General features: G+C 73.4%; 52 protein-coding genes and 1 pseudogene (2 of these 53 running past the window's edge). 18 read left to right on the forward strand and 35 right to left on the reverse strand.

Going from position 1 to position 56,238, the window contains the following annotated elements; genetic code table 11:
• From ACQPZO_RS27620 to ACQPZO_RS27650, 7 genes are all read right to left on the reverse strand, one after another.
• On the reverse strand, positions 1 to 368 hold the beginning of the coding sequence (locus ACQPZO_RS27620) for a protein kinase domain-containing protein (protein WP_433344804.1). The gene continues 1,324 nt to the left of window position 1, outside the view; the window shows 368 of its 1,692 coding nt (coding positions 1-368); its start codon is at positions 366 to 368; the stop codon falls past the left edge of the window.
• 70 nt (positions 369 to 438) lie between these two features.
• A complete protein-coding gene (locus tag ACQPZO_RS27625) occupies positions 439 to 1,992 on the reverse strand; it encodes a fused MFS/spermidine synthase (RefSeq protein ID WP_433344805.1) in 1,554 nt (517 codons plus the stop codon).
• 36 nt (positions 1,993 to 2,028) lie between these two features.
• A complete protein-coding gene (locus ACQPZO_RS27630) occupies positions 2,029 to 2,991 on the reverse strand; it encodes a coiled-coil domain-containing protein (protein WP_433351295.1) in 963 nt (320 codons plus the stop codon).
• A gap of 294 nt (positions 2,992 to 3,285) precedes the next feature.
• Positions 3,286 to 4,095 (reverse strand): inositol monophosphatase family protein, encoded by an 810-nt coding sequence (locus tag ACQPZO_RS27635; protein WP_433344806.1) that lies wholly within the window; start codon positions 4,093 to 4,095, stop codon positions 3,286 to 3,288.
• Complete coding sequence (locus ACQPZO_RS27640; protein ID WP_350887786.1) at positions 4,088 to 4,540, reverse strand: response regulator; 453 nt, start codon at positions 4,538 to 4,540, stop codon at positions 4,088 to 4,090. The genes ACQPZO_RS27635 and ACQPZO_RS27640 overlap by 8 nt, the downstream gene beginning before the upstream one ends.
• Positions 4,537 to 6,294: a sensor histidine kinase gene (locus tag ACQPZO_RS27645; RefSeq protein WP_433344807.1), complete on the reverse strand. Its 1,758-nt coding sequence runs from the start codon at positions 6,292 to 6,294 to the stop codon at positions 4,537 to 4,539. The genes ACQPZO_RS27640 and ACQPZO_RS27645 overlap by 4 nt, the downstream gene beginning before the upstream one ends.
• A complete protein-coding gene (locus ACQPZO_RS27650) occupies positions 6,291 to 7,490 on the reverse strand; it encodes a PP2C family protein-serine/threonine phosphatase (protein WP_433344808.1) in 1,200 nt (399 codons plus the stop codon). The genes ACQPZO_RS27645 and ACQPZO_RS27650 overlap by 4 nt, the downstream gene beginning before the upstream one ends.
• Positions 7,491 to 7,763: 273 nt before the next feature.
• On the opposite strand from ACQPZO_RS27650, the gene ACQPZO_RS27655 reads away from it, so the two are divergent.
• On the forward strand, positions 7,764 to 10,160 hold the full coding sequence (locus ACQPZO_RS27655; protein ID WP_433344809.1) for a M28 family peptidase: 2,397 nt from the start codon (positions 7,764 to 7,766) through the stop codon (positions 10,158 to 10,160).
• 129 nt (positions 10,161 to 10,289) lie between these two features.
• Here the strand turns inward: ACQPZO_RS27655 and ACQPZO_RS27660 are convergent, their stop codons facing one another.
• The 4 genes from ACQPZO_RS27660 to ACQPZO_RS27675 form a co-directional block, all read right to left on the reverse strand.
• A complete protein-coding gene (locus ACQPZO_RS27660; protein ID WP_433344810.1) occupies positions 10,290 to 11,378 on the reverse strand; it encodes a trypsin-like serine peptidase in 1,089 nt (362 codons plus the stop codon).
• Between the two features lie 355 nt (positions 11,379 to 11,733).
• On the reverse strand, positions 11,734 to 11,988 hold the full coding sequence (locus ACQPZO_RS27665; protein ID WP_117664998.1) for a Smr/MutS family protein: 255 nt from the start codon (positions 11,986 to 11,988) through the stop codon (positions 11,734 to 11,736).
• Between the two features lie 131 nt (positions 11,989 to 12,119).
• A complete protein-coding gene (locus tag ACQPZO_RS27670) occupies positions 12,120 to 12,488 on the reverse strand; it encodes a tetratricopeptide repeat protein (protein WP_433344811.1) in 369 nt (122 codons plus the stop codon).
• A 110-nt stretch (positions 12,489 to 12,598) separates the two neighbouring features.
• Complete coding sequence (locus ACQPZO_RS27675) at positions 12,599 to 13,363, reverse strand: ROK family protein (RefSeq protein WP_161686089.1); 765 nt, start codon at positions 13,361 to 13,363, stop codon at positions 12,599 to 12,601.
• 108 nt (positions 13,364 to 13,471) lie between these two features.
• Here ACQPZO_RS27675 and ACQPZO_RS27680 point away from each other — a divergent pair, with 108 nt between their 5' ends.
• The 3 genes from ACQPZO_RS27680 to ACQPZO_RS27690 all read left to right on the forward strand — a co-directional run bounded on the left by ACQPZO_RS27680 (position 13,472) and on the right by ACQPZO_RS27690 (position 16,325).
• The gene (locus ACQPZO_RS27680; RefSeq protein ID WP_433344812.1) at positions 13,472 to 15,109 is read left to right on the forward strand and encodes an ABC-F family ATP-binding cassette domain-containing protein; all 1,638 of its coding nucleotides are present in this window, start codon (positions 13,472 to 13,474) and stop codon (positions 15,107 to 15,109) included.
• 39 nt (positions 15,110 to 15,148) lie between these two features.
• Positions 15,149 to 15,466, forward strand: coding sequence for a hypothetical protein (locus ACQPZO_RS27685; protein WP_433344814.1), 318 nt, complete (start codon positions 15,149 to 15,151; stop codon positions 15,464 to 15,466).
• A 133-nt stretch (positions 15,467 to 15,599) separates the two neighbouring features.
• Positions 15,600 to 16,325 carry a methyltransferase domain-containing protein gene (locus ACQPZO_RS27690; protein WP_433344815.1) on the forward strand — a complete coding sequence of 242 codons (726 nt, stop codon included), beginning with the start codon at positions 15,600 to 15,602 and terminating at the stop codon, positions 16,323 to 16,325.
• Positions 16,326 to 16,345: 20 nt separating this feature from the next.
• Here ACQPZO_RS27690 and ACQPZO_RS27695 read toward each other — a convergent pair whose 3' ends face one another.
• Entirely contained in the window at positions 16,346 to 16,738 is a 393-nt protein-coding gene (locus ACQPZO_RS27695) for an amino acid permease (protein WP_433344816.1), read from the reverse strand.
• A 285-nt stretch (positions 16,739 to 17,023) separates the two neighbouring features.
• On the opposite strand from ACQPZO_RS27695, the gene ACQPZO_RS27700 reads away from it, so the two are divergent.
• Positions 17,024 to 18,691 (forward strand): glycoside hydrolase family 10 protein, encoded by a 1,668-nt coding sequence (locus ACQPZO_RS27700; protein ID WP_433344817.1) that lies wholly within the window; start codon positions 17,024 to 17,026, stop codon positions 18,689 to 18,691.
• Between the two features lie 54 nt (positions 18,692 to 18,745).
• Here the strand turns inward: ACQPZO_RS27700 and ACQPZO_RS27705 are convergent, their stop codons facing one another.
• Positions 18,746 to 21,628: an ATP-binding protein gene (locus tag ACQPZO_RS27705; RefSeq protein WP_433344818.1), complete on the reverse strand. Its 2,883-nt coding sequence runs from the start codon at positions 21,626 to 21,628 to the stop codon at positions 18,746 to 18,748.
• 214 nt (positions 21,629 to 21,842) lie between these two features.
• Complete coding sequence (locus tag ACQPZO_RS27710; protein WP_387014776.1) at positions 21,843 to 22,058, reverse strand: FmdB family zinc ribbon protein; 216 nt, start codon at positions 22,056 to 22,058, stop codon at positions 21,843 to 21,845.
• Positions 22,059 to 22,095: 37 nt separating this feature from the next.
• Between ACQPZO_RS27710 and ACQPZO_RS27715 the strand changes: the two genes are divergently transcribed.
• From ACQPZO_RS27715 to ACQPZO_RS27725, 3 genes are all read left to right on the forward strand, one after another.
• Positions 22,096 to 23,616, forward strand: coding sequence for a lytic transglycosylase domain-containing protein (locus ACQPZO_RS27715; RefSeq protein ID WP_433344819.1), 1,521 nt, complete (start codon positions 22,096 to 22,098; stop codon positions 23,614 to 23,616).
• A gap of 72 nt (positions 23,617 to 23,688) precedes the next feature.
• Entirely contained in the window at positions 23,689 to 24,705 is a 1,017-nt protein-coding gene (locus tag ACQPZO_RS27720; RefSeq protein ID WP_433351297.1) for a GNAT family N-acetyltransferase, read from the forward strand.
• Positions 24,706 to 24,828: 123 nt separating this feature from the next.
• Positions 24,829 to 28,104: a lamin tail domain-containing protein gene (locus tag ACQPZO_RS27725; RefSeq protein WP_433344820.1), complete on the forward strand. Its 3,276-nt coding sequence runs from the start codon at positions 24,829 to 24,831 to the stop codon at positions 28,102 to 28,104.
• Positions 28,105 to 28,160: 56 nt separating this feature from the next.
• Here ACQPZO_RS27725 and ACQPZO_RS27730 read toward each other — a convergent pair whose 3' ends face one another.
• The 6 genes from ACQPZO_RS27730 to ACQPZO_RS27755 form a co-directional block, all read right to left on the reverse strand.
• The gene (locus ACQPZO_RS27730) at positions 28,161 to 28,661 is read right to left on the reverse strand and encodes a helix-turn-helix domain-containing protein (RefSeq protein WP_433344821.1); all 501 of its coding nucleotides are present in this window, start codon (positions 28,659 to 28,661) and stop codon (positions 28,161 to 28,163) included.
• Between the two features lie 624 nt (positions 28,662 to 29,285).
• Positions 29,286 to 30,269, reverse strand: a complete 984-nt coding sequence (gene hemB / locus ACQPZO_RS27735) for a porphobilinogen synthase (RefSeq protein WP_433344822.1) — start codon at positions 30,267 to 30,269, stop codon at positions 29,286 to 29,288.
• Between the two features lie 18 nt (positions 30,270 to 30,287).
• On the reverse strand, positions 30,288 to 31,868 hold the full coding sequence (locus ACQPZO_RS27740; RefSeq protein WP_433344823.1) for a uroporphyrinogen-III synthase: 1,581 nt from the start codon (positions 31,866 to 31,868) through the stop codon (positions 30,288 to 30,290).
• Positions 31,865 to 32,833, reverse strand: a complete 969-nt coding sequence (gene hemC, locus ACQPZO_RS27745) for a hydroxymethylbilane synthase (RefSeq protein ID WP_433344824.1) — start codon at positions 32,831 to 32,833, stop codon at positions 31,865 to 31,867. Before hemC ends, ACQPZO_RS27740 begins: the two co-directional genes overlap by 4 nt.
• A complete protein-coding gene (locus tag ACQPZO_RS27750) occupies positions 32,830 to 34,173 on the reverse strand; it encodes a glutamyl-tRNA reductase (RefSeq protein ID WP_433344825.1) in 1,344 nt (447 codons plus the stop codon). Before ACQPZO_RS27750 ends, hemC begins: the two co-directional genes overlap by 4 nt.
• The gene (locus ACQPZO_RS27755; protein WP_350887746.1) at positions 34,170 to 34,943 is read right to left on the reverse strand and encodes a redox-sensing transcriptional repressor Rex; all 774 of its coding nucleotides are present in this window, start codon (positions 34,941 to 34,943) and stop codon (positions 34,170 to 34,172) included. The genes ACQPZO_RS27750 and ACQPZO_RS27755 overlap by 4 nt, the downstream gene beginning before the upstream one ends.
• 352 nt (positions 34,944 to 35,295) lie before the next feature.
• Here ACQPZO_RS27755 and ACQPZO_RS27760 point away from each other — a divergent pair, with 352 nt between their 5' ends.
• Together ACQPZO_RS27760 and ACQPZO_RS27765 are read left to right on the forward strand one after the other, a co-directional pair.
• Positions 35,296 to 36,591, forward strand: coding sequence for a sensor histidine kinase (locus ACQPZO_RS27760; RefSeq protein ID WP_433344827.1), 1,296 nt, complete (start codon positions 35,296 to 35,298; stop codon positions 36,589 to 36,591).
• A 47-nt stretch (positions 36,592 to 36,638) separates the two neighbouring features.
• Positions 36,639 to 37,295, forward strand: coding sequence for a response regulator (locus ACQPZO_RS27765; protein ID WP_387016010.1), 657 nt, complete (start codon positions 36,639 to 36,641; stop codon positions 37,293 to 37,295).
• A gap of 10 nt (positions 37,296 to 37,305) precedes the next feature.
• On the opposite strand, the gene ACQPZO_RS27770 is transcribed toward ACQPZO_RS27765, so the two are convergent.
• The 3 genes and pseudogenes from ACQPZO_RS27770 to ACQPZO_RS27780 form a co-directional block, all read right to left on the reverse strand.
• Positions 37,306 to 37,956 (reverse strand): HAD family hydrolase, encoded by a 651-nt coding sequence (locus ACQPZO_RS27770; protein WP_433344828.1) that lies wholly within the window; start codon positions 37,954 to 37,956, stop codon positions 37,306 to 37,308.
• 80 nt (positions 37,957 to 38,036) lie between these two features.
• Positions 38,037 to 38,291, reverse strand: coding sequence for a glutaredoxin family protein (locus ACQPZO_RS27775; RefSeq protein ID WP_350887738.1), 255 nt, complete (start codon positions 38,289 to 38,291; stop codon positions 38,037 to 38,039).
• 132 nt (positions 38,292 to 38,423) lie between these two features.
• Positions 38,424 to 38,612: pseudogene (locus ACQPZO_RS27780) on the reverse strand (AMP-binding enzyme); the annotation flags it as partial.
• A gap of 730 nt (positions 38,613 to 39,342) precedes the next feature.
• Between ACQPZO_RS27780 and ACQPZO_RS27785 the strand changes: the two are divergent.
• The 3 genes from ACQPZO_RS27785 to ACQPZO_RS27795 all read left to right on the forward strand — a co-directional run bounded on the left by ACQPZO_RS27785 (position 39,343) and on the right by ACQPZO_RS27795 (position 42,655).
• Positions 39,343 to 40,305 carry an ECF subfamily RNA polymerase sigma factor, BldN family gene (locus ACQPZO_RS27785; protein ID WP_433344829.1) on the forward strand — a complete coding sequence of 321 codons (963 nt, stop codon included), beginning with the start codon at positions 39,343 to 39,345 and terminating at the stop codon, positions 40,303 to 40,305.
• 373 nt (positions 40,306 to 40,678) lie between these two features.
• Entirely contained in the window at positions 40,679 to 41,572 is an 894-nt protein-coding gene (locus ACQPZO_RS27790; protein ID WP_433344830.1) for a DUF5667 domain-containing protein, read from the forward strand.
• 207 nt (positions 41,573 to 41,779) lie between these two features.
• Positions 41,780 to 42,655, forward strand: a complete 876-nt coding sequence (locus tag ACQPZO_RS27795; protein ID WP_405116067.1) for an HAD family hydrolase — start codon at positions 41,780 to 41,782, stop codon at positions 42,653 to 42,655.
• A 15-nt stretch (positions 42,656 to 42,670) separates the two neighbouring features.
• Here ACQPZO_RS27795 and ACQPZO_RS27800 read toward each other — a convergent pair whose 3' ends face one another.
• The 6 genes from ACQPZO_RS27800 to ACQPZO_RS27825 all read right to left on the reverse strand — a co-directional run bounded on the left by ACQPZO_RS27800 (position 42,671) and on the right by ACQPZO_RS27825 (position 47,029).
• Positions 42,671 to 43,555, reverse strand: a complete 885-nt coding sequence (locus ACQPZO_RS27800) for a lysophospholipid acyltransferase family protein (RefSeq protein WP_433351300.1) — start codon at positions 43,553 to 43,555, stop codon at positions 42,671 to 42,673.
• 215 nt (positions 43,556 to 43,770) lie between these two features.
• Positions 43,771 to 44,844 (reverse strand): NAD-dependent epimerase/dehydratase family protein, encoded by a 1,074-nt coding sequence (locus tag ACQPZO_RS27805; protein WP_433344831.1) that lies wholly within the window; start codon positions 44,842 to 44,844, stop codon positions 43,771 to 43,773.
• Between the two features lie 118 nt (positions 44,845 to 44,962).
• Positions 44,963 to 45,064 carry a 30S ribosomal protein bS22 gene (locus tag ACQPZO_RS27810; RefSeq protein WP_007465623.1) on the reverse strand — a complete coding sequence of 34 codons (102 nt, stop codon included), beginning with the start codon at positions 45,062 to 45,064 and terminating at the stop codon, positions 44,963 to 44,965.
• 236 nt (positions 45,065 to 45,300) lie between these two features.
• Positions 45,301 to 45,510: a helix-turn-helix domain-containing protein gene (locus ACQPZO_RS27815; protein ID WP_007465625.1), complete on the reverse strand. Its 210-nt coding sequence runs from the start codon at positions 45,508 to 45,510 to the stop codon at positions 45,301 to 45,303.
• A 473-nt stretch (positions 45,511 to 45,983) separates the two neighbouring features.
• Entirely contained in the window at positions 45,984 to 46,445 is a 462-nt protein-coding gene (locus ACQPZO_RS27820) for a VOC family protein (protein WP_433344832.1), read from the reverse strand.
• Complete coding sequence (locus tag ACQPZO_RS27825) at positions 46,442 to 47,029, reverse strand: DinB family protein (RefSeq protein WP_433344833.1); 588 nt, start codon at positions 47,027 to 47,029, stop codon at positions 46,442 to 46,444. The genes ACQPZO_RS27820 and ACQPZO_RS27825 overlap by 4 nt, the downstream gene beginning before the upstream one ends.
• 62 nt (positions 47,030 to 47,091) lie before the next feature.
• Between ACQPZO_RS27825 and ACQPZO_RS27830 the strand changes: the two genes are divergently transcribed.
• Positions 47,092 to 48,078, forward strand: a complete 987-nt coding sequence (locus ACQPZO_RS27830; protein ID WP_433344834.1) for a helix-turn-helix transcriptional regulator — start codon at positions 47,092 to 47,094, stop codon at positions 48,076 to 48,078.
• Here the strand turns inward: ACQPZO_RS27830 and ACQPZO_RS27835 are convergent.
• Both ACQPZO_RS27835 and ACQPZO_RS27840 read right to left on the reverse strand, forming a co-directional pair.
• Positions 48,054 to 49,358 (reverse strand): hypothetical protein, encoded by a 1,305-nt coding sequence (locus ACQPZO_RS27835; RefSeq protein ID WP_433344835.1) that lies wholly within the window; start codon positions 49,356 to 49,358, stop codon positions 48,054 to 48,056. The genes ACQPZO_RS27830 and ACQPZO_RS27835 overlap by 25 nt on opposite strands.
• A 62-nt stretch (positions 49,359 to 49,420) precedes the next feature.
• Complete coding sequence (locus tag ACQPZO_RS27840) at positions 49,421 to 50,341, reverse strand: proline dehydrogenase family protein (protein ID WP_433344837.1); 921 nt, start codon at positions 50,339 to 50,341, stop codon at positions 49,421 to 49,423.
• A gap of 109 nt (positions 50,342 to 50,450) precedes the next feature.
• Between ACQPZO_RS27840 and ACQPZO_RS27845 the strand changes: the two genes are divergently transcribed.
• Genes ACQPZO_RS27845 through ACQPZO_RS27855 form a run of 3 tightly spaced genes read left to right on the forward strand, consistent with a single transcriptional unit; the run spans position 50,451 to position 52,495 of the window.
• A complete protein-coding gene (locus ACQPZO_RS27845; protein WP_433344838.1) occupies positions 50,451 to 50,735 on the forward strand; it encodes a hypothetical protein in 285 nt (94 codons plus the stop codon).
• A 1-nt stretch (position 50,736) separates the two neighbouring features.
• A complete protein-coding gene (locus tag ACQPZO_RS27850) occupies positions 50,737 to 51,903 on the forward strand; it encodes a glutathionylspermidine synthase family protein (protein WP_433344840.1) in 1,167 nt (388 codons plus the stop codon).
• Positions 51,904 to 51,922: 19 nt separating this feature from the next.
• Positions 51,923 to 52,495, forward strand: a complete 573-nt coding sequence (locus tag ACQPZO_RS27855; protein ID WP_433344842.1) for a CGNR zinc finger domain-containing protein — start codon at positions 51,923 to 51,925, stop codon at positions 52,493 to 52,495.
• Between the two features lie 55 nt (positions 52,496 to 52,550).
• On the opposite strand, the gene ACQPZO_RS27860 is transcribed toward ACQPZO_RS27855, so the two are convergent.
• Positions 52,551 to 53,357 (reverse strand): sugar phosphate isomerase/epimerase family protein, encoded by an 807-nt coding sequence (locus ACQPZO_RS27860; RefSeq protein ID WP_433344843.1) that lies wholly within the window; start codon positions 53,355 to 53,357, stop codon positions 52,551 to 52,553.
• 75 nt (positions 53,358 to 53,432) lie between these two features.
• On the reverse strand, positions 53,433 to 54,377 hold the full coding sequence (locus ACQPZO_RS27865; protein ID WP_433344844.1) for a Ppx/GppA phosphatase family protein: 945 nt from the start codon (positions 54,375 to 54,377) through the stop codon (positions 53,433 to 53,435).
• A 74-nt stretch (positions 54,378 to 54,451) separates the two neighbouring features.
• Between ACQPZO_RS27865 and ACQPZO_RS27870 the strand changes: the two genes are divergently transcribed.
• Positions 54,452 to 55,258, forward strand: coding sequence for a hypothetical protein (locus ACQPZO_RS27870; RefSeq protein ID WP_433344845.1), 807 nt, complete (start codon positions 54,452 to 54,454; stop codon positions 55,256 to 55,258).
• A gap of 54 nt (positions 55,259 to 55,312) precedes the next feature.
• On the opposite strand, the gene ACQPZO_RS27875 is transcribed toward ACQPZO_RS27870, so the two are convergent.
• Together ACQPZO_RS27875 and ACQPZO_RS27880 are read right to left on the reverse strand one after the other, a co-directional pair.
• Positions 55,313 to 55,996 carry a response regulator gene (locus tag ACQPZO_RS27875; protein ID WP_396670433.1) on the reverse strand — a complete coding sequence of 228 codons (684 nt, stop codon included), beginning with the start codon at positions 55,994 to 55,996 and terminating at the stop codon, positions 55,313 to 55,315.
• A gap of 24 nt (positions 55,997 to 56,020) precedes the next feature.
• Positions 56,021 to 56,238: the final stretch of a sensor histidine kinase gene (locus tag ACQPZO_RS27880; protein ID WP_433344846.1), read on the reverse strand. The gene runs 1,084 nt beyond the window's last position; 218 of the gene's 1,302 nt are visible here — the last part of the coding sequence; its start codon lies off the right edge, out of view; it ends in the stop codon at positions 56,021 to 56,023.

Genomic DNA, 56,238 nt, shown 5'->3' on the forward strand with positions numbered 1-56,238 from the left:
ATCGTCACCGCCTCCCGCCAGGGCAGCGTCCCGCCCCGGCCGAGCCGGGCGCTCAGCGAGCCGCCGTCGATCAGCTCCATGACGACGTACGGCACGGTCAGCCCGACCTGCTCGGACTCGCCGTAGTCGTAGACTCCCGTGATGTTGGGATGGCAGAGCCGCGCGGCGGCCTGCGCCTCGATCCGGATCCGGTGCCGGAACGCCCGGTCGCTGGCCAGCCGGGAGGCGAGCACCTTCACCGCCACCTGCCGGCCCAACACCTCGTCGTACCCCCGCCACACGACGGACATGCCGCCCGCGCCGAGCTGCTCGATCAGCCGGTATCGCTCACCGAGCAGCTGTGCGCCGTTACGGACCGCTCCACCCATGGTCGGAGTTTTTGCCCGACCTGGGCATTCCTAACCCTCGGCGGTCAGAATCGGTCGACCAATCACCCGATCAGGCGGTCGCGAGCAGTTGGTCCACCGGGGCGTAGTCGTCTGTGAGTACCAGTGCGTCGCCGACGAACGCGTCCAGCACCTCGCCGGAGAGCACGCCCGCCGGCTCGGGCAGCCCCGACACCCGCTGTTGCAGCGGGGCCAGCGGCAGCGGCGCGTCGGAGGCGACGATGAGGAAGTTGGACCCCACCAGCCCGGCGACCGCGTCGGGCGGGGCGACCAGGGCGACGTGCCGGAATGCGGCGGCGACGGTGGCCAGCTCGCTGCGGACGAACCGGCCGGGCGGGTAGTCGATGACGTTCTGCACGTAGATCCCACCCGGGCGCAGCACCCGGGCGACCTCGTCGGCCATCTCCCGGGTGGCCAGGTGCCAGGGCACCACGAGGTGCCCGAAGGCGTCGCCGACGACCAGGTCACGGCTGTCGGCGGCCTCCCGGCCGACCAGCACCCGGGCGTCGCCGACCTCGGTGCGCAGGTCCGGGCCGGAGCGTACGCCGAGCTTCTCGCGGTCCAGCTCGACCAGGCCGCCGTCGATCTCGAAGACCAGGTTGCCGGTGCCGGGCCGGGTGGCGCTCAGGTAGCGCGGCACGGTGAACCCGCCGCCGCCCAGGTGCAGGGCGTCCAGCCGCTGCCCGGCCGGCGCGGCCACGTCGGCCGCCGCGCCGATCCACTGCGTGTACGCGTACTTCAGGTGGGTCGGGTCGTTCAAATCGACGTACGAGTGCTGGGCGGAGTTGAGCAGCAGCGTCCGCCCGGACGGGCGATCCGGATCGGTCTCCACCGACGCGCAGTGGTACGCCGTCTCCACGTCGCACGGGTTCGGGGCGACCGTGGTCAGCCCCGCCCCGACCAGCCCCAGCACCGCCGCCGCGACCTTCGCCCGGCCGGGACCGGGCAGCCCGGCACGCCCCAGCCGGTGCAGGTACGCCCCCAGGCCCAGCCCGGTGACGCCGAGCAGCACCGCCAGGGCGAGCACGATCGCGGTGCTGGGCAGCGCGGCCACCAGCACGAACCCGGTCGACAGGGTGGCCGTGATGCCGCCGAGGGTGCCGATGCCGGAGAGCCGGCCGACCACCTGGCCGGTGCGCCGCAGGTCGGCGAGCTGGAGCTTGACCACCAGCGGGGTGACCGCCGAGAGCAGCGCCGCCGGCACGAACACGGCGAGCGCGGTGAGCAGCAGGACGGCGCTGGCCGCCCCGCCGCGCAGCAGCTCGCCGGCGTACCGGACGACCGGGAGGGTGATCGCGGTGGCGATGCCGGCGAGCACCAGCGCCGGGGCGATCAGGGTGCGCGGGTCCCGCCGGTCAGCCAGCCAGCCGCCGGTCCACGCCCCGTACGCGATCGCGGCCAGCGCGATGCCGATGACGGAGCTGGTGACCTGGAGGGTGACCCCCACGTACGGGCCGACCAGGCGCAGCGAGACGGTCTCCAGCACCAGCACCGCGCCGCTGGAGAGGAAGACCAGGAACGCGGCGAGACCGTTGGGCAGGGCGCGGCCGGCGGGCGGCGCGGGCCGCGCCGAGTCCACCGCGACGTCGGAGGATGAGCTGCTCACCGTCGCGATGGTACGCAGCGGGACTGGCAGTTCGGGTCAGTACATCGAGAGATGAACATGGTTCGTGTGGTCGGCGGCGGGGCTGCCGCTGCCGCTGTACGCCCGCCACCCGGTGTTCGGCATCCAGATCTGCCGGTACCAGATCACGTAGAGCACCCCGAGCCGGCTGGCGTTGTTCTTGTAGTAGTTGGCCAGGCTGTCGCCGTACGCCTTGTCCCCGCCGCTGGCCGTCTCGTCCTTGAAGCCGCTGGTGGCGGCGGAGAAGTCACAGGCCCGCCCCTTGGGGTGCTCGCCGCCGCCGCCGCTGCGGAAGCAGGAGACGTACCGCTTGTAGCCGGCGGCCTTGGCCTGCTGCATGGCGTGCAGGGTGCGCGGGGTGATGCAGCCGGAGGTCGTCGGGTCGTTGACCGAGCAGGACTCCGAGGGCCAGGACCCGTCGGAGTTGCGCGGGGCCGGCTTGGCCGAGGAGGAGCCGCCGCTGAACCCGGCGCCGCTGCCGGAGCTGACCGTCGCGAGCGCCTTCTCGGCCTCCCGCTTCTTCTTCGCGAGCGCGGCGAGTTGCTTCTTCTGCTCGCGGACCTCGGTGTCGATGCCGATCTTGGCGCGGGTCGCCTCGTCGCGGGCCTGGGCCAGGTCGCGCAGCCGGCGGCTGTCGCGCTGGGCCATCACGTCCAGCTCGGCGGCGCGACGCAGGAACGACTCCGGCGACGCGCTCTGCAGCAGCAGCGACGGGGCGCTCACCCGCCCCAGCCGGTACGACTGCGCGGCCACCTCGCTGACCTGCGCGGTCAGCTCCACCAGCCGGGTCTCGACGATCTTGAGCTGGCCGATCAGCAACAGCTGCCGACGCTTGGAGTTGTCCAGCTTCGCCTTGGCCTCGATGTGCCCCTTGGCGGCAGCCTCCAGCGCGTCGCGTAACTGCTTCGTCCCGCCCTCGTTCGGCTCGGCCGAGGCGGGCACCGCGCCGACGCCGAGCAGCAGCGCGACGGCGACCAGCAGCACGGTCAGCGGCCCGGTGCCGCGACGGCCGGGCAGCACGGTCAGCGGCCCGGTGCCGCGACGCCGGATGAGGCTGGTACTGGGCACGGGCAGCGTCCCTTCCCTCGACCGCCGGGCCCGGTCGCCCTCGGCGCGGCGGCGTCCTCCACCGGCGCCGGATGGCGGCCTGCTGGGCGGAGACCGCCGGTCAGGATACCGGACCGGCGGCCGGCCGCCTGGCCCGCGACATCGCCAAATGCCGATACTGGCGCAGGGTTGCCGACCGGTCGCGAAGCGGGTCGGTCGGCGGGTCGGTCAGGCCAGGTCGAGGGCGTCGCACGTCTCGGCCCAGACCCGCTCGTTCGCGGCGACCAGCAGGCCCCGGCCCTCTTCGGCCGGGTGGTACTCGCTGCCGTCGAACCGGCGGGCCACTCCGCCGGCCTGGCGGACCAGCAGCACCCCCGGGGCGTGGTCCCAGGGCAGGGTGCGCAAGAAGAGCACGAACTGCTGGGAGCCGACGAGCAGGTCGAGATACTCCCGGCCGGCGCAGTGGTGGCCGGGCAGCAGCTCGCCGATCCGCTCCCCGCCGGCCTCGGCGCGCCGCCGGGCCTCCGGCGGCAGGAACCGGGTCATCGCGGTACCGCGCAGGCTGCCGAACGGCGGCACCTCCTCGGCGGTGCGCACCGGGCCGCCGTTCACGAGGGTCCCCTCGCCCGCCCGGGCGACGGCCAGCGTCTCCCCCAGCGGGTCGAACACCCACGAGGCGACCGGCGCCCCATCGGTCAGCAGCGCCACCATCAGGGCGAACGGCCGCTTGCCGGCGGCGAAGTTCGAGGTTCCGTCGATCGGGTCGACCAGCCAGACGTCCCCGTCGTCGCGCAGGTGATCCAGCAGGCCCGGGTCCTCGGCCGCGGCCTCCTCGCCGACCACCAGCGAGCCGGGGCGCAGCCGGCGCAGCCCGGCGCTGATCAGTTCCTCGGCCCGCTGGTCGGCGACGGTGACCAGCTCGCCGGGCGCCTTCTCGGCGACGTCGGCGGCGTCCAGCTTTCCGAACATTGGCAGCACGACGTCCGCCGCGGCCCGGTGCAGCAGCTCCGCGACGTCGTCCAGCAGGGTGTCAGCCACGCGGCGGCAACTTCACTACGCTGACGAAGAACTCGTCGATCTGCCGGACCACCGAGATGAACTGCTCGAAGTCCACCGGCTTGGTGACGTACGCGTTCGCGTGCAGCTGGTAGCTGCGCAGGATGTCCTCGTCGGCCTGGGACGTGGTCAGCACCACCACCGGGATGCGGCAGAGCTGCTCGTCCTGCTTGATCTCCTCCAGCACCTCCCGGCCGTCGCGGCGGGGCAGGTTGAGGTCGAGCAGGATCAGGTCCGGCGCGACGGCGTCCGCGAACTGACCCTCCCGCCGCAGGTAGGCCAGCGCCTCGTCGCCGTCGGAGACGACGGTCAGCCGGTTGCGCAGCTTGTGCTCCTCGAACGCCTCCTGGGTCATCAGCACGTCCCCCGGGTCGTCCTCGACCAGCAGGACCTCGATCGGGCTCTTGCCGTCCGCTGGCGCGGTCATGTCACCGTCTCCTTAACGCCACCCGTGCTGTCGCTCTGCGGGGCCTCGTCGGCCCTCTCCGCCCGTGACCCGCCCTGGCGGGGCGGCTCCACCCCGACCGCGCCCTCGACTGCCGGGTCCGCGGCGGCGGCCGGCTCACCGGCGTCCGCCGCCTCGTCGGCCGGGCCCTCGGCGGCCTGCTGCTCGGCCGCCCGCGCCGCCTCCACGTCCTCGGGCAGGGCCGGCAGGGTGAACCGGATCGCGGTGCCCTCGGCGGTGTCGGTGTCCACCCAGACCCGGCCGCCGTGGTACTCGGCGATCTTCTTGACGATCGCCAGGCCGATGCCGGTGCCCGGGTACGCGTCCTTGGAGTGCAGCCGCTGGAAGATCACGAAGATCTTGTCGGCGAACTCCGGCTCGATCCCGATGCCGTTGTCCTGGCAGCAGATCTCCCACTCGTCGTCGACCAGCCGCGCGGAGACGTGCACCTTCGGCGGCACGTCCGGGCGGCGGAACTTGATCGAGTTGCTGACCAGGTTGGCCAGCAGATTGGTCAGCAGCGGCTCCTCGCCGCGGATCACCGGCAGCTCACCCCAGGTCAGCTCGGCGTCGGCGTACTGCCGGGCGGCCTCGGTCTGCCCGGCCACGTCGCCCATCACCTTGTTCAGGTCGACCTCGGTGAAGCCGGTGGTGAGCCGGCCGATCCGGGAGAACGCCAACAGGTCGTTGATCAGGCGCTGCATCCGCTGCGCACCGTCCACGGCGAACGCGATGTACTGGTCGGCCCGCTCGTCGAGCTGCCCCGCGTACCGGCGCTGGAGGAGCTGGCAGAAGCTGGCCACCTTGCGCAGCGGCTCCTGCAGGTCGTGCGAGGCGACGTACGCGAACTGCTCCAGGTCCCGGTTGGAGCGGACCAGCTCCTCGGCCTGCTTCTGGAGCTGGCTGTTGACCCACTCGATGCTCTCCCGGGCCTCGCGCACCTCCGACAGGTCCTTGGCGATCTTCTGGCGCATCGCGTCCACGTCGTCGGCGAGCTGCTGGAACTCCGGGGGGCCCGACCCGGCGATACGGTGCTGGTAGTCGCCCTCGGCCACCTCGCGGACCTGCTCGGCGAGGCTGGTCAGCGGCCGGACCACCATCCGGTTCAGCGAGGTCAGCAGCACCGCGCCGGCCACGACCACCACCAGCGCCGCCGCGATCAGCAGCATCACCAGGATCGAGCTGGTGCGGTAGATGTCGTCCGCGCCCTTCTCCCGCTGGTCGAGGATGCCCTGCTGGAGTTGGGCGACCGAGGCGCGGATCAGGTCGAAGCGCTGCCGGGTCTGGTCGGTGATCAACGCCTGCCCAGCCGCCGTGCCGGACCGCTCGGTGGTGCTGATCACCGGCTCGGCGACCGCGCGGCGCCAGTCGGCGGACTCGGCCTTGATCGATGCCAGCTCCCTGGCCATGTCCGGGTAGACATCGATCAGGGGCTCCATCGACCGGTAGAGCTGCTGCTCCCGCCCGACCCCCTCGACGTACGGTTCGAGGTCCTGGCGGTCGGCGGTGACCGCGTAGCCGCGCACTGCGGTCTCCTGGTCGACCAGCACGTTGAGCAGTTCCTGGGACTGGACGCGCAGCGGGCCGGTGCGGTCCAGCATCGTGTGGATGTGGTTCCGGTTCTTCGCCGCCACCGCGATCTCCACCACGACGGAGACGCCGAGCAGCACGCCGACCACCGTGAGCAGCGCGACGACCCGGCGGCGCAGGGTCCAGCTCGGCTGCCGCGCCGTCATCGGCCACCGCCCCGGGTGAGCAGGAGCATGGCGACGTCGTCCGCGAGCGGCCCCCCGTTGATCTGTTCCGCCCGCCCCACCAGCCAGGCCGGCAGCTCGGCCAGCGGCACGGCGAGACTGTCCGGCTCGCCGAGCAGGGCGGTCAGGCCGGAGACGTCGAGCCGTTCGTCGCCGTCGCCCACCCGACCCTCGATCAGGCCGTCGGTGTACATCAGCAGGGACCAGTCATCGGTGTCGAACTCCAGGTCGAAAGCTATGGGCCGGCGCGGTCGGACGCCGAGCAGCAGGCCGCCGGGCGCCGGCACCGGCGCGACCTTACCCCCGGACAGCAGCAGCGGCGGAGGATGCCCCGCGAGCCGCACGGTGGCGGCGTTGCGGGCCAGGTCGAGCCGGGCGGTGGCCACCGTGGCGAAGATCTCCTGGAGTCGGCGCTCGCTCATCAGCACCTGTTCCAGGGCGGGCAGCACCTCGTCGTCGGGCACCCCGGCCAGCACCAGGGCCCGCCAGGCGACCCGGAGCTCCACCCCGAGGGCCGCCTCGTCCACCCCGTGCCCGCAGACGTCGCCGACGATGAAGTCGACCCGGTCCGGCCGGGTCTGCACCACGTCGTAGAAGTCGCCGCCGATCAGCGCCGCGTGCCGACCGGGCCGGTAGAAGGTGTGCACCGCGATTTGGTCGGTCGACATCAGCGGCTGGGGCAGCAGACCCCGCTCCAGCCGGGCCGACTCGGCCTGGCGCAGCTCCACCTCGCGCAGCCGCCGGGCGTTCACGTCGGCCCGCTTGCGTTCCACGGCGTAGCGCAGCGCCCGGGTCAGCAGCACGCCGTCGACCTGACCCTTGACCAGGTAGTCCTGTGCGCCCTCGGCGACCGCGACGATGCCCAGGTGCTCGTCGGAACGGCCGGTCAGCACGCACACCGCGGCACCGCTGGACATGTCCAGCACCTGGCGCAGCCCGTCCAGCCCCTGGGCGTCGGGCAGGCCGAGGTCGAGCAGGACGCAGTCCACGCCCATCACCCGCTTCCTGGCCTCGCTCAGGCTGCTGGCGATCGACAGCTCGATCATCGAGTTGGTCTCGGCGAGCAACTCGCTGACCAGGAAGGCGTCGCCCTCGTCGTCCTCGACCAGCAGCACCCGCAGTCGTTCGCCGGGCGGCAGGTTGGGGTGCCGACCAAGGCCGCCGTGCGGGTACGGCACGACGGAGGGACCGGCGTGGCCGGGCCCCCGGTGCGGCCGGGTCACCGCCGCGAGACGCGGAAGATCGCTGGTGATGTCGGGCTCCTTCCGAGTGCCCTGCTGATCCTGTATTAGACAACGGTCGCACACAACACGACGGGCCCGGCACGGGCGGCATGCCCTCCGTCACGAACCGGGCGGGCAGAGGGAACAAGTGGCCCGACGGGCGGTCCCGCTGCGGGCTCCGGCGGTGCAGGATGGGGCCCACCCTGGCCCCACCCCCGAGGAGACCCCGTGGGCGCACCGCTCCCCACCCGCGCCGCAGACCGGGCGCTGACCCGGCCCCGCCGCCGGTCGCTCGCCGCCCTGGCCGCGCTCGCCGCCCTGCTCGCGGTCGGCGGCACCGTCGCGTACGACCTGGACACCCCCGACCCGGCCCCGGCCGACGCCCCGGCCGACTCGTTCAGCGCCGGGCGGGCGTACCAGAACGTGCAGGCCATCGCGGCCCGGCCGCACCCGGCCGGCAGCCCGGCCAACGACCAGGTCCGCGCGCACGTGGAGAGCGTGCTGCGCGGCCTCGGCCTGGAGACCACGGTGCAGGACACCGTCGCCGAGGAGGCCGGCCAGCTCAGCGGGGCCGCCGCCGGGGCGACCCTGGCCCGGGTCCGCAACGTGGTGGCCCGGCTGCCCGGAACCGACCCGACCGGGAAGGTGTTCCTGGTCGCCCACTACGACTCGGTGCAGTCGGGGCCGGGCGGCAACGACGACGCCGCGGGCACCTCCACGATCCTGGAGGTGGCCCGGGCGCTGACCGCCGGTCCCCGCCCCCGCAACGACGTGGTCTTCGTGCTCACCGACGCCGAGGAGGCATGCCTGTGCGGGGCGTCCGCGTTCGCGGCGGACCACCCGCTCGCCGCCGACGGCGGGGTGGTGCTCAACCTGGAGGCGCGCGGCTCCACCGGCCCGGTGATCATGTTCGAGACGTCCCGGGACAACGCGAAGCTGGTGGACGTCTTCGGCCGGGCCGCCCCGCACCCCGTCGGCACCTCGTTCGCGGTGGAGATCTACCGGGCGCTGCCCAACGACACCGACTTCACCGCGTTCCTCGACCGGGCCGGGTTCGTCGGGCTGAACTCGGCGTACATCGACGGCGGGGCGATCTACCACACCCCGCTGGACACCCCGGCCGCGATGGACCGGGCCAGCCTCCAGCAGCATGGTGACAACGCGCTCGGCCTGGCCCGCGAGTTCGGCCGTGCCGACCTGACGGACCTGCGCTCCGGGCACGACGCCACGTACTTCCCCGTTCCCGGCGGCCTGGTCCGCTACCCCGGCTGGCTGGTGCTGCCGCTGGCGCTGGCGGCGCTGGTCGCCGTGGCCGCGCTCGGCTGGCTGGCCCGTCGGCGCGGCCGGACCACGTACGGGCGGCTCGCCGCCGGGTTCGGGCTGGCGCTGGCGCCGATCGTCGCCGCCCCGCTGGCCGCGCAGCTGCTCTGGGCGGGGATCACCGCCGTGCGGCCCGGCTACGCCGAACTGCTCGACCCGTACCGGCCGACCTGGTACCGGCTCGCGGTGGTGGCGCTCGCCGCCGCGATCCTGGTCGCCTGGTACGCGCTGACCCGCCGCCGGGTCGGCCCGACCGCCCTGGCGATCGGAGGGCTGGGCTGGCTGGCCGTGCTCGGCGTGGTGCTCGCGCTGCTGGTGCCCGGCGGGGCGTACCTGACGACCCTGCCGGCCCTGGCCGGCGCGCTCGCCGGGCTGGTCGCCCTGGGCACCCGGATCGACGGCCCCTGGCCGGTGGTCGCGGTGACCCTGGCCGGCGCGGTCGCCGTGGTGATCCTGCTGCCGACCGTGGTGCTGCTCTTCCCGGCGCTCGGCATGGCGATGGGCGGCGTCGCGGCCCTGTTCGCGGTGCTGCTCGGGCTCGCCGCGCTGCCGGTGGTGGATCTGCTGCACCCGGAGGCCGGCGGGCAGCGCGGCATGGTCGCGGCCCGGGCCCGCCGGGCGGGCGCTCTCCCCGCCGTCGCCGCCGGGCTCGCGGCGGCGGTGTTCGCCGGGGTCGGGCTCTCCGTCGACCGGTTCGACGCCGCCCACCCGGTGCCCACCCACCTGATGTACGCCCTGGACGCCGGCACCGGGCAGGCCCGCTGGCTCAGCCGCGAGACCGACCCCCAGCCCTGGACCGACGGGTACGTCGACGCAGTGGCCGAGGTCGGGGACTTCCCCGGGCTCGGCGACGCCGAGTTGCGGGGCGGCCCGGCCCAGGCGGCGAGCGTGCCCGCGCCGAAGCTGGAGATCCTCGCCGACACCGGTACCGGCGCTGGCTCCTCTGATCGGCGGACCGTGCGGGTACGGCTCACCCCGCAGCGGCCCGTGCGGCTCGCCACGCTGCACGTCGACGGCGCGACCGTGGTCGAGTCGGCGACCGTGAACGGGCGGCGGATCGACGGCGGGCGGCCCGCCGACGGTGCGGACTGGGGCTTCGGGATCGTCTTCCACGCCCCGCCGCCGGAGGGCATCGAGATCACCCTGGAGTTGGCACCCGGCCCCCGGCCGACCACGCTGCGGGCGATGGACGCCAGCGACGGCCTGGACGCCGTGCCCAATTTCCGCCCCCGTCCGCCGGGCGTCGGGGTGGTCGGCTCACACAGCTCGGAGATGCTCGCGGTGGCCCGCACGTACCCGCTGTGACCGGGTAACCGGGGGAAGGCGGTCACGACCGCCCTCCCCCGGGTTACGCTTCCCGGCGACCCGCTCGGTGCCAGGGCGGGCTGGTCCCGACCTGGCACCCGCTTGCCGGATCGCTGCCTACTCCGCTGCTCAGACGGTCAACGACTCGACCGACAGGTAGAAGTTCTTGGTGGCCAGGCCGTAATACGGCGAGTACATGCGGCCCGGTACGGTGTCCAAAACAAAGCTGTTATGCCCGTTGATCAGACCGGTGTTGCCGTTGAACTGGATGAGCCAGTAGCCGCCGGACGAGCCACCTGTCATGTTGTTTTCCATGTGGATGATGCTGGCTCCGGCGTCGGAGGCGGGGCTGTTTGCCTTCCACAAGGTCTCCCCGTTGAACGGTGATCCCGCCGGGTAGCCGAAAGCCCAGGTGTACTGGAGGGGCTGGCCGAAGGTGATGCCCATGCCACCCACGACCTCCTGGATTCGTTGGCCGAGCGAGTTACGCGGCATGAGGACAGCGCCGACGTCGTCTTTGTAATCGTTGTTGAGTACCCAGTTGCTGTCGGCATACTGGATGAGCGCGGGCCAGTGGCCGTAGGGGGCGCTTCCGTTATGATAGTTCGGCACGAACGTGAAGTTGCTGGACCAGCGCCTCTTTCCGTTCGCGTCCAACGTGGTCACACAGTGCCCAGCGGTCCAGATCAGTGATTTACCCGTAGCGTTGACCACGCCGGCCGAGCAGACATAGTCCTCTCCATTTTGCGTGAAGAACACCTTGCCGATGGTGCGGGCAACCGGATGCCCGATCGGGTAGAGGGGCTGGGTCGAACTGATTGTCATGTCGGTCGCCGCGCTGCTGATCGCCGGCCGGGCAGCCAGTTCGATGGACGCGGGCGCGACCGTCGGCGCGGCCGGGGAGACCGTGAACGGCTCGCCTTGCGGTCGACTGGCCCTGCTGGACGCTGTCAGTTCCTTGACCATCGTGGCGGAGATCATCTTTTCCATAGGGCGGGCCGAACGCATCCGCTCCGGTGTCCAGTACGAGGCCAGGGCCCGCTCCTTGGCAGCGATGCCGGCGCCCTTGACCAGACGGGCCACCTCCGGACTGAACTCGCCGACGTGGCTGACCGCCCCATCGACCGACAGCAGCGCATCGATGTTGGGTGGTGTCAGCGCCGCCGTGCTCGGAGCGGCCATAGCCATGCTCGCCGCCACGGCGAACGTCGTGGACACGACGAGCCCACGTAGTAACTTCCAGGACATCCGTACCTGCCTCTCGGGTGGATCTTGATGGTTAGAGAGGCTAGCCACGTCGTCCGATTTGACCATAGAGGATTCACCGTTATGCGGATGGAGAAATTTGAGGCCAATCCGACCTAGTTGTTTCAGGTGTGAAAATGCCCGTTTTTCGTCATTAGATCGCGCTGTGATCGCATATATGCCAAATTGACGCGGAGTCGCGACGTGAGGACGTGCACACTGTCGCAAATATGACAGAAGTCGGCCATCGAATGCGATGCGGGAGCGACAGAATGGTACGCCCTCGTCATCGGACACCTCAAGAACTGGCGGATCCCCTACCCGTCGCTTACTTCCAGCGGAAGTGGATGAAGAGGCGGCCGAAGTTCTTCGAGTCCTTCTCCACCCGGTGGTAGAGCTGCTTGACGTCCTTCTGGTCGAGGAACCGCAGCACCCGCTTCTTGAGCTGGCCGGAGCCCTTGCCGGGGATGATCTCGACGAGGGTGGCCTTCTTCGCCACCGCCTCGTCCATGATCCCGCGCAACGCGCGGTCGATGTCCTGACCCTTGTTGAAGATGTCGTGCAGGTCCAGCTTGAGCTTCATTCCGCCTCCACCACCTGTGCACGTCCCATGGCAGCCCATGGTAGGCCCGCAGTCGCCGGGAGGGGCCTCGGGCTTCGTCGGCCAGGTTCGGCCGGGCAAGGGGAAGGGTGAGTTCCCCTCGCCCGGCTCGGTCAGCGGTCGCTGTTGACCCGGCTCTCCACCCGGCGCAGCGCGGTCGCGTAGTCGGTGTTCGTCGAGTGCATCGCGGCGGCGATGCGCAGGTGCCGCAGCGCGTCCGTCGGGCGGTTCATCCGCTCCAGCGTCCGGCCGAGCACGTGATGCGCGTAGTGGTCGCTGGGGTCCCGGTCGACCAGCTCGCGCAGCTGCTCCTCGGCGCGGTGGAGCTGGGCGGTCTGGAAGTACGCCCGGGCCAGCAGCTGTCGTACCGAGGAGTTGCCCGGCTCGGCCTCGACGATCGGCTCCAGCAGCCGAACCGCTCCGGACGCGTCACCCATTTCGAAGAACATGGTCGCCCGCCGGTACTCCGCCAGAAGATCCATGACCCACCTCCTCGTCTCGCGCCGTCACTGATCCGACGCTGGCACAACACCGCGCGGAACGCGAGTGTTCCTGCGGCGAAACCCGCCGGATCGGGCCGACGAGGACACGGTCAGGCCGGCGTCCTTCCCCTGTGCAGGTCCCAGGCGCGGACGCCGCCGACGATCCCGGCCGTGTTCGGCACCACCACCACGTCGTCGCCCATCCGGGCGAGCTGCTCGGGCCGGATCAGCCGCGAGTTGCCCCCACCCAGGTAGAGCCGGTCCCAGTGGAACACCGGGCGCAGCCCGTCCACCACCTGCCGGATCCGGCGGGACCAGAACGCGTCGCCGAGGCGGCGGCGCTCCGGCTCCCCCACGTACGTGTCGTAGGTGGTGCCCCAGCGCACCGGGGCGTGGGACAGCTCCAGGTGCGGGGCGAGCACGCCGCCGTCGAAGACGGCGCTGCCCAGCCCGGTGCCGAGGGTCAGCACCAGCTCCAGGCCGGTGCCGGCCACCACCCCGGCGCCGTGCACCTCGGCGTCGTTGAGCACCAGGGCGGGCACCCCGAAGGCGTCGGCGACCGCCGTACGCGCGTCGAAGCCGGACCACTCGGCCAACAGGTCGGGGTCGACCCGGCTGCGGGGGCCGGCCCGGGTCACGTAGTGCGGGGTGGCCACCACCACGCCGTGCCGGAGCATGCCGGGCATCCCGACGGTCACCCGGTCCGCCGTGGGCAGCCGGCCGCCGAGGTCCAGCAGGGTCTTCACGAACAGCGCGGGTGGCAGGGGGTACGGGGTGGGCTCCCGCAGCGGCCGGGCCCGCATCGTCCCCGCCCCGTCGAGCACCGATGCCTTGATGCCGCCGCCGCCGCAGTCGATCGCCAGAGTCGTCGCCACGCCGGTGAGTCTGCCCCGCGCGGGACGGGCGCGGGTGCCGGGTGCCGGAACCGACCGCCGGACCGGCCGCCGAACGCCGATGGGCGCGACAGATAGGCTCGCCTTCTCATGAGCGCGACGATGGTGGTCAAGGATCTCGACGCCGGGCACGGGGAGCGGCTGCTCTTCGCCGGGCTGAACCTGGTGGTCGCCCCGGGCGACGTGGTCGGCCTGGTGGGGGTGAACGGGGCGGGCAAGTCGACGCTGCTGCGTACCCTTGCCGGGCTGCTGCCGGTCGAGGCCGGCAGCGTCACCCTCAGCCCGCCCACCGCGGCGGTCGGGCACCTGCCGCAGGAGCCGGAGCGCCGGCCGGGCGAGACGTTACGGGACTTCCTGGCCCGGCGGACCGGGGTGACGGCCGCCCAGGCTGCGCTGGACGCGGCCACCGAGGCGCTGACCGCCGGTGCGGCGGGGGCCGACGACGCGTACGCCGACGCGCTGGAGCGCTGGCTGGGCCTCGGTGGGGCGGACCTGGAGGAGCGGGCCGAGCAGGTGGCCGCCGAGCTGGGCCTCGCCGTCGACCTGGACCACCCGATGACCGGCCTCTCCGGCGGGCAGGCGGCCCGCGCGGGACTGGCCTCGCTGCTGCTCAGCCGGTACGACATCTTCCTGCTCGACGAGCCCACCAACGACCTCGACCTGGCCGGGCTGGACCGGCTGGAGCAGTTCGTCACCGGGCTCCGCGCCGGCACGGTGCTGGTCAGCCACGACCGGGAGTTCCTCACCCGCACGGTGACCCGGGTGCTGGAGCTGGACCTGCACCAGCAGCAGGTCCGGCACTACGGGGGCGGCTACGCGGCGTACCTGGAGGAGCGGGAGGTGGCCCGCCGGCACGCCCGCGACGAGTACGACGAGTACGCCGACACCCGGGCCGGGCTGGAGGCTCGCGCCCGCACCCAGCGGTCCTGGATGGAGAAGGGCGTGAAGAACGCCCGGCGCAAGGCCACCGACAACGACAAGATCGGCCGCAAGTTCCGCTCCGAGGCGAGCGAGAAGCAGGCGGCGAAGGCCAAGCAGACCGCGCGGCTGATCGAGCGGCTGGACGTGGTCGAGGAGCCGCGCAAGGAGTGGGAGCTGCGGATGGAGATCGCCGCCGCGCCCCGCGCCGGCGCCGTCGTGGCCTCGCTCCGCGACGCCGTGGTACGCCGGGGAGACTTCACCCTCGGCCCGGTGACCCTTCAGGTCGACTGGGCCGACCGGATGGCGATCACCGGTGCGAACGGGTCCGGCAAGACCACCCTGCTCGGGGCGTTGCTGGGCCGGCTGCCGCTGGACGCCGGGCACGCCGCGCTGGGCCCCGGCGTGGTGGTCGGCGAGGTCGACCAGGCCCGGGGGCTGTTCCTCGGCGGCCAGCCCCTGCTGGACGCGTTCCAGCTGGCCGTACCGGAGCTGGCGCCGGCCGACGCGCGGACGCTGCTGGCCAAGTTCGGCCTGCGGGCCGACCACGTGCTGCGGCCGGCGGCGTCGCTGTCGCCCGGCGAGCGGACCCGGGCGGCGCTGGCGCTGCTCCAGGGGCGCGGGGTGAACCTGCTGGTGCTCGACGAGCCGACCAACCACCTCGACCTGGCGGCCATCGAGCAGTTGGAGGCGGCGCTGGCCGAGTACCCGGGGACGCTGCTGCTGGTCACCCACGACCGGCGGATGCTCGAAGCGGTGGCCGTCAACCGCCGGGTGCGGGTGGACGCGGGACGGATCTCCGAGGACTGACGGCGTGCCGACCGGCGGTCCCGGGGTGACAATGACCCCATGCTCAAGTGGGAGTACGCGCTGTTGGTCCGCCGTCGCCAGGCGGCCAGCACCGACACCGGCTGGGAGATCGTCTTCGTCTGGTACGGCCCGGACGGCTCGATGGTCGACGTCACCCCCTACGGCGACACGTCGCTGGCCCATCTGAACCGGGCCGGCGACCAGGGCTGGGAGTTGGTGTCGATGAGCGAGGACCCGTCCATGCCGGGCAGCAGCGAGCTGCACCGGTACCACCTCAAGCGGCCCAAGACGGCCACCCCGTCGCCCCGGCAGCGGATCCGGGGCCCCGGCCGCCCGGCCCGCCGCCTCCCCGGCTGACCCGCCGCCTACCCGGCTGACCCATCGCTTCCCCGGCTGACCCGCCGTCTGCCGGGCTGATTCGCCCGGAACGGTCCGCCTCGGCGGGCATAGCCGCGGCGGATCCGGGTAACGCGGCCGGCGGAGGTGGCCCATGGTCGCGCTGGCCCTGACCCCGCCCTCGGCCGAACGGCTGCGGGCGGTCGACGACTTCCTCGCCGAGGCGTGGGCGGATCAGGCGTCCCACGACGACCGGCTGCGCGACCTCGCGGTGCGGGTGCGCTTCGACCAGGGGGTGGCCCACCTGACCGGTGAGGTCGGCGACGCGGCGCAGCTCCGGCTGGTCCGGGACCTGGTCGGCCGGCTCGCCGGGGTGTTCGGGGTCTGGGGCCGGGTCCGGGTGGCCGGCCGGGACCCGGTCGTGGTCGACCTGGGCTGCGGCGGCACCAAGCAGTACCCGGGCAACCTGGGGCTGGACCTCTTCCCCGCCCCGGGGGTGGACGCGGTGGCCGACCTGTCCGGCTCGCTGCCGCTGGCCGACGACTCGGTGGACGTGCTCTTCGCGGTGCACATCCTGGAGCACCTGATCGACTTCCTGCCCCTGGTGGACGAGTGTTACCGGGTGCTCCGGCCGGGCGGTGTGCTGCACGTGATGAGCCCCTGGTGGCAGCACGTGAACGCGGTGGCCGACCCGACCCATGTCCGGCTGCTCGACGTGCAGACGTTCAAGGGCATCTGCCTCCAGCGCCCGCCGGGCACCCCGCGCTGGTACCCCCTGCACGTGGGCTGCGACGGTGCCAGCATCTTCGCCGACCTCACCCCCCTCCCCCCGAACGCCACCCCACCACCCGCCCGCCACCTCTCCCGCTTCTTCACCTGACCCACCCGGGGTGGGGGTGGTCAGGGGTTGGGGCGGGAGGGGTTCTGGGTGGCGAGGCGGTTGCGGCGGTAGCCGTAGCCGAAGTAGATGAGCGTTCCGAGCAGCATCCAGATCAGGAACCGGAGCCAGGTTTCCACCGACAGGTTGAGCATCAGGTAGAAGCAGGCCAGCGCGGAGACGATCGGCAGCACCGGGGAGAACGGGACCCGGAAGGGCCGTTCCAGGTCGGGACGCTTACGGCGCAGGATCGGCACCGCGACCGACACGAGCACGAACGCGCAGAGCGCGCCGATGCTGACCAGGTCGGCCAGCGCGGACAGCGGCAGGAAGCCGGCGAGCAGCGCCACGGCCACGGTCATCACGGCCGAGATCCGGTACGGGGTGCCCCAGCGCGGGTGGATCTTGGCGGCCAAGCTACCCAGCCGGCCGAGCCGCGAATCCCGACTGTCGGTGTCGGTGAGGTCACGGTCCGGCGGGCGGGCGGGTCACGCCCGGGGCGATCGGGTGGCCGGTCGGCGCGGATCTGGCCGGAGGGCTTGCGCCACCCCCACCCGGTGTGAAAATTTCCTACCAGCGACAGATTCCCATCGGCGAATGTTGCCGATGGTGTGTGCCACGCGCAACGGCCGGGGTCGGCCGCGCGGGGTCCGTCGCCACCCGACCCCGTCACGCCGAGCCCCAACGAAGGGACGCACCGGATGAAGGCAACTCGGCTCAGAGCCGCCGGGCTGGCCGTAGCACTGCTCGGGGCGCTCGTCGCCGTCTCCCCCACGGCCGCCAGCGCGGCGGGGACCGACGCGAACGACGCCGCCACCACCACCTCCTGCACCACCGACCCGGCCACCCCGAAGCGACAGTTCCGGGCCATGTGGATCTCGTCGGTGGTCAACATCGACTGGCCGAGCAAGGCGTCCCAGACCTCCCCGGACCGGATCGCCGCTCAGCAGGCGGAGTACCTGGGCCTGCTCGACCTGGCGAAGAAGCTGAACCACAACGCGGTGGTGGTGCAGATCCGGCCCACCGCCGACGCGCTCTGGCCCTCGCCGCACGAGCCGTGGTCGGAGTACCTGACCGGGGTGCGCGGGCAGGACCCGGGCTGGGACCCGCTGGCCTTCCTCGTCGCCGAGTCGCACAAGCGCAACCTGGAGTTCCACGCCTGGTTCAACCCGTACCGGGTCTCCATGCCGGCTCCCGGCGGCGCGGGTGCGGACATCTCGCAGCTCGCCCCGAACCACCCGGCCCGGCAGCACCCGGAGTGGACCTTCGCGTACCCGCCGGCCGGCGTCGCCGGCAGCCGGCTCTACTACAACCCCGGCATTCCCGAGGTCCGCGAGTTCGTCCAGACCGCGATGATGGACGCCGTCAAGCGGTACGACGTCGACGGCGTGCACTTCGACGACTACTTCTACCCGTACCCGAGCGGCGCCCACCAGGTGCCGGACGACGCGACGTTCGCCGAGTTCAACCGGGGCTTCACCGACCGGGCCGAGTGGCGGCGCGACAACATCAACCTGCTGATCCAGGAGATGAGCGCCAAGATCAAGGCGGCGAAGTCGTGGGTGAAGTTCGGGGCCAGCCCGTTCGGCATCTGGCGGAACAAGTCGGCGGACCCGCTCGGCTCGGACACCACCGGCAGCCAGTCGTACGACATCATCTCCGCCGACAGCCGCAAGTGGGTGAAGGAGGAGTGGATCGACTACATCGTGCCGCAGCTCTACTGGTACATCGGCCAGTACCCGGCCGCCGACTACGCCCGGCTGGTGCCGTGGTGGGCCGAGACGGTGCGCGGCACCCGCGTGCAGCTCTACATCGGGCAGGCCGACTACAAGAGCGGCGACCCGGCGTACGGGGCGTTCTGGCAGAACCCGCGCGAGCTGTCGGACCACCTGACGCTCAACCGGTCGTACCCGGAGGTGCTCGGCAACTCGCACTTCTCCGCCGTACAGGTGCGGGCGAACCGGCTCGGCGCGACCGACATCTACGCCGCCGAGCACTACTCCCGCCCGGCCCTGGTGCCGGCGATGCCGCACCTGGCGGCCAAGCCGCTGCTGCCCCCGGTGGTGACCGGCGCACAGCGGCAGGACGACGGCGTGCGGCTGAGCTGGCGGCAGCTGGCCGACGGCGTGGGCCCGCTCGGTAAGGCGGCCTCGTACGCGATCTACCGGTTCGACGGGAACGGCCTGGTCGGGAAGTGCGGCTTCGCCGACGCGTCCCACCTGGTCGGCACGGTCCGGGCCACCCCCGGCGCGGTGCAGTCCTGGGTGGACGCCACCGCCGAGGCCGGCCAGCGGTACACGTACCACGTGACCGCGCTGGACCGGCTGTACAACGAGAGTTTCGTCAGCCCACCGCGCTTCGTGCGCTGACAGCAGAAGCGAATGCCCCGGGCCGCCTCCAGCGACCCGGGGCATTCGCCTGTCTCAACTGACGTCACCGGCTGCCGGCGGGTGGGCGGCCCGGGTCAGGCGCGTTCCGGGTGGCCCGCCGAGCGGCGGTCCGGTTCGGGAACCGAGTTGGCGCGGTACGACCGGGTCGGCGCTCTGGAACCGGGTCGAGTCCGCGCCCAGGTCGGGGTGCTCCACCGCCAGCGCCAGCGCCGCCGCCTCCTCCAGCCGCAGCTCCCCGCCCTCGCCGTACGCGTCGTCGAAGGCCGCGTCGCCCAGCGTCCGACGCAGCCCCGCCTGCTGCTCCAGCCAGTACGGGCCGCAGATGCCGGGCGTCGACCGCATGCTCGCCCGGATCGCCTGGGCCGCGCCGAAGAGCCGGGCGGCGGTCAGCGGGTCGCCCCCGGCGGCGCACCGCGCCGCGATCGCGTTGAGGGTGTCGCAGGCCCGGCGGTGGAACCCGTGGGTCATCCGGGACCGCAGCGCGACCAGCAGGTGCTCGTGCGCCGCGACCAGGTCACGCCGGGCCAGCGCCACCATGCCGAGCAGCATGTCGACCGACCGGCGTCCCCGGTCGGCCGGGCGGGCCGCCTCGACCGGGCGGGCCGCGCCGAGCAGTTCCGCCGCCTCCGCCAGGGCGCCGCGCCGCCAGAGCAACTCGGCGAGGCTGAACACGGCGAGCAGCGCGTCGGGGACGACGTCCTGCTCGTGCGCCCAGTCGATGACCTCCCGGCAGACCCGCTCGGCCTCGGCGAACTGTCCCAGGTCGACCAGCGGCCCGGCCCGCCCGGCCAGCACCCGGGCCAGCAGGCCGGCGTCGCCGGCCTGCCGGGCCACCGCCTCGGCCCGCTGGGAGTAGCGCAGCTCCTCGGTGAACTCGCCGTCCGCACCGGCGTGCAGCGAGTGCATGTGGTACGCCGCCGCCAGCTCGTCCTCCGGGACGACCTCCCCGGTTTCGGCCATCCGGCCGTACAGCCGGAACAGCCAGAGCCGCCCTTCCCGGGCCAGCCCACGTTCCCGCCACCACTGGTCCAGCCCACCGGCCAGGCGCAGCCCCGCCCGGGCGCTGCCGCCGGTGGCACACCAGCGCAGGGCGGCCCGCAGTTCGCCGGCGAGCGGGTCCAGGGCGTACAGGGAGAGGGTGACCCGCCGGCCGTCCGGGCCGAGGTGCGCCCGCCGCAGCGCGTGCGTCGACCACGCGAGGTGCCGGTCCCGGGCGGCCCGCTCCTCCCCGGCCTGCACCAGTCGGCGCGCCGCGTACGCCCGGATCGGGTCGAGCATCCGGTAGGTGCCGCCCGCGGCGTGCGGCTCGGCCTGGATCATCGACTTGTCGACCAGCACCGACAGCGGGTCGAGCGGGTCGTCGTCGAGCAGCCACTCCACGGTCGGCAGGTCCACCGGCCCGGCGAAGACCGCGAGCCAGCGCAGCAGCCGGGCCGCCCGGGGCCCGAGCGTCCGGTACGACCAGGTGACGGTGGCCTGCATGGTGAGGTGCCGCTCCCGGGCCGAGCGCCGCATCGCCCGGACTGCCGGGGTGGGCGGCGCATTGCCCCGGGACGCCGCCACCAGGTCGACGGTGTCCTGCTGGTTGCCCGTCCAGCCGGGCTCGGGCCGGGGCGGGCCGAGGTCGTCCCGGCCGGCGTCCAGGGTGCCCAGCACGTCGTCCAGGCGCTCGGCGAGCTGCCCCACGGAGAGCACCCGCAGCCGGGCGGCGGCCAGCTCGATGGCGAGCGGGAGACCGTCCAGTCGCTGCACCACCCGCCGCAGGTCCGCCGCCTCGGCCGGAGCCGGCTGCCGCCCGCCCCGCGCCGCCACCGTGCGGTCCAGCAGCAGCGCCACCGCATCGCTCTCCGCGCCGTCGGGCCGGGGCTCCACGGACAGCGGCGGGATCCGCCACACCACCTCGCCGGGCAGGCCGAACGACTCGCGACTGGTGGCGAGCACCCGGGTCCCGCCCCCGCCGGCGAGCAGCCGGGAGATCAACTCAGCCGAGGCGGACGGCTGGGCGTCGCAGGTGTCGAGCAGGACCAGCATCTGACGGGCTGCGGCGTACTCGACGAGGGTGTCCACCATCGGGCGGCCGGGCTCCGGACGCAGCCCGAGCACGGCGGCGACCGCGAACGCCACCAGCCCGGGGTCGGTCACCGCGGCGATGTCGACGAACCAGACCCCGTCCGGGTGGTCCTCCACCATCCCGGTGGCCAGCTCGACGGCGAGCCGGGTCTTGCCCGCCCCGCCCGCGCCGAGCACCGTGACCAGCCGGTGCCGCTCGACCAGGCGGCGCAGCTCGGCCCGTTCGGGCTCCCGGCCGATGAACGAGGTGACCTGGGTCGGCAGGTTGTGCGCCACCGCGTCGGCGGTGCGCGGCCGGGGGAACTGCCGCTCCAGGCCGGGCGCGACGAGTTGGAACAGTCGTTCCCGGTCGTCGAAGCCGCGCAGCCGGTACAGCCCGAGGTCGATGAGGGACGCGCCCGCCGGCAGCGGGTCGGCGTACCGGGCGGTGGACCCCGAGCAGAGCACCTGCCCGCCGTGTGCGGCGGCGGCGACCCGGGCGGCCCGGTGCACCTCGGCGCTGGCGTACTCGCCGTCGCGCGGCTCGGCCCAGCCCGTGTGCAGGCCCATCCGGACCCGGGGCGCGGCCTCGGGTGCCGGCCAGTCGTGGGTGGACAACGCGCGCTGTGCGGCGAGGCAGGCGGTGAGCGCCACACCGGCGTCGGGGAACGCGATGAAGAACGAGTCGCCTTCGGTCAGCAGCTCCGCGCCGTCGGTGCCGGCGAGGGTGTGGCGCAGCAGACGGCGGTGTTCCCGCAGCACCGGGCGGTACTCCGGGCCGAGCAGCTGGGCCAGTCGTGTCGAACCCTCGATGTCGGTGAACACGAAGGTCACCCAACCGCTCGGGAGGTGGTTCCCTGGCGACATAAGTCGAACCTCCGCCCCCGTTACGACGGGTTCATGCTGCCCCATGTCCGCGCCGTCACGCATCGTGAGAACGGCCGGGCGGAATCAGACCCAAGGTTCCATCGAGGGCCGCAACCGGCAGGTCGGGCGGTACGCCCCGCACGAAGAGCACGACGAGCGTCTGCGCTGCTCCGACGGTGCCGGCGGGCGGAACCGGCGGCCGGAGCGGGCGGGATCAGCAGCCGCAGCCCCCGCCGCAGCAGCCCCCGCCGGAGGGGGCCGGCGCGGACGTGCCGGCGCCGCCCCGACCGGTCACGGCCACCGCGGAGAGCAGCTTGACCGTGTCGTCGTGCCCCTGCGGGCAGGGCGCCGGCTCACCGGCCTGCGCCATCGGACGGTTGATCTCGAATGTGTCGCCGCAAGCGCGACAGCGGAACTCGTACCGGGGCATGGCACAAGAGTACGACCGGTCTGACGGGACGCGGGACATGGGTGATACTCGACGGGTGGTGGACGGCGAGGACAAGTCGACGGTTCGACCCCTGCGGCCGGCCGCGCCGCCCGAGGACCCGGGCGGGCGCCCGGCGGGCGGCTGGCTGCCGCGCCCCCGCCGGCCCTGGCTGCGGTCGACGCCACCAGCCGACGCCGCCCCCCGGCCCGCCGCCCCCCCGCCCGCCGACGCCTCGGGACCGGCGGTCGCCGGCCAGACCGACGCCGCAGCGGTGGTTGGGCCGGAGGCCGGCACGACGGCAACGGCCGCGAGCACGGCCGGACAGAGCGACCCCACCCACCCCGCAGAGAAGCCGGAGCCGAGTCCATCGGCGACGGCCGCCACCACGGCAGCAACGGCCGACGCCGCCGGACCGACGGGGAGAACGGCCGGCCCCGCAGAGGAGACCGACGGCACCGAGGTGGCCGACAGCACCTCGAAGGCCGACGCCGACGGGAAAGCCGCCGGGACCGGCAAGGCCGACGCGGACCAGAAGGCCGCCGGGAGCAACAAAGGCGAGAAGGCCGAGAAGGCCGACGCGACGGTCGCGGCCGGAGACGGGCGGGCGAGGAGGTCCCGGCGTCGGGTGCCGTTCGCCCACGCCGTACGCATGCCTCCGCCCCGGCAGGCGGCCCTCGCCGCCGCCCGGGCCACCCGGGCCTGGTCCCGGCGTCCGAGCGGCCGGCTCACCCTGCCCGGGCTGTTCCTGCTCGCCCTGGTCGGGGCGACCGCCGCGGCCGGCGCGCTGCTGGTGCCGGCGACCGCGCCGGAGTCCCGTCCGGTCGCGGTCGACGCGACCGCCTCCACCCCGGGGGGCGGCACGGCGGCGCCACCGGGCGGGGTGGTGCCCGGCGTCACCGGCACCGAGCTGCCGCCCGGCGCGACGGCGCTGCCCGGCGCGACCCCGGGCCCGGGCGGCCTGCCGGGCGGGCCGGTGGTCACCGGCCGGCCCGCCGACGCGCTCGCCGGGTGGGCGCAACAGACCGGGGCGAAGGCCGGCATCTCGCCGGTGGCCGTACAGGCGTACGGCTACGCCGAGCTGATCCTCGCGCAGAGCAACCCCGGCTGCCGGCTGAGCTGGACCACGCTCGCCGCCATCGGGTACGTCGAGTCGCGGCACGGCCAGGCCAACGGCGCCAGCCTCGGCACGGACGGGCGGGCGCTCCCGGAGATCATCGGCGACCCGCTCGACGGCAACGGCGGCCGGTCGAAGATCCTGGACACCGACCGGGGGCTCTACGACCGGGACACCGTCTACGACCGGGCGATCGGGCCGATGCAGTTCATCCCGACCACCTGGCAGGAGATCGGCGCGGACGCGGACAACGACGGCCGCAAGGACCCGCACGACCTCGACGACGCCGCCCTGGCCGCCGGCAACTACCTGTGCAAGGGCGGCCGGAATCTCACCGTCCCGGGCGACTGGTGGGGGTCCATCCTGTCGTACAACGACGTACGCCGGTACGCCCAGGACGTCTTCGACAAGGCCAACGAGTACGGGTTGGCCAGTCGCACGTGACGTGATCACCCGCATACATTGGCGAACTGGACACTTCCGTCACGCTGCCGTTAGCGGCAAGCTAGACGTGTGATGGTGCGCGAGTGGGATCCCCGGACCGCGTCGTCCGCCGAAATCGCGTCGCTGCTGGACACGCTGAACGCGGTGCTGGCGGCCGACCTCCCGGAGGATCCGCCGTGGCAGGAGAGTTCCCTGCGGGAGTACCTCTCCGAGGTGATGCCCGGCGAGCGGCGGATCTCCTGGGTGGTCCAGTCCGAGCCGACCGCCGGGGGCGGGCCCGGCGCGATGCTCGGCCACGTCCACGTGTTGCTGCTCGGCGACATCGGCGTGCTGGAGGTGCTGGTACACCCGACGGCGCGCCGCACCGGCCTGGGCCGGGATCTGGTCCGGCTGGTCGCCCACCGGGTCTACCAGGAGGGGTTCCGGTCGATCGGGGTCGAGGTGGTCGGCGAGACCCCGGCGGTGGCGTTCTACGAGGCGCTCGGTTTCTCCCGGGAGTACGTGGAGACCCGCAGTGTGCTGGACCTGTCCGCGGTGGACTGGACGGCGCTGGCCGAGATGGCCACCGCCGTCGGTACGGGGTACCGGCTGGAGTTCTGCCCCGGCGGCCCGCCCGACGACCTGATCGACGCGTACGCGCGGGCCAAGGCCGAGGTGCGCGACGTGGACGACGGGGAGCTGCGCCCCAGCTCGTACGACCCGCAGCGGCTGCGGGACAGCCTGGACACGCTGCACCGGCGAGGGATGAAGCCGTACATCGTGCTCGCCATCCACGAGCGCACCGGCGAGGTGGCCGGGCTGACCGAGGTGGTGGTGCCGGCGCAGCACCCGACCCGCGCCGACCAGTACGACACGATCGTGGCGCAGGACCACCGGGGCTACGGCATCGATCGGGCGATCAAGGCGCGGATGCTGCTGGAGCTGCGCTCGGCCGAGCCGGAGCTGGCCGAGGTGCAGACCTGGAACGCGCAGGCCAACGAGGCGATGCTCAAGGTCAACGCCGAGCTGGGGTACCGCTCCGACCGGGAGTGGTGCGAGTACAGCGTGGACGTGGCCGAGCTGGTGCACCACCTCGACCCGGCCCGCTGACCCGACGACCCGGCACGGAAGGGCGTGGGTCGGGTATCCACCAATGCGCCCTCGGGGGATGGACGGCGGACAGCGCCGCACCTTAACGTTCGTTGGTTCCCGACCATCCATCGTGGAGGCCCCATGCGCACGCGCCGCAGATACGCCGCGCTAGCGACCGCCGCTGCCGTCACCATCCCGGTCATCGGCATCGCACCCCCCGCGGCCAGCGCCGCGCCCACCGACCTGTTCATCTCCGAGTACGTCGAAGGCTCGTCGAACAACAAGGCGATCGAGCTGTACAACGGTACCGGCGCCCCTGTCGACCTCGCCGGCGGCGGCTACCAGCTCCAGCTCCACTTCAACGGCAGCACCACGGCGACCACCCTCGCGCTGACCGGCACCGTGGCCCCGGGCGACACGTTCGTGTTCGCCGCCGCCTCCGCCGTCCCGGCGATCCTCGCCCAGGCCGACCAGACCACCACCGCGAGCCTGTTCAACGGCGACGACGCGATCGTGCTGCGCAGGGGCGACGCCGTGGTCGACTCGATCGGCCAGGTCGGCGTCGATCCGGGCACCGAGTGGGGCACCGGCCTCACCAGCACCGCCGACAACACGCTGCGCCGGCTGCCCACGGTGACCTCCGGCGACACCGACCCGTCGGACGCGTTCGCCCCGGCCGCCCAGTGGGCCGGCTTCGCCACCGACACCTTCGACGGGCTCGGCTCCCACACCGTCGACGGGGGCGGCCCCGTCGACCAGCCCGCCACCGTCACCTGCGGGGGCGCGCTGACCACGGCGGCCGGCACCCCCGCGAGTCGCGAGGTCACCGCCACCGACCCTGACGACACGATCGTCGACCTGGCGGTCACCTCGGTCAGCCCGGCCCCGGTCACCGGCTCGATCACCCGGACCGGGTTCACCCCGGCCGACGCCGTCGGCGGCACCGCCCGCGCCACCGTCGCCACCAGCGCCGACCTGGCCGCCGGGGCGTACACGGTGAACCTGACCGCCACCGACGCCGACGGCGGCACCGCCACCTGCGAGCTGGCCGTGACCGTGACCCGGGAGCTGACCGTCGGCGAGGTGCAGGGCCCGACCACCGACGCCGAGTCCGGCCCGGCCGACCGGTCGCCGCTCGCGCCGGCCTCCGGCAACGGCACCAGCAGCAGCCTGTACGACGTCCGGGGCGTGATCACCCAGCTCACCCTGGCCCGCACCTCGGCCGGGGTGGAGCAGCGCGGCTTCTTCCTGCAGAGCCGTACCGACGCCTCCGACTCCGACCCGACGTCCTCGGACGGCGTCTTCGTCTTCATGGGCTCGTTCACCTCGCTGCTCGGCGGCTACGTGCCGACCGTCGGCGACGAGGTGGTGCTCCGGGCCCGGGTGTCGGAGTACTTCAACTCCACCCAGCTCTCCGGCGCCTCCCTGGTCCGCAGGGTCGCATCGGGGCTGGACGTGAACGCCGTCGTCACGGTCGACGACGCGGTGCCCCCGGCCGACACAACCGCCGCGCAGCGGTTCTGGGAGCGGCACGAGGGCGCCCGGCTGCGGGTCCGCGCCGGCAGCGGCGCGGTGAGCGGGCGGGGCGTCTTCCTGTCCACGGCCGACGCCGAGACCTGGCTGGTCGACCGGGACGACCCGCTGCTGGACCGCGCCGACCAGTACGCCCGCCGGGTGTTCCGGGACGCACACCCGCTGGACAACGACCCGACCCGGCGCTTCGACGACGGCAACGGCCAGCGGATCATGCTGGGCAGCATGGGCGTCAAGGGCACCGCCGGGGACAGCACCGCGATCCTGCCGCCGTCGAGGACCTTCGACACCCTCGGCGAGGACGCGTACGGCGCGATCTACTACTCGTTCGAGAAGTACGGCGTCCAGGTCGAGAAGGCCGTCTTCGCCGCCGGCGCCGACCCGTCGCGGAACAACCCGCCGAAGCCGGCCGACCGGTCGCAGGAGATCGCGATCGCGACGTACAACGTGGAGAACCTGTACGACCACCGGGACGACCCGTTCGACGGCTGCGACTTCACCGGGAACCCCGGCTGCACCGGGGTCCGCCCGCCGTTCGACTACGTGCCGGCCAGCGAAGCCGACTACCGGGAGCACCTGGCCTCGCTCGCCGACCAGATCCGCACCGACCTGCACGCGCCGGACTTGATCCTGGTGCAGGAGGCCGAGGACCAGGACATCTGTTCCGTCTCCGGTACGGAGCTGGTCTGCGGGGACACCGACAACGCGGACGGCGCCCCGGACACCCTCCAGGACCTGGCGCTGACCATCGCCGCCGCTGGCGGCCCGGCGTATGCCGCCGCCTACGACCGGACCGGCGCGGACGCCCGGGGCATCACCGCCGGCTTCCTGTACCGCACCGACCGGCTGTCGCTGGCGGCGCCGACCGCCGCAGACCCACTGCTCGGCTCCGCGCCGGTGGTGCCGTACCGGTCGGCGGGTCTGCCGTCCAACGCGGACGTGCAGAACCCGAAGGCGCTCAACGCGGTGCTGCCGGCCGACACCGACACCTCGACCGGCAAGGACGGCAACAACGTCTACACCCGGGCCCCGCAGCTCGGCAAGTTCCTGGTCCGGGCAACCCCCGGCGGCGCCGAGGGATACCACCTGTGGGCGCTGAGCAACCACTTCTCGTCCGGGCCGGACAGCCGGGTCGGGCAGCGCGCCGAGCAGGCCGCGTACGGTGCCGCGCTCGTCACCGCGATCTACAATTCGGACCGGAACTCCCGGGTGGTCTACGGGGGCGACCTGAACGTCTTCCCCCGCCCGGACGACCCGATCGCCACCGGGGCGGACCCGACCCCGTCGGACCAGCTCGCCTCGCTGTACGACGCGGGCCTGCACAGCCTCTGGGACGACCTGGTCGCCGACGTGCCGTCGTCCGCGTACTCGTACAGCTTCGAGGGGCAGGCGCAGACGCTGGACCACCTGTTCGTCAACGACGCGCTGCGCGACGACCTGGTCCAGGTGCGGGCGGCGCACATCAACGCCGACTGGCCGGCGGAGTTCACCGGGGACGGGTCGCGCGGCTCCAGCGACCACGACCCGCAGGTGGCCCGGTTCCGGTCCCGGGCGTCGCTGAGCGTCGGCGACGCGACGGTGGTCGAGGGCGACAAGGGCACCCGCCCGCTGACGTTCACCGTCACCGTGTCCCGGCCGCTGTCCCAGCCCGTGCTGGTCTGTGCCGCCACGTTCGGCACCACGGCGCAGGCGGGGTCGGACTACGACCCGTACGTCGGCTGCAAGACGCTCGCGGCGGGGCAGACCTCGCTCACCTTCGCGGTGACCGTGCGCGGTGACCGGAAGCGGGAGGCCGACGAGAAGGTGAACCTCCTGGTGGCCGGGGTTCCGGGCCTGCGCCTGGCCGACCCGCTCGCCGTGGGCACCATCACCAACGACGACTGACACTGCTCCGGCCGACGACGGCCCCCGCCCGGGTACCCGCCCGGGCGGGGGCCGTCTCAGTACCGCTCCCGCATGTCCTTCGGCGGTGGCACGTTGCGGTGCTGCGCCACCCTCACCTCCCACTGGCTGCGCCGCCGACGCGCCTCGCGGTCCACCGGACAGCGGTGGAACGTCTCTGGTGGCCGGGCCAGGCCGTAGATGTCGGCCCACCAGTCACCCGGCTCGGGGTCGAGAATGGTGTCCAGGTGGGACGGGTAGCGTCGCCCCGCACCGTCGCGGGTGTCGTCCCAGTCCGCCATCGGCTGGATCACCCGGCCGTCCTGGTCGACGACGGCGAGGTAAAGGCCGGCCGCGCCGAAGAGTCGTTCCAGCACCGCGAGGCTGGGCGTCATGGCACCGGTCTCCACCCGGCCCACGGTCGACGGCGCCACCTTCGCGAAGCGCGCCATCTGGCGCTGCCCCAGGCCGGCGATGCGCCGAGCCTTGCGCACCAGCCCGGCGATGGGGAACGGCCCGACCGTCGGACCGGTCGTTGGTGGATCAAGTGCGGAAGCCATACCGGGAGCCTGCCGACCCGGCAGACGGTCGACAATCCCTGTGGACAAACCTGTGGACAACTTGCCCTCATCAACGCGTCGCATCCTCGTCGCGGGGCCACCTCTCGACACGCTGGGTAATGAAAGTCAGTCGAGCCAGCAAACCACTATGCGTTACACCAGCCCGCCCCTCCGACACCCCCCGCACGTACTTTGCTCTGCTGCCATCCAGGCAACACCAGCTGCGAACAGGATCAATGTCGAATTGGCCACGAGGGCCTCTGGGCGCGAGCATGGACCCTGAGTAACTGTTGCCTCCGCTGCAGCAGAGCAAAGGAACTGAGGAGGGGTGGGCGGAGATTAGTCAGGTAACGCGGAGTGGCGGATTGGGAACTGAAGGGCCCGCTCGGCGCCTGCGGCGATCAGGCGAGGGGCGGTGCAACCGCGCGCCATCGGCATCGCCATCGGTATCGGCGACACCGCCGCGCTCATCGTGTGCCAGCACCCGCCGGTCGGGGTGCGCGATCCAATCCCTGCCCGGCTCCAGCGCCCGGACCGCTTCGCCGCGCTGCTGGGCCGTCAACCCTCAGGCGTCAGGCACGCGCACAATGCCGCCGCGTCGTCCTCGCCGGCCGGCGGCGCGGCTCAGTACCGCCGGTGGAGCAGGGTGGCGGCCTCGACCGCCCAGTAGGTGAGGATGATCTGGGCGCCGGCCCGGCGGATCGAGGTGAGCGTCTCCAGCATCACCCGCTCCCGGTCGATCCAGCCGTTCGCGGCGGCGGCCTCGACCATCGCGTACTCGCCGGAGACCTGGTAGGCGGCGACCGGGACGTCCACGGCGGCCCGGACCGCCGCCACCACGTCGAGGTAGGGCAGGGCCGGCTTGACCATCACCAGGTCCGCACCCTCGGCGACGTCCAGCGCGACCTCGCGCAGGGACTCCCGCAGGTTCGCCGGGTCCTGCTGGTAGGTGCGTCGGTCGCCGTCGAGGGCCGACTCCACGGCGTCGCGGAACGGGCCGTAGAAGGCGGAGGCGTACTTCGCCGCGTACGCGAGCACGGCGACGTCGGTGTGCCCGGCGACGTCCAGGGCCCGGCGGACCACGCCGACCTGGCCATCCATCATCCCGGACGGCCCGACCATCCCGACCCCGGCGTCGGCCTGGGCCACCGCCATCTCGGCGTACGCGGCGAGGGTGGCGTCGTTGTCCACCGCGCCGTCTCCGGTGAGCAGCCCGCAGTGCCCGTGCGAGGTGAACTCGTCCAGGCACAGGTCGCTCATCACCACGGTCGCGTCGCCCACTTCGGCGACCACGTCCCGGATGGCGACGTTGAGGATGCCCGCCGGGTCGACGCCGCCCGAGCCGCGCTCGTCACGCGACGCGGGCACGCCGAACAGCATGATCCCGCCCACGCCGGCCTGGACCGCCTCGGCCGCCGCCTTGCGCAGCGAGTCTCGGGAGTGCTGGAGCACCCCCGGCAGCGAAGCGATCTGCCGCGGCTCGGTCAGCCCCTCCTTGACGAACATCGGCACGACCAGCTCGGCCGGGTCGACGCGGGTCTCGGAGACCAGCCGCCGCACGGCTGCGGTGCGACGCAGCCGGCGGGGCCGGATCTCGGGGTACGACATGAGGGGCCTCCCTGGCGACTAGCGGAACCTCAGGGCCGTCGGCCCCTGCACCTTCGAGCCGCGGCGCTGCTTGGCCGGCATGGCGGCGAGCTTCTCTCGCAGCTCGACGGCGTAGGCGGCGAGCGCCTCGACCAGGTCGGGCACCGAGGCGTGCTGCGGCTGCACATCGACCCGCAGGCCGAACTCCGTCGCGGTCTCCGCCGTCTTGGGCCCGATGACGGCAACAACGGTACGCGCGTGCGGCTTCCCGGCGATGCCGACCAGGTTCCGGACGGTGGAGGACGAGGTGAACAGCACCGCGTCGAATCCGCCCGACTTGATCGCGTCCCGGATCTCGGCGGGCGGCGGGGCGGCCCGTACCGTCCGGTACGCGGTCACGTCGTCGACCTCCCAGCCGCGCTCGGTGAGCCCGGCGGCGAGCGTCTCGGTGGCGATGTCGGCGCGCGGCAGCAGCACCCGGCCCACCGGGTCGAGGATCTCGTCGTGCGGCGAGAACTCGGCCAGCAGCCCATCGGAGGACTGCTCCCCTGCGGGGACCAGCTCCGGCTGGATGCCGAACGCGCGGACCGCGTCGGCGGTGGCCTCGCCGATACAGGCGATCTTGACCCCGCCGAAGTGCCGGGCGTCCAGCCCGTGCTCGGCGAACTTCTCCCAGACCGCCCGGACGGCGTTCACCGAGGTGAAGATCACCCAGGCGTACCGGCCGTCGACCAGGCCCTTGACCGCCCGCTCCATCTGGGCGGGGGTGCGCGGCGGCTCGACCGCGATCGTCGGCACCTCGCACGGGATCGCCCCGTACGCGCGCAGCCGGGCACTCATCGCGCCGGCCTGCTCCTTGGTCCGGGGGACGAGCACCTTCCAGCCGTACAGCGGCCGGTTCTCCCACCAGCTCAACTTGTCCCGCTGGCCAACGCCCTCTCCGACGGTGAGCACCACCCGGCCGGTGAAGCCGAGCGCCGCCGCGACGAACGAGTCGACGGTCGACGTGGTCGTGTACTGGGTGTCCCCGGTGCCGTCGCCGGTCACCCCGACGCCGGTGGTGCCGTCGATCCCGGCGGCGAGCAGGCCGTCGCGGACCGCGGCCAGGTCGCCGGCGTCCACGGCGAGCGCGAGCGAGCCCCGGCCCAGGGCCGCGGCCAGCGCGTCGAAGTCCAGCGTGGTGACGTCCTCGACGTCGGCGGCGGTGCGGACGCCCGGCAACGGCACGCCCGCGTACGTGGCGACGCCCTCGGCCTGGCCGACGCCCGGGACCACCTCGAAGTGCGCGGCGGTACGTGCGACCGCCTGCACCTCCTTGACCACCGAGTCGTGGCCGAACGGGTCACCGGCGACCAGGTGCACCGCGTTCTGGCCGGAGCGGGCGGCCGAGATCAGCACCTTCGCCACGTCTCCCGGCACGCCCTCCGCCGGGGTGAACTGGGCGTCGGACCGGGCCTGGGCGCGGACGGCGTCGAGCAGCGACTCGGGGACTCCCCGGTCGTACACCACCTGGTCGGCGTCCACCAGGGCGTCGTGCGCCCGGCGGGTAAGCAGGCCCGGGTCGCCGGGACCGGCCCCGACGAACGCGATGCGACCGACGGGCTTACGGGTGCGGGTCATTCTGTGCTCCCAAATTGCTGGGTCCCCGGGCCGGCGTGTCCGTCTAGGCCGAGGATCGAGTCGGCGCCGAGGTCGAGGAGTTCAGCGGCGAGTGCCTTGCCGATCTCCGCCGCGTCGGCGGGCGTTCCGGTGCGGGACAGCCGAAGGTCTCTGGAACCGTCCGGGCTGATCACCGCCCCGCGCAGGTATATCTCCTCGCCGACGTCACCTTCGGCGAGTTCCGCATAGGCGGCCACGGGTGCGCTGCACCCGGCCTCCAGGGTGGCCAGCAACGCCCGTTCCGCGGTGACCGCGGCACGGGACGGTGCGTGGTCGAGCACAGCGAGCAGCTCGACCAGGTCCGGGTCGTCGACCCGGCACTCCACGGCCAGCGCGCCCTGGGCGGGCGCGGGCAGCATGAGCATCGGGTCGAGCGTCTCGGTGATCACGTCGGCCCGGTCGAGCCGGGCCAGCCCCGCCCGGGCGAGGACGACCGCGTCGAGGTCGGCATCCGGGCCGAGGACCCGCGCCAGGCGGCTGTCCACGTTGCCACGGATCGGGGTGACCTCGAACTGGAGCCCGAGCGCGTGCAGCTGGGCGATGCGGCGCAGCGCGCCGGTGCCGATCACCGCGCCGGGCGGCAGCTCGGCGAGGGTACGCCCGCCTGTGGCGACCAGCGCGTCACGCGGGTCCTGCCGGGCCGGCACCGCCGCGATGTGCAGCCCGGGGGCCGCCGCGGTGGGCAGGTCCTTGTAGGAGTGCACCGCGAAGTCGATGGTCCGGGCGGCCAGGGCGTCGCGCAGCGCGGAGACGAACACGCCGACGCCGAGCCGGTGCACGGGGGCGACCGAGCGGTCACCGGCGGTGACCACCTCGACCAGCTCCACCTTTCGGCCGGTCGCTTCGGTGAGCGCGGCCGCGACGTGGCCGGACTGGGCCATCGCCAGCGCGCTGCCCCGGGTGCCGAGGCGCAGGGGTGCGGTCATCTCTCGCCTCCGGGGTATGGGGTGGGGTCGGTGTCGACCACGTCGGGGACGGTGTCGACCGGGGAGGTCTGCGGGACCTGGAGGTCGAACAGCTCGCGCAGCAGCGCGGCGTACTGGTCGCCGCCGGGCTCGGCGGCGAGCTGACGGACCTTCACCGTGGGCTGGTGCAGCAGCCGCTGCACCACCCGGTGCACCGTCCGGGCCACCTCGGCGCGCTGGTCGGCGCTGAGGTCGGGGCGGCGCTGGGCCAGCCGGCGCAGCTCGACGGTCATCACGTCCTCGGCCCGGCTGCGCAGCGCGGCCACGGTCGGGGCGACGTCGGCGCCGCGCAGCCAGGTGAGGAAGGACTCGACCTCACCCACCACGATCCGCTCGACGGCCGCGGCGTCGGCGACAGCCGGCCCGTCGGCCAGGATCGCCGCCATCCGGTCGATGTCGATCACCTCGACGCCGGGCAGGGCGGCCACGCCGGCCTCCACGTCGCGCGGGACGGCGAGGTCGAGCAGCACGAGTGCCCCCCGGTCGGGGTCACGGTCGGCGAGCGCCCGGCTGACCACGTCGCGGGTGAGGACCGGTTCGGTCGCCGCCGTAGCGGCCACTACGATGTCCACTGTGGAAAGCACGTCGGTCAGCTCGGCCATGGGTATCGCGCTGGCCCCGTACGACTCGGCCAGCCGCATGGCCCGGTCGGCCCCCCTGTTGGTCACGGTGAGCGGGCCCGCGCCGAGCCGGGACAGGCTCGCAACGCCCAACGCGCCCATCGCACCGGCCCCGACCACCAGGGCCGGGTGCCCGGCCAGTTCGCCGTCTAGCTGCGTGGCGGCCAGACCGAGCGCGGCGCTCACCACGCTCTGGCCGGCCCGGTCGATCCCGGTCTCGGCGTGTGCCCGCTTACCCACCCGCAGCGCCTGCTGCATCAGCTCGTGCAGCAGGCGGCCGGCCGAGTCCGCGCCGGTCGCCCAGTGGTACGCGTCACGGAGCTGGCCGAGGATCTGCGCCTCGCCGACCACCATCGAGTCCAGACCGGCGGCGACCCGGAAGACGTGGTCCACGGCGACGGCGTCGTAGTGCACGTAGAGGTGAGTGGCCAGGCTGCTGGCCGGAGCGCCGGCCTGCTCGGCGAGAACGGCGCAGATGTCGCCGAGCCCGCCGTGGAAGCCGGACACGGCGGCGTAGACCTCCACCCGGTTGCAGGTGGAGACCAGCACCGCCTCGCTCACGTACGGCTGGGCGACCAGGCGGTCCAGGGTGCGGGTGAGGTCGGCGGGGGCGACTGCCAGCTGTTCCAGGGTGGCGACGGGAGCGGTGCGGTAGGACGCGCCGACGACAAGCAGTTTCACGTGCCGATCGCCTCCTGGGGATCGGTGGCCGCGAGCCCGCCGGGCAGGGCGGTGAGGGCGGAGCCGCCGGTGGCGGGCAGCGCGGTCAGAGACGCCTTGCGGTGCTCGTGGAAGGACAGGATCTGGAGCTCGATGGCGAGGTCGACCTTGCGCACGTCGACGCCCTCCGGCACCGAGAGTACGCACGGCGCGAAGTTGAGGATGCTCGTCACGCCGACGGCCACGAGCTGGTCGGCCACCGCCTGGGCGGCGGGCACCGGGGTGGCGATCACGCCGATCGCGATGGACTCCTCGGCGACGACGGCAGGCAGCTCGTCGACGTGCCGCACGACCATCCCGTTGATCTCCTCGCCGACTCGGGACGCGTCCGCGTCGAGCAGCGCGGCGATCCGGAAACCGCGGCTGGCGAAGCCGGCGTAGCCGGCCAGGGCGTGACCGAGATTACCCACCCCGACCAGGGCGACGGCCCGCCGCTGGGTGAGCCCGAGCACGAACTCGATCTGGTCGACCAGCAGGGCGACGTCGTAGCCGACCCCCCGGGTGCCGTACGAGCCGAGGTGGGACAGGTCCTTGCGGAGCTTGGCGGAGTTGACCCCGACAGCGGCGGCCAGGCCCTCGCTGGAGACGGTCTCGTGGCCGGACTCGGCGAGGTTGTGCAGGGCGCGAAGGTACTCGGGAAGCCGCGCGACGGTCGCCTCGGGCAGGTCCGGAAGCGCCGGTACGGCACCGGCGCGGCCGGGCGCGCCAGGGTGACGGTGCTGCTGACTCATGAGACTCCGTGCGGTGCGATCCTCGGCCAGCTCAAGAGGCCGGCCGTATCGGGACTCCCGCTGACGACCGAGATTGCCGGCTGTGCTAGCAGGACGCGTCGGAACTACAGAGTAGGCGCTTGTGAACAGACGCACAAATCGCGATCTTGAAGACCCCCGACCCGCCTCCACCTGCCCCTCCGTTCCACAAGATCGATCCGGCGGCCCCGCACCGCCCCGCCGATTATTGCTCAATCCCGACTTCCCTCACCAATCGCGCGCCGGCCGGGCGGCACCTGGTAGGGCTGCCCCTACAGGGGAGAGGCCGGGCGGCGGGATGGGGCCGGACGGTCCGGCTGCCTAGCCTCGAACCATGACCGCCGCTACCGTCGCCGACCCGCCCGCCACCTCGCCCAGCGTCCCCCGCCAACTCCTGCACGATTCCAACTATGTGCTGCTCGGCCTGCCCCTGGCGCTGGCCAGCTTCGTGGTGTTGCTGGTGGGGCTGGCGCTCGGCCTGGGGCTGGTGGTGACCGTGATCGGCCTGCCGGTCCTCGCCGGCACCCTGTACGTCGCCCGCGGGCTGGCCGACATCGAGCGGCTGCGGTTGACCGCCGTGCTCGGCCAGGCCCGGATCCGGCCGGACTACCGGCAGCCCGAACCCGGGGCGGGCGCCTGGCGGCGGATCTTCATGCCGATCCGGGACGCCCAGTCCTGGCTCGACCTGGCCCACGGCATCCTCAAGCTGATCGTGTCCCTCCTCACCTTCGTGGTGACCGTCGTCTGGTGGGCCGGCACCCTGCTCGGCTGCCTCTACTGGGCGTACGACTGGGCGCTGCCGCAGGGCCCCGACAACCAGGGCCTCAACGAGCTCCTCGGCCTGGGCGACTCCCCCGCCGCCCGGATCGGGCTGAACACCGCGATCGGGGTGTTCTTCCTGATCACCCTGCCGATGGTGGTCCGGGGCTGCGCGCGGCTCCAGGCCGGCTTCGCCCGCGCCCTGCTCACCGGGGTGGCCGAGATGCGCAACCGGATCACGGTGCTGGAGGAGCAGAAGCGGGCCGCCGTCTCCGCCGAGGCCGCCGCGCTGCGCCGGCTGGAGCGGGACATCCACGACGGCCCGCAGCAGCGCCTCGTCCGGCTGGCGATGGACCTGAGCCGGGCCCGCCAGCAGCTCGCCACCGACCCGGAGGCGGCCGGCCGGACCCTGGACGAGGCGGTCACCCAGACCCGCGACACCCTCGCCGAGCTGCGCGCCCTGTCCCGGGGCATCGCCCCGCCGATCCTGGTCGACCGCGGGCTGCCCAGCGCCCTGGCGGCCCTGGCCGGCCGCGGGCTGGTCCCGGTCGAGCTGCGGATCGACCCTCAGCTGGAGGTCCCCGGCGGACGGCTCGACCCGGCAGTGGAGAGCACCGCCTACTTCGTGGTCGCCGAGGCGCTCACCAACGTCGCCAAGCACAGCGGGGCGACGGAGTGCGCGGTCGTGGTGACCCGGCACGAGCGCCGACTGGCCGTCGGCGTGACCGACGACGGCCACGGCGGGGCGCACCTGGCCAAGGGGCACGGCCTGGCCGGGATCGCCGACCGGGTGCGGGCGGCCGGTGGCCGGCTGGACGTGGTCAGCCCGGCCGGCGGCCCGACCGAGGTCCGCGCGGAACTGCCGCTGTGAGCGTCGACGGCCCGGTTCCCTGCCCAGACGTGGTAGACATCAGCATCATGCGGGTGGTCATCGCGGATGACGCCGTGCTGCTCCGGGAGGGGCTGGTGCGGCTGCTCACCGAACAGGGGCACGAGGTGGTGGCTGCCGTCGGCGACGGCGACGCGCTGGTCGAGGCGGTGGTGACCCACCGTCCGGACGTGTCGATCGTCGACGTGCGGATGCCGCCGTCGCACACCGACGAGGGGCTGCGCGCCGCCGTGGAGGCCCGCCGGCTGGTCCCGCGTACGCCGGTCCTGGTGCTCTCCCAGTACGTCGAGGTGTCGTACGCCGACGACCTGCTCGCCACCACCGGCGGGTCCGGCGGCGGCGGGGTGGGTTACCTGCTCAAGGACCGGGTGGCCGACATCGACGAGTTCATGGACGCGCTGGCCCGGGTGGCCGCGGGCGGCACCGTGCTCGACCCGGAGGTGGTGGGCCAGCTGCTGGTCCGCCGTCGGCGCGACGACCCGCTGCGCGAACTGACCCCCCGCGAGCGCGAGGTGCTGTCCCTGATGGCCGAGGGGCACTCCAACACGGCCATCGCCCGCGCACTGGTGGTCACCGACGGGGCGGTGGAGAAGCACGTCCGCAACATCTTCACCAAGCTGGACCTGCCCCCGGACACCACCCAGCACCGCCGCGTCCTGGCCGTGCTGACCTACCTGCGCACCTGACCGACCCCGGTCATCGGAGGGTGGCGGCGAGGGTGACCGCCTCGGTGAGGGTGTCGGCCACCGGGTGCCCGGACGCGCGCAGCCGGGCCTGGTCGGTGAACCCGCCCGTGTAGAGCACGGCCCGGCCGCCGACCGATTCGGCGGCGTCGGCGTCGTCGATCGAGTCCCCGATCAGCACCACGTCGCGGCCGTCGACCCCCAGCTCGGTCAGGTGCCGCTCCAGCGACTCGGCCTTGCGGTCCCCGCCGACCGTGGCGCGCAGCCCGTCCACCCGGGCGAACCGGTCGGTCAGCCCGTGGGTGTGTACCGCGGGCACCAGCTCGTCGTGGAACCACATCGACAGCAGCGACTGGCCGCCCGGCCAGGCCGCCATCGCCACCGCCGCGTCGTCGGCGAGCACGCAGGTGGTCAGCCCGCTGCGATACGCGTCGTGGAAGATCCGGTCCAGCTCGCCGAACGCCGCGTCGTCGACGGCCCGGCCGAGCACCTCGGCGTAGTAGTCGGCGATCGGGCGGCGGAACCGCACCCGGTGCTCGTCCGCGCTGACCGTCGGGCCGCCCACGCTGGCGAAGACGGCGTTGGTGGCCGCCACCACCAGGTCGAGGTCGTTGAGCAGGGTGCCGTTCCAGTCCCACACGAGATGGGGGCGCGCAGGGGTCATCCCAGCACGATAGGACCCGCACCGGCGCGCGGGGAAGGGCGGCGCGGGGACCGGCGGCGCGGGGACCAGCGGCGCGGGCCTCAGAGCTGCGGGGTGGTCAGGTCCCGCAGCAGCCGTTCCTCCTCCACCCGCCAGTAGCCGTGCTCCTTGCCGTCGAGCAGCACCACCGGCAGCCGGTCGCCGTACTCGCGCTCCAGCTCCACGTCGCCGGTCACGTCCCGCTCGATCCACCGGTCCCCGGTGACCGCCACCACCCGGTCGAGCGCCACCTTGGCGTCCTCGCAGAGGTGGCAGCCGGGGCGGGTGATCAGGGCGAGTCGGGCGTCACTGGACATCGGGAACCTCCGTGCGGATGTCGGCCGGCGCCGCCGGGGACTGTGCCGGCCTAGCTGGGTCTTGCGCATCCTGCCGATCGCCGAGTACGGCAGCGCGTCGACGAACTCGACGGCGGTCGGGCACTTGAACCGGGCCAGGTTACGGGCGCGGTGGGCGAGCAGCTCCACCCCGGTCACCGGGCGCCCCGGCGCCGGCACCAGGTACGCCCGGACAGTCTCCCCGGTCCGCGGGTGCGGCACACCCGGTACCGCCGACTCGGCCACCCCCGGATGCCCGGCAGACACCGCCGCCACCTCGTGTGGGTAGGCGTTGAAGCCCACCAGCCGTCGGCGGGCGGTGGGCCCTCGGCCGGCACGGAGGGTGAGCGAGGTGCCGGACGGTCGGGCGGCCGGGCGCGGCCCGGGCGGGCGCGACCGCGGTCACCGAGGCGTCCGGTTGCGGCCATGTCGCAGTGGTGTCCCGCCAGCGCAACGCGGGACGGCCGCCGTGGTCGACCACCGCCCGGCGGAGCCGGTCGACGAGGTTCGGCGTGGAGTCGTCGGCTACGTCCGGCACGGTGGCAGAGTCTGACGCAGCCTCCGCTCACCGGCCCTGCCCGAGCCGGGCCGACGCCGCGTCCGGGCCCTCGCCGGCATCGTCGCGCCGGCCCGGTCGCACGCCGTCCGGCGGCCCGTCGGAGGGGCCGGAATCAGCCCGGTGACCTGGGGTTCCATTGCGGACCACCTCCCCGGGCGAAAGTCAACCACGCGCGACGGACAACCGGTCCGCCATCGGTGCGAGGGGCAGGGAAATACTTCCGCTCTGTGTAACGGACTTGCCACGCGCGGGTGACGTTGGCCCTATCATCACTCGGGTCGGCTCACCCCATTTGCCGTGAGTCGACACCCCTCAGCCCGAGGAGGCCCCCGTGCCTGTGAGCGCATTGGACCAGCACCTCAATGGGATCTGCCGCCCGTCGGCATGTCCCGGAAGGACTCTGCCCGACCACCATTGCCCCGCCCGCGCGGCGGTGTGCCGGCGGCCGGTGTGGGACCGGACCGGGGAGGCACGATGACCAGTTTCGGCTACGTAGAGCGACCGGGCGGGCTGGCCGGGGCGGCCCGCGCCGCCCTCAACGAACGGCTGGGCGCGCCGCGCGGCTCGGACGACATGTGGAGCCAACCCGTGCGCGGCGACGGGACGTCCAGACGCCTGCCCAACCGCTCGCACCACAACGAGGCCCCACCTCGCCCGGCCGCGCCCGGGGGCAATGGCGGCCGGGTCGCCTCGCCGGCCAGGCCGATGATGCCGGCCCAGGGCCGGCGCACCGGCGACACGCCACCGGCGACCGACCCGGCGGCGACCGAGACGGCGGTGCTGCCGGCGGTGCCAGCCGGGCCGCCGGCCGGGCCACCCACCGGGCCTGGCGGCACGTCGACCGGCTACCCGAGCAGGCCCGACCCGTCCGACCCGGCCACGGAGGTCTGGAAGCTGATCGAGCGCGCCCAGGCCGGCGAGTCCGAGGCGTTCGGGCTGATCTACGACCGGTACGTGGACACGGTCTTCCGCTTCGTCTACTTCCGGGTGGGCAACCGACAGCTCGCCGAGGACCTCACCTCCGACACGTTCCTGCGCGCCCTCAAGCGGATCGGCAGCTTCACGTGGCAGGGCCGGGACCTCGGCGCGTGGCTGGTCACCATCGCCCGGAACCTGGTCGCCGACCACTTCAAGTCTGGGCGGTACCGGCTGGAGGTCACCACCGGCGACGTGCTGGACGCCGACCGGGAGGACCGCGGGCCGGAGGGCAGCCCGGAGGCTGCCGTCGTCGAGCACATCACCAACGTCGCGCTGCTCACCGCCGTGAAGCAGCTCAACCCGGAGCAGCAGGAGTGCATCGTGCTGCGGTTCCTCCAGGGATTCTCGGTCGCGGAGACCGCCCGGGCGATGGGCAAGAACGAGGGCGCGATCAAGGCGTTGCAGTATCGGGCGGTCCGGGCCCTGGCCCGGCTCCTGCCGGACGGCTTCCAGCCCTGATCCGACCGCCACGGCGAGCCCCGACCCGGTTCCCCGGGTCGGCGCCGACCCGGCCGCCGCGGCACGCGGGGCTTCCGGTCGACACCCGCAGCAGCGACGGCTGCCCTGCTCACCCGCCCCCGGACGATGGCTCGACGCTCACCACGGCGTGACGACCATCACTCTTCGTGGCTTCGCTCCCGCCGGCCCCGTAACCCGTGCCCGGCGCGGAGCGTTTCTCCGGGTGCGACCGGTGGTTGCCCCGGCATACCCGGGCCCCACGGTCCGGACAGCGCGGCCGACCACGGCCTTTCGTTCGTCGGCGCGCGCTGCCGCCGGTCGCTGGTGAGGACAGCGGCCGACCGGCCGTGACCAGCGAGAGGAGGTGCCTGCGGTGGACAGTGACCTCTTTTCCCGCCGGCGCGCCGAGCGCTTCGCGCAGCTTCTCGACGAAGCCAACGGCGGCCGACGTCACCACGTCAGGTCCCGGGCCGACGACCAGCTCGCCGCGCTCGTCGCGGTCAGCCGACAGTTCAGCGCCGATCCCCCGACCGTCGAGATCGACACCGGCTTCCGCACCGGGCTACGGGCGATGCTCGTCGCCACGGCCGAGCGGGAGGGTGTCGGCGTCACGGCGACCGGATCGACCGAGGCGGGGCCTGCCGGCCACCGGGGCGCGGTCGGCGCCGGGCAGCGCGGCTCGTTCCTGCCCGCCGTGACCGCCCGCCGGGCCCGCGCCCGGGGCGCCATCCTGGTCGGGGTGGCCGCCGGCGCCATCGCCGTCTCCGGCATCTCCGCCGCCAGCGAGAACGCGGTGCCCGGCGACGCCCTGTACGGCATGAAACGCTCCACGGAACGGGCCCAGCTCGCGCTGGCCAGCTCGAACCTCAGCCGGGGGCAGCTCTTCCTCGACTTCGCCCGCACCCGGCTCGACGAGGCCGCCGCGCTGCGCGGGGACCGGCTCGGGTTCGAGGCCGTCCTTGACGACATGGACTCGGACAGCCGCCAGGGCGTACGGCTGCTGACCAGCGTCGCCGCGCAGCGCACCGACCCGGCCGGCCTGGACGCGGTGAACACCTTCGTCACCGGGCAGCGTCGCGCGGTCGGCGACCTGCTCGACGGGGCCAGCCGGGCGGAGCGGGACCGGGTCCGCCGATCGCTCGCCCTGCTCGACGCGATCCGGAAGCGCTCCGACGCCCTGCGTGCGGCCATCGACTGCGAGCTGCCCGCGCCGGCCGGCAGCGACGCGCTCGGCCCGACCCCCGCAGCCTGTCCCGGCGACCGCTGAGTCACCCGCCCCACCGCCCCACGACCCGCCGCGCGACGGCCCTCGGCTCGCGACCCCCGGCCCAGCCCGCCACGGGGTGCCGACAGGGCCTCTCACCAGCGGACGGGCATTGTGCGCCACAGTTCCCGCTCGACGGGCCGGGGGGCCACCCGGCCCGGTTACTCTCGCGGAAGGCACTGGTCGTGGTCGTCGAGCGAGGGAGGTCGCGTGGCCCGTACCCGCAAGGTGACAGTCAGCACCGACCGCCACGGTCACACGGCCGGCTGGGCGGAGACCGAGGCCGCGCCGGCCACCCCGATCGCCCCCGACCCGGGCGCCGCCGCGTTCTTCGACGTGGACAACACGATGATGCAGGGCGCGTCGATCTACTGGTTCGCCCGCGGGCTCGCCGCCCGGAAGTACTTCACCACCGGCGACCTGGCCCGGTTCGCCTGGCGGCAACTGCGGTTCCGGGTGCTCGCCACCGAGCACGCCGGGGACATGTCGCAGGCCAAGGAGGCCGCGCTGGCCTTCGTCGAGGGCTGGCGGGTGGACGACGTGGAACGGCTCGCCGAGGAGATCTTCGACGAGCTGATGGCCCCCCGGATCTGGGCCGGTACCCGCCGCCTCGCGCAGCGGCACCTCGACTCCGGCGAGCGGGTCTGGCTGGTCAGCGCCGCGCCCGTCGAGATCGGCCGGGTGATCGCGGCCCGGCTGGGCCTGACGGGGGCGATCGGCACGGTTGCCGAGGTGGTCGACGGCGCGTACACCGGCCGGCTGGTCGGCGATCTGATGCACGGCCCGGCCAAGGCCGAGGCGGTGGCCCAACTCGCCGAGGTCGAAGGGCTGGACCTGTCCCGCTGCTCCGCCTACAGCGACTCCGCCAACGACCTGCCGATGCTCTCCACGGTCGGCCGGGCGGTGGCGATCAACCCGGACGGCGCCCTGCTGCGGCAGGCCCGGCAGCAGGGGTGGGAGGTACGGGACTTCCGCACCGGCCGGCGGGCGGCCAGGATCGCCCTGCCGTCGACGGCAGCGGCCGGGGTGCTGGCTGGCGCAGTGAGCGCCGGCCTAGCCCTGCACCGCCGCCGCCACGCCCACTGACCCACCCCAAGGGGGTTAGGGGCCGAAGGGGTCGGGACGGCGCTCCAGCAGCCTGTGCAGGGTCTGCTGGATGGTCTCCCGCACCTGGTCGGCGAGGTTGAACACGACCAGCGGGTCGTCGGCGGAGTCGGTGAGGTGGGCGGTCGGGATCGGCGGGCAGAACTCGATCAGCCACTTGCTCGGCAGCGGCACCATCCCCAGCGGGCCGAGCCACGGGAACGTCGGCGTGACCGGGAAGTACGGCAGCTTGAGCAGCCGCGCGAGGGGCTTGATGTCGGCGAGCATCGGGTAGATCTCCTCGCCGCCCACGATGGCCACCGGCACGATCGGGGTGCCGGTACGCAGCGCCGCCGAGACGAATCCGCCCCGGCCGAAGCGTTGCAGCTTGTACCGGTCGGAGTAGAGCTTGCCGACGCCCTTGAACCCCTCGGGGAAGACGCCCACCAGCTCGCCGGAGCCGAGCAGCCGCTCGGCGTCCGGGTTGCAGGCGACCGTCCCGCCGGTCTTGCGGGCGACCGCGGAGAGCACCGGCATCCGGAAGACCAGGTCGGCCCCGAGCAGCCGCAGGTAGCGATGGGCCGGGTGCTGGTCGTGCAGGGCTGCCGAGAGAATCAGCGCGTCCAACGCCACCGTGCCGGAGTGGTTTCCGACCACCAGGCCGGCCCCGTCCGCCGGGACGTGCTCCAGGCCGGTGACTTCGGTGCGGAACCAGTCCCGGTAGAGCATCCGCAGCAACGGGTGGAAGACCGACTCGGTCAGGTCCGGGTCGAAGCCGAACTCGTCCACCGGGTAGTCGCCGGAGAACCGGCGCCGCAGGAACGCCAACCCGGACGCGACCCGCCGGTCCCACACGTCGCCGGGCCCGTCCGGAACCGCCGGCTCCGGCGGCCCGGAAGCCACCGGCTCACCCGTCGCGGCGGCGTCCGAGGAGGACGGGGCTGCGTCCGGGGCCGGTTCGGCGTCCGGGGCCGGTTCGGCGTCCGGGGCCGGTTCGGCGTCCGAGACCGGGTGACGGCCGTTTCGCCGCGCCGGCTCCCCGTCCTGGCCGGCCAAGACCAGCGGTACGTCGTACCGGCCGTTGGCCCCGGCGCTCCCGCCCTGCTCGTCCGGCCGGCTCACGGCTGCTCCCGTACGGCCGCGCGCACCTGGCGGATGCCGTCGAGGACGGCCCGTTCGGCGGCGGCGAGGTACTCCCGGGTGACCACCACCCCGCCCTGGTGGGCGCGGATGAAGTCGTCGAACGCGGCGACGGTTGACCGGGGCGTGAAGCCGTACTCGCGCTTCAGCGCGGAGGTGTCGACCACCCGGCCGTGCACGAAGAGGTCGACCTGGTCCAGGCCGTACCGGCCGAAGCCGAGGTTGCGGGCCATCGCGGCGGCCCCGGACAGGCCCGGTTCGAGCACCGGGACGCCCACCCGGCCGGCCCGCCGGATCGCCTGGGACAGTGCGAGCACGCCCGGCCCTGCCACGTTGTACGTCCCCGGGTGGGCCTCGGCGACCGACCGGTGCAGCACCTCCAGCGCGTCGTCGAAGTGCACGAACTGCAGCCGGGGGTCCCGCCCGAACACCGTGGGCACGAACGGCTGGGAGAAGTACCGGGTCAGCGTGGTGTCGGCGGTGGAGCCGATGAACGGCGCGAACCGCAGCACGGTGGCGGTGACGTCGGGACGGCGGCGGCGGAAGCCGCGGACGTACCCCTCGATGTCGAGGATGTCGCGGCCGAAGCCGCCGCGCGGCACCTCGCGCGGCTCGGTCTCCTCGGTGAAGACCGCCGGGTCGCGGAACGACGCCCCGTAGGCGGCGGTCGACGAACGGACCACGAGCTTGCGCAGCCGGGGCGCCCGCTGACAGGCGGCGAGGAGCTGCATGGTGCCGATGACGTTCTGCTCCTTCATCGCCGACCGCCCGCCCTGCTGCTGGTCGGGGGCCGTGGCGAGGGCCAGGTGCACGACGGCGTCGACGTCGAGGTCGGCGAGGAGGCCGCCGAGGGAGTCGAGGTCGATCCGGATCAGCTCGACGCCGCCGAGCAGGCCGGCCAGCTCCGGGTTCGGATCGGCCGGGTCGACGCCGATCACCCGCTCGATCCGCGGGTCGGCGGCGAGGCGGGCCGCCACGTGGGCGCCGAGGTAGCGGCCGGTCCCGGTGACGACAACCACCCCCGGGGCACCTGGGGTGCCACCGGGGGTCATGTCGTGCACCTACCTCGGCAGGGAAGATCGAGCCGGGGCAACCGCGGCCTGATCACCTGAGCCTCCGAGGGTCGACGGTTGGCAAGCGACGCGATGCCGGGCCGGGGCCCGGCACGGGTCACTTGCCGAGACGGCGACGCTGGACGCGGGTCTTGCGCAGCAGCTTGCGGTGCTTCTTCTTAGCCATGCGCTTGCGGCGCTTCTTGACCACCGAGCCCATACGACGACAGCCTTTCGATTGCAACGTGCGGGGCGGACCGGATGACACCACGCAGTGGCGTCGACGACCGCTTGCGGACAACGGACCGGACCGACTGGCGGGCGGTGGGGCGCACCGGTGTCAGGCTACGGTCCGGTCCAGGGTAACCGGAGAGCGTCAGCGGGACCAACGCGCCCCCGCCGATGCCCGTTACGTCGCATCCGGCCGGGTGGCCAGGAACGGATCAAACGGACGGATCAGGCGGTCTCCTGGAAGGCGCCCCGCAGGTACTCGTGCACCGCGTGCTCGGGCACCCGGAACGACCGGCCGACCCGCACGGCGGTCAACTCACCGCTGTGTACGAGACGGTAGACCGTCATCTTGGACACCCGCATCACCGTCGCCACCTCGGCGACGGTGAGGAACTTGACCTCCGACAGCCGACCGTCGGACTGCGACCCGGCCATGGCTCACGCCCCATCCCATGCCCGGCGCGTGCCGCCGGACGGGATGCTCCGCCAGGACGGCTACGCGCGTGTTACCAGTACGGTAGCGGGACGGCTGTGACCGGCGCGATCCCTTCCCACAACTGATCATGCCCTGACAAGGGTTTCCTCGGCCCTGAATCTGGGATTTTCCGCCCGGTCGTCGCCGGCGTCCCGCTTCCACTCTCGTGCTCTACGCGACCAGCGCGGAAGGCGTCCGGTGGCTCCGGCGGCGCCACCGGAGCCACCGGACGGGTGCCCTGGCCCGCTTCCGGACGCGCACCAGGGCTCCGCGCTGGGAGCGCGCCTAGTGTCGCAGGCCCACCCGGCGGCCCCGACAGCGGTCGATCATGGGGGCTGGGGCACCCCGCCACCGCCGGGCCACACCTCGGCCGCAGGACCGGCCGCGACTCCCGCGACCACGGCTGAGCTGCAGCGACCACGGCTGAGCTGCATCAGTCCAGGCAGAACTCGTTGCCCTCGGGGTCGGTCATCACGATGAAGCCGGCACCCATCGGGGGATCGGGCTCGTAGCGACGTACGCGCGTCGCTCCCAGCGCGGCGAGCCGGTCGCACTCGGCCTCCAGCGCCGCCATCCGCTCCTCCCCCCGCAGGCCGGGAGCCGCCCGGACGTCGAGGTGGACGCGATTCTTGGCGACCTTGCCCTCCGGCACCTGCTGGAAGAAGAGCCGTGGGCCGCGCCCGTCCGGATCCTCGATCGCCGAACTCGTGTTGCGCTGCTCCTGCGGCACGCCGATCCGCGCGAGGAAGTCGTCCCACGCGGCCATCGGGTCGGCGTCCTCGGGCAGGTCGACCCCGGGCGGGCCGGGGTGGACGTAGCCCAGCGCGTCGCGCCAGAAGAACGACAGCGCCCGCGGGTCGTGGGCGTCCAGGGTGACCTGGATGTGGCGGCTCATCGGACTGCTCCGTTCGTGGCGGGTTCCGGATGCGGGTAGAGGTCGCGCAGCAGGCAGACCTCGGACAGGTGGTGGATCAGCTCGCGGTGGATGTGCAGCACCAGATCGGCCATGGACAACTCGGGGAAGGGCTCCTTCGCGCCGACCGGCACCCGGAGCCCGGCCTCGCCGAGGTCGCGCACCCCGGCCAGCCACACGTCGAGCTGGGCGTCGAGCTGGGCGAGCGCGGTGGCCGCGCTGCCGGCGTACTCCCAGGTCTCGTACGACGCGGCCGGCGCGCCGAAGTGCGCGGCGTTGCGCGTGGCGAGCACGCCGACGATGACGTGGCCGAGCCGCCAGGCGATCGTGGTGACGGCCGGGGGGACCGGCTCGGGGAAGGCGAAGTCGATCGTGAAGTCCCCGGCGCCGCCCTGCACGGGCGCGGTCGAGCTGCCGCGCGGTCGCACGCTCCAGGCGTCCGGCACCGGCGACCAGAAGTACTCGTCGTCGGTGAGGCCGGCGAGCCGGGCTCGGAGCTGATGGTTCCAGTGGAACTCGAACTGCTCGCGCAGCGTCCGGTTCCAGTCGAGTGCTTCTGCGTCCATGGAGCCACCCTGACACCCCTGGCGGACGGATTCGGTCCGCTATTCCTGGCAGGGTGGGCGACATGGGCGTGGCACGCGGTGACGAACGGGGTACGACGGAGCGGGTGCTCACCCTGCTCGGGCTGTTGCAGCAGCGCCAGGTCTGGACCGGCCCCGAGCTCGCCGACCGGCTCGGGGTCACGCCGCGCACGGTACGGCGTGATGTCGAGCGGCTGCGCACGCTCGGCTATCCGGTGCATGCCAGCCAGGGTGTCGGCGGCGGCTACCAGCTCGGCCCGGGACAGAACCTGCCGCCGCTGCTGCTCGACGACGAGGAGGCGATCGCCACCGCGGTTTCGCTGCTCGCCGGCGCGGGTGGCGGGGTCGCCGGCGCCGGCGACGCCGCACTCCGGGCGCTGACCAAGCTCGACCGGGTGCTGCCCAGCCGCCTGCGGCACGAGGTGCGTGCGCTCTCCGGCTCGGTGGAATCCTTCGGCGGCGGCCGCCCGCCGGTCGACCCCGAGGTGCTCATGACGTTGGCCAGGGCCTGCCGCGACGGGGTCGAGGCCGGCTTCGACTACCCGTCCGGGAGCGAGGCGCGGCGGCGGGTCGAGCCCTACCGCCTGGTCGCCTCCGACCGGCGCTGGTACCTCCTCGCCTACGACCTCGACCGCGACGACTGGCGCAGCTTCCGCCTCGACCGGATGACCGAGGTGTCGGCACGGACCTGGCGCTTCCGCCCGCGCGCGGCACCCGATGCGGCGACGTACGTGCAGGAGGGGGTGGCGAGCCGGGTCTACCCGCACCGGGCGCGCTTCCTCGTGTACGCGTCGGCCGACACGGTGCGCGCGCAGATCCCGGCGTCGGCGGCCGTCGTACGACGGCGCGGGAGCGAGCTCTGCGAGGTGCTCAGTGGCGCCGGCAGCCTCGACTTCGTGCTCATGCACGTGCTCCTGTTGGGGCACGACTTCAAGGTGCTCGACCCCCCGGAGCTCGGGAGGCGCTGTCACGCGCTGGCGGAGAGACTGCTGTCGGCCGGTGGCGGTCAGCCGGCCGCCGAACGGGCGTAGTTGACGCACTCGTCGTGCAGCCCCGCCCAAAACTCGTCGAACGCCTCCACGGACGCCTTCTCCGGCGTCCGCCGGTCGTGCACCACCGCCCTGAAGAACGCCAGGACCCGCTGCTCGCCGAACCGGTCGACGAGGTGCCGCACGGCCAGGTAGCTGACGCCGTAGCTGCCGCCGACCCGCGGGGCGGAGGCGTCGTCGGCCGGGGCCAGGTCGTCCAGCCGGCCGTTCCAGCCGCCGCCCGGGGCGAGCATCTGGCGCACCTTGGCCAGCCCCTCGTACCGGCCGACCGGCGTTCCGCCGGTGCCCGCGTACTCGGCGATCCCCTCCACCAGCCACCAGGTGGACGTGCCCGGGTAGCCGCGGTCGGGCAGGGACGCGGCGTGGGTCAGCTCGTGCCGGAGCAGGTCGTCGGCGCCGGTGGCGGAGAGTCCGTCGGCGTTGAGCACCACCTCGTAGTGACCACCGCCGACGGTGACCGCGTACCCGCCGGTCCACGTCGCCCGGCCGCCGCCGTACCAGCTCAGCCACTCGGCGCGGCCGGCGTAGAAGACCCGGTACCGGTCGGGCGGCGCGCCCCCGACCGCGTACCCGTCGGCGACCCGGGCCGCCGCCTCGGCCTGGCGGAGCAGGCCGGGCAGCTTCCCGCGCAGCGCCGGGGTGGTGGCCACGACGGTACGCGGACCGACCGCGACCACCAGGTCGCTGACCTCCCACGGCCGGGTGCCGGTCTCGACGGACCGGGACTCCTCCATGGCGACCAGCAGGGGCGCCCCGCCGACGTCGCGCCACCGGGTGCCGATCAGCACAGGGCTCGGCCGGCAGCCGGGCACCACGAAGCAGTACTGGAAGCGGACCACGATCCGCCACTCGTCGGGCCGGCCGGGGACCAGGGTCGGCTGGCCGGTCTGCTCGGGCCGCCAGACGGTGACCTGCAGCGCCCGCAGGGCGCCGTACCGGCGGATGAGGGCGGGGTGGGCGGCCGGCTCGGCGACGGCGAGGAACCCGGCCCGGTCACCGCCGAGCAGGGCGGTGGCCTGGCGGTCGAGCTGGGCCGCGATCCGCTCGCCGAGCTGACCGGCCGCCACGGTGGCGGGGTCGGCCGCGTCGGCAGGCCCGAGCTTGCCGACCACGGACCGGCCGGCGGCCTCGTGCAGGACGCCGACCAGCAGCACGGCCGGGAGGCCGCAGGCGAGCAGCAGGAGGACCACGCCGAGGGCGACCAGGAGCGGCCATGGCTTGCGTCGCCGCGGTTCGTCCCACCTGTCCAGCCCATCGGTCACCCGCCGAAGGTTACGACCTCCGGGCCGTTCGGGCGAGCGCCGCCGCGGCCGTCCGGGCCCGCCTACCTCTTCGAGACGAGGGCCCGGCCGAAGAAGGCCAGGTTGGCGGGGCGCTCGGCGAGCCGGCGCATCAGGTAGCCGTACCAGTCGGTGCCGTACGGCAGGTAGGTGCGGACCCGGTAGCCCTCGCCGACCAACCGGGCCTGCTCCTCCGGCCGGATGCCGTAGAGCATCTGGAACTCGAAGCGGTCGGATCCCCGGTCGAACCAGCGGGCCCGGTCCTCGCCGATGGCGATCAGGCGCGGGTCGTGGGTGGCCAGCATCGGGTACCCGTCGCCGGACATCAGGATGTTCATGCACCGCACGTACGACTTGTCCACCTCGCGGGCGGACTGGTACGCCACCGACTCCGGCTCCTTGTACGCCCCCTTGCACAGCCGCACCCGGGACCCGACCGACGCCAACTCCCGGCAGTCCGACTCGGTCCGCCGCAGGTACGCCTGGAGCACCGCGCCGGTCGACGGGAAGCTCTTGCGCAGCCTGGCCAGCACGTCCAGGGTCGAGTCGGTGGTGGTGTGGTCCTCCATGTCCAGGGTGACCGTGGTGCCGGCCTCGTCCGCCGCCGCGCAGATCGCCCGCGCGTTGTCGTACGCGAGCTGCTCGTCGAACATCTGGCCGAGCGCCGAGAGCTTCACGCTGACCTCGGCGGCGGGGGTGAGCCCGGCGCCGGAGAGCAGCCTCAGCAGCCTGAGGTACTCGTCCCGGGTGGCGGTGGCCTGCTCGGGGGTGACGGTGTCCTCGCCGAGGTTGTCGAGGGTGACCGCGAGGCCGTCCGCGACGAGTTCGCGGGTCGCGCGTAACGCGTCGTCGGTGCCGGATCCGGCGACGAAACGGCGGACGACGTCCCGGGTGAACGGGGCCGTCGCGACGAGCCGCTCGACCTGGGATGACCGGGAGGCGGCAAGGATGACGGAACGGAGCATGAGCCGAGGGTAACGCCCGGGCGTGTCCCCGCGCCGGGAGGCGGTCGCCGTACGTCGACCCCGTGCCCCGGGGCTGCCGAGGTGGCGCGGATCGGCTACAACAATCCACGTGGAAGAACGTCCCCGACGCCGACTCCGGTCGGCCACCGTGCAGCTCGGCGCGCTGACCGCCCTCGCGCTCACCCTCTCCGGCTGCAACATGTCCTCCGACGACGATGACGACTGCGCACTCGGGCCGGTCGGTGGCGGGACGACCGTGGCGCTGGCGATGAACGTGCCCGCCACCGCCACCGCCACCGCCACCACCGCCACCCGCACCGAGCCCGGTCCGGTCACGGCGGCCGTGCCGGAGCGCGGCGGGTTCGGCACCCACCTCGCCTCCTGCGGGGGCTGACGTGCGGCGAGAGGCGGTCACCCCCCGCCCGGACTGGGACGCCACCGTCCGCTCGCAGGGCCTGGTCTACATCGACACCGAGCTGCCCGACGGCGGGATCATGTCGTACTGGGACGAGACCGCGGCGTACGTCTTCGGCTTGGAGGAGGTGCTCCGGCTGGAGGAGGCGACCGCGGAGCTGCACCGGATGTCCGTCGCCGCCGCCGAGCACATCGTGGCCCGCAACCGGTACGCCGAGCTGGGCATCCCGGCCTGGGCGGCCGAGGCGGTGGCCCGGTCGCTGCGCGAGGCGCCGCCGAGCCTCTACGGCCGCTTCGACCTCTGCTACGACGGCACCTGGCCGCCGAAGCTGCTGGAGTACAACGCCGACACCCCGACCTCGCTGGTCGAGGCGAGCATCGTCCAGTGGTTCTGGCTGGAGCAGACCCGCCCCGAGTCGGACCAGTGGAACAGCCTGCACGAGCGGCTCGTCGCCGCCTGGGCGAAATTCGGCGCCGACCTGCACGACAAGCAGGTGCACGTGGCCTGGTCGAACGAGGAGGAGTCCGGCGAGGACCAGATCACCGCCGGGTACCTCGCCGAGACGGCCCGGCAGGCCGGGCTCGCGGCGGAGCTGCTGCCGATTCAGGACGTCGGCTGGGACGGCCGGCGCTTCGTCGACGCCGCCGACCGTCCCGTCACCACCTGCTTCAAGCTCTACCCCTGGGAGTGGATGCTCGCCGAGCCGTACGGCCCGCTGGCGCTGGATCCGGGCACCCCGACCACCTGGATCGAGCCGGCGTGGAAGCTGCTGCTGTCCAACAAGGCGCTGCTCGCCGTGCTGTGGGAGCTGTACCCCGGCCACGAGTACCTGCTGCCGGCGTACCTGGACTCGCCGCGCGACATGACCGAGTACGTGGCCAAGCCGCTGCTCGGCCGGGAGGGCGGCTCGGTGCGGATCGTCACTGGCGGCAAGGAGATCACCAATCCGGGCAGTTACGGCGACGAGGGCTTCTGCTACCAGGAGTTCCGGGCCCTGCCGGAGTTCGCCGGCAACCATGTGGTGCTGGGCAGCTGGATCGTCGACGGGCAGCCGGCCGGCGCGGGGGTCCGGGAGAGCCGGAGTCTGATCACCGACGGTTACGCCCGGTTCCTGCCGCACTACATCGACACACCGCGACTCCCCTGAGTCGTCTACGGTTGAAGGCGTGAACTTCGACGCGTACGCCCGGACCGGGGTTGACCTCGTCAACGCCCGACTGGACGACCTCGACGACCTGCGGGCCATCTTCCCTGACGACAACGCGTGGATGCGCGACGAGGTCGCGGAGCGGGACCTCGCGATCTTCCGGCGGGCACAGAAGCGCCTGCGCGACATCTTCGACTACGGCACCTCCGGGCGGGACGTCCAGGCGGTGGCCGAGCTGAACACGCTGCTGGAGGCGTACCCGGTTCAGCCGCGCATCTCCGGCCACGACTCCAGCGACTGGCACATGCATGTGACCAGCCGGGGCGCGTCGGTGAGCGCGGAGTACCTGGCCGGCGCCGCGTGGGGGCTGTCGGTCTGGCTCTGCGAGTACGGCAGCGCCCGGTTCGGGGTCTGTGCCGACGAGCGTTGCGGCAACGTCTACCTGGACACCTCGTCGAACTGTTGCCGGCGGTTCTGCTCGGAGCGCTGCGCGACCCGCTCGCACGTGGCCGCGCACCGGGCCCGCAAGCGCGCGGCGATCGGCGATCAGGTTGCCGCGCCGGCCGACGAGTCCCTCAGCCCGGTGAGCTGACCCGACCCGCCGGCCGCCGTTCGGCCCGGGGCGGGAACCGACCGCGCCGGGGCGATCAGGCGTCGACCGGGGACGGGGCGGTAAGGTGGGCGCGGGCGAACTCCAGGGCCTCGCGCAGGTCGGCCTCGCGGACCGCGCGGCTCTTCGCGCCCCGGGTGGTGACCTCCACGGCGACCGAGCCGGTGAAGCCGCGCCCGGCGAGCGACCGGAGCAGCTCGGCGCAGGGCTGCGTGCCTCGCCCCGGGACGAGGTGCTCGTCACGCCCCTCGCCGGTGCCGTCGCCGAGGTGCACGTGGGCCAGGGCATCGCCCATCCGGTCGGCCATCTCCAGCGAGTCGGTGTGCGACGCGGCGCAGTGCGACAGGTCGAGCGTGTACGACGGGTAGCCGGTCTCGGTCGGGTCCCAGCCCGGCACGTACGGGACGAACTGCCGGCCGGCCATCCGCACCGGGTACATGTTCTCCACCCCGAAGCGCACGCCGTCGAACCGGTCGGCGATCGTCGCCAGCCCGTCGGCGAAGTTGCGGGCGTAGTCCCGCTGCCAGGTGAAGGGCGGGTGCACCACGACGGTCGGCGCCCCCAGCGTCTCGGCCAGCTCGCCGGCCCGCCGCAGCCGCTCCCACGGGTCGGGGCTCCACACCCGCTGGGTGACCAGCAGGCAGGGCGCGTGGACGGAGAGCACCGGCACCCCGTAGTGCTCGGCCAGGCCGCGCAGCGCGCCGGCGTCCTGGCTCACGGCGTCGGTCCAGACCATCACCTCGACGCCGTCGTAGCCGAGCGCCGCGGCCAACTGGAACGCCGCCGCAGTCCGCTCAGGGAAGACCGAGGAAGTGGACAGGAGCACCGGCACGCGGGAAGTCACACCAGCCAGCGTAGCCCGGCCCGATTGCGGCATCGTGACGAGCGGTCGCAAACCACCGCGTAACGCCACGTTTTCTCACATCGGCGTGAGCTGATCAAGCCGGCGCAGGATGACCCCCTCGCGCAGCGCCCACGGGCAGATCTCCAGCGACCGCACGTCGAGCCGGCGCATCACCGCCTCGGCCACCACCGCCCCGGCCAGCAGTTGGTGTGCCCGCCCGACGCTCACCCCCTCCAGCTCGGACAGGTGGCGCGGCGGGATGTGCCGGACGAAGCCGAGCACCTGCCGCAGGCCGTCCCGGGTCAGACTGCGCCGGGCCCGGAGCCCGGCACCGGACGGGGCCGCGCCGGCCAGCCGGGCCAGCGTGCGGAACGTCTTCGAGGTGGCCACCGGGCGCTCCCAGCGGATCTCGGCCATCTTCTCCGCCACCGGGTCGAGCAGCCCGTCGACGTACTCCCGGAGTTCCTCCACGGCCTCGACGGACGGCGGGGCCGTGCTGTCGGGGTCGACCCGGAGCCGGTCGCGGGTCAGCCGGCCGGCGCCGAGCGGGAGGGACACCGCGACGTCCGGGTACTCGTCGATGCCTGCGGCGATCTCCAGCGAGCCGCCGCCGATGTCCAGCGCCAGCAGCCGCCCGGCCGACCAGCCGAACCACCGCCGCACCGCGAGGAACGTCATCCGCGCCTCGTCCGCGCCGGAGAGCACCTCCAGGCGTACGCCGGTCTCGTCGCGCACCCGGGCCAGCACCTCCTGCGCGTTGGTGGCCTCGCGCACGGCGGAGGTGGCGAACGCGATCAGGTCGGCGGCGTCCAGCCCGGCGGCGGCGGCCCGGGCCGCGCCCACCGCCTTGACCAGGCCGTCCGCCCCCGCCTCGGTGAGCGCGCCGTCGGGGCCGATCTGCTCGGCGAGCCGGAGCACCACCTTCTCGGAGTGCGCGGGCCAGGGGTGCGCGCCGTGGTGGGCGTCGACCACCAGCAGGTGCACGGTGTTGGACCCGACGTCGAGGACTCCCAGTCGCATGCTCAAGACAGTAGGGCCTGGCCGGATCGTCGGCTCGCCGGTGGGACCGGGCGACCGGGCGTACGCTGGGCCGGGTGACGAGCCAGATCGAGATCCGGGCCCTGGTCGACGATCCCGACGACCCGCGCAACCGGGAGGTCGGGCTGGACTTCCCCCGGGAGTGGATCGAGTTCGTCGACCCGGCCGACGCCACGCACGTGGTCCGGGCCGACCTGACCTGGCTGCTGTCCCGTTGGACGTGCGTGTTCGGCAAGGGCTGCCACGGCATCGTCGCCGGCCGGGCCGCCGACGGCTGCTGCTCGCACGGCGCGTTCTTCACCGACCCGGACGACGAGAAGCGGGTCCGGGCGGCGGTCAGGCGGCTCACCCCGGGGACCTGGCAGCACTTCCGGCGCGGGTTCAGGAACTGGACCTCCGACGACACCATCGACGGCGAGAATCCCGCCCGGCGCACCGCCACCCGCGACGTCGACGCCCCGTGCGTGTTCCTCAACGACGCCGACTTCCCGGCCGGCGGCGGCTGCGCGCTGCACGCCCAGGCGCTGCGCGACGGGGTGCACCCGCTGGAGTACAAGCCGGACGTCTGCTGGCAGCTTCCCGTCCGGCGGGACCAGGAGTGGCACAAGCGCCCGGACAACACCAAGGTGCTGATCTCCACCCTGACCGAGTTCGACCGCCGGGGCTGGGGCGCGGGCGGGCACGACCTGGACTGGTGGTGCACCTCGTCGACGGACGCGCACGTCGGCGCCGAGTCGATGTACGTCTCGTACGGCCCGGAGCTGACCGCGCTGATCGGCGCGCCCGCGTACGCGAAGCTCGCCGAGCTGTGCACGGCCCGGCTCCGCCAGGGCCAGGTCGCTCCGCACCCGGCCAGCGGCTGAGGCCCCGCGGCGGTCAGCCGGCCGGGCCGCCCCGCACGTCGGGGCCCCGCCCGGTCACGGCTCGAACTTGTAGCCCAGTCCGCGGACGGTGACGATGAACCGCGGCGCGGACGGCTCCGGCTCGATCTTCGAGCGCAGCCGCTTCACGTGCACGTCCAGGGTCTTGGTGTCGCCGACGTAGTCGGCCCCCCAGACCCGGTCGATGAGCTGCCCCCGGGTCAGCACCCGGCCGGCGTTGCGCAGCAGCAGCTCCAGCAGCTCGAACTCCTTGAGCGGGAGCTGCACGCTGCCCCCGTCCACGGTGACCACGTGCCGCTCGATGTCCATCCGCACCGGGCCGGCGGTCAGGGTCGGCGTGCCCGAGTCGGTCGCCTCCTGGCTCTGCCGGCGCAGCACCGCCCGGATACGGGCGACCAACTCCCGGGGCGAGTACGGCTTGGTGACGTAGTCGTCGGCCCCGATCTCCAGGCCGACCACCTTGTCGATCTCGCTGTCCCGCGCCGTGACCATGATGATCGGCACGTGCGAGCGCTGGCGGAGCTGCCGGCACACCTCGGTGCCGGACATCTCGGGCAGCATCAGGTCGAGCAGCACGATGTCGGCGCCGGTCCGGTCGAACTCGGTGAGGGCTGCCGGGCCGGTGGCCGCGACCGAGACCTCGAAGCCTTCCTTGCGGAGCATGTACGACAGGGCGTCGGAGAACGACTCCTCGTCCTCGACCACCAGAACGCGGCTCAACGGGTTTGTCCTTTCATCGCGGGGTCAGGCCTGCCGGGGCTCGGCCGGGCCGGCCTCGATCCCACCGGACGGCGTTGTCGGCAGGAGGTCGTCCGGTGGACGGGCGGGCAGCCGGAGGGTGAACGTCGACCCACCCCCCAGAGTGCTCGACACCTCGACCCGTCCGCCATGGTTGCTGACGATGTGTTTGACGATTGCCAGGCCCAGCCCGGTGCCGCCGGTGGCCCGGGACCGGGCCTGGT

It is taken from the genome of Micromonospora sp. CA-111912 (assembly GCF_050948415.1).
In the GTDB taxonomy this organism is placed as follows: Bacteria; Actinomycetota; Actinomycetes; order Mycobacteriales; family Micromonosporaceae; genus Micromonospora.

Excerpts from the sequence above, each read along its gene's own strand:
- ACQPZO_RS27640 (WP_350887786.1), bottom strand. The coding sequence starts at position 4,540 with ATGACCGCGCCAGCGGACGGCAAGAGCCCGATCGAGGTCCTGCTGGTC.
- ACQPZO_RS27645 (WP_433344807.1), bottom strand. The coding sequence starts at position 6,294 with ATGACGGCGCGGCAGCCGAGCTGGACCCTGCGCCGCCGGGTCGTCGCG.
- ACQPZO_RS27665 (WP_117664998.1), bottom strand. The coding sequence starts at position 11,988 with ATGAAGCTCAAGCTGGACCTGCACGACATCTTCAACAAGGGTCAGGAC.
- ACQPZO_RS27670 (WP_433344811.1), bottom strand. The coding sequence starts at position 12,488 with ATGGATCTTCTGGCGGAGTACCGGCGGGCGACCATGTTCTTCGAAATG.
- ACQPZO_RS27680 (WP_433344812.1), top strand. The coding sequence starts at position 13,472 with ATGAGCGCGACGATGGTGGTCAAGGATCTCGACGCCGGGCACGGGGAG.
- ACQPZO_RS27685 (WP_433344814.1), top strand. The coding sequence starts at position 15,149 with ATGCTCAAGTGGGAGTACGCGCTGTTGGTCCGCCGTCGCCAGGCGGCC.
- ACQPZO_RS27690 (WP_433344815.1), top strand. The coding sequence starts at position 15,600 with ATGGTCGCGCTGGCCCTGACCCCGCCCTCGGCCGAACGGCTGCGGGCG.
- ACQPZO_RS27700 (WP_433344817.1), top strand. The coding sequence starts at position 17,024 with ATGAAGGCAACTCGGCTCAGAGCCGCCGGGCTGGCCGTAGCACTGCTC.
- ACQPZO_RS27705 (WP_433344818.1), bottom strand. The coding sequence starts at position 21,628 with ATGTCGCCAGGGAACCACCTCCCGAGCGGTTGGGTGACCTTCGTGTTC.
- ACQPZO_RS27710 (WP_387014776.1), bottom strand. The coding sequence starts at position 22,058 with ATGCCCCGGTACGAGTTCCGCTGTCGCGCTTGCGGCGACACATTCGAG.
- ACQPZO_RS27715 (WP_433344819.1), top strand. The coding sequence starts at position 22,096 with ATGGGTGATACTCGACGGGTGGTGGACGGCGAGGACAAGTCGACGGTT.
- ACQPZO_RS27720 (WP_433351297.1), top strand. The coding sequence starts at position 23,689 with ATGGTGCGCGAGTGGGATCCCCGGACCGCGTCGTCCGCCGAAATCGCG.
- ACQPZO_RS27725 (WP_433344820.1), top strand. The coding sequence starts at position 24,829 with ATGCGCACGCGCCGCAGATACGCCGCGCTAGCGACCGCCGCTGCCGTC.
- ACQPZO_RS27730 (WP_433344821.1), bottom strand. The coding sequence starts at position 28,661 with ATGGCTTCCGCACTTGATCCACCAACGACCGGTCCGACGGTCGGGCCG.
- hemB (WP_433344822.1), bottom strand. The coding sequence starts at position 30,269 with ATGTCGTACCCCGAGATCCGGCCCCGCCGGCTGCGTCGCACCGCAGCC.
- ACQPZO_RS27740 (WP_433344823.1), bottom strand. The coding sequence starts at position 31,868 with ATGACCCGCACCCGTAAGCCCGTCGGTCGCATCGCGTTCGTCGGGGCC.
- hemC (WP_433344824.1), bottom strand. The coding sequence starts at position 32,833 with ATGACCGCACCCCTGCGCCTCGGCACCCGGGGCAGCGCGCTGGCGATG.
- ACQPZO_RS27755 (WP_350887746.1), bottom strand. The coding sequence starts at position 34,943 with ATGAGTCAGCAGCACCGTCACCCTGGCGCGCCCGGCCGCGCCGGTGCC.
- ACQPZO_RS27760 (WP_433344827.1), top strand. The coding sequence starts at position 35,296 with ATGACCGCCGCTACCGTCGCCGACCCGCCCGCCACCTCGCCCAGCGTC.
- ACQPZO_RS27765 (WP_387016010.1), top strand. The coding sequence starts at position 36,639 with ATGCGGGTGGTCATCGCGGATGACGCCGTGCTGCTCCGGGAGGGGCTG.
- ACQPZO_RS27770 (WP_433344828.1), bottom strand. The coding sequence starts at position 37,956 with ATGACCCCTGCGCGCCCCCATCTCGTGTGGGACTGGAACGGCACCCTG.
- ACQPZO_RS27775 (WP_350887738.1), bottom strand. The coding sequence starts at position 38,291 with ATGTCCAGTGACGCCCGACTCGCCCTGATCACCCGCCCCGGCTGCCAC.
- ACQPZO_RS27785 (WP_433344829.1), top strand. The coding sequence starts at position 39,343 with ATGACCAGTTTCGGCTACGTAGAGCGACCGGGCGGGCTGGCCGGGGCG.
- ACQPZO_RS27805 (WP_433344831.1), bottom strand. The coding sequence starts at position 44,844 with ATGACCCCCGGTGGCACCCCAGGTGCCCCGGGGGTGGTTGTCGTCACC.
- ACQPZO_RS27810 (WP_007465623.1), bottom strand. The coding sequence starts at position 45,064 with ATGGGCTCGGTGGTCAAGAAGCGCCGCAAGCGCATGGCTAAGAAGAAG.
- ACQPZO_RS27815 (WP_007465625.1), bottom strand. The coding sequence starts at position 45,510 with ATGGCCGGGTCGCAGTCCGACGGTCGGCTGTCGGAGGTCAAGTTCCTC.
- ACQPZO_RS27820 (WP_433344832.1), bottom strand. The coding sequence starts at position 46,445 with ATGAGCCGCCACATCCAGGTCACCCTGGACGCCCACGACCCGCGGGCG.
- ACQPZO_RS27825 (WP_433344833.1), bottom strand. The coding sequence starts at position 47,029 with ATGGACGCAGAAGCACTCGACTGGAACCGGACGCTGCGCGAGCAGTTC.
- ACQPZO_RS27830 (WP_433344834.1), top strand. The coding sequence starts at position 47,092 with ATGGGCGTGGCACGCGGTGACGAACGGGGTACGACGGAGCGGGTGCTC.
- ACQPZO_RS27840 (WP_433344837.1), bottom strand. The coding sequence starts at position 50,341 with ATGCTCCGTTCCGTCATCCTTGCCGCCTCCCGGTCATCCCAGGTCGAG.
- ACQPZO_RS27865 (WP_433344844.1), bottom strand. The coding sequence starts at position 54,377 with ATGCGACTGGGAGTCCTCGACGTCGGGTCCAACACCGTGCACCTGCTG.